The organism is Cupriavidus sp. OV096, from assembly GCF_900115455.1.
Classification (GTDB): Bacteria; Pseudomonadota; Gammaproteobacteria; order Burkholderiales; family Burkholderiaceae; genus Cupriavidus.
Genome location: NZ_FOWM01000005.1, coordinates 113,730 through 169,276 on the forward strand (window position 1 = coordinate 113,730; position 55,547 = coordinate 169,276).

Sequence of the window (55,547 nt, forward strand, 5' to 3'; positions counted from 1 at the left end):
GACCAAGCTCGGCATTGCGCCGCTGACCAGCATGTTCCTGTTCGGCCCGAACCAGCAGCGCGACGCCAACAACTTCCGCCCGGCGCTGCATGACTCGAACGGGCTCTCCATCCACACCGGCGACGGCGAATGGCTGTGGCGCCCGCTGAACAACCCCAAGCATCTGGCGATCAGCACCTTCCAGGTGAACAACCCGCGTGGGTTTGGCCTGATGCAGCGCGGCCGTGAGTTCTCGGCCTACGAGGACCTCAAGGACCGCTACGACCTGCGCCCGAGCGCGTGGATCGAGCCGCAGGGCGACTGGGGCCGCGGCAAGGTCGAGCTGGTGGAGATTCCCACGCCGGACGAGACCAACGACAACATCGTCGCGTTCTGGACGCCTGACCAGCTGCCGCCGAAGGGCCAGCCGATCAGGGCCGACTACACCATGCACTGGACCATGGACGAGCGCGCGATGGTCGACAAGGACCTCGCCTGGGTCAAGCAGACGCTGCGCAGCGCGGGCGAGATCATGCAGGCCAACCTGATCCGCCATCTGGATGGCAGTCTGGGCTTCGTGGTCGACTTCGAGGGCGGCGCACTGGCCAAGCTGCCGCCGAACGCGCCGGTGCGCGCGTCGTTCAGCGTCAGCGACAACGCCGAGGTCATCGAGAACATCCTGCAGCCGAACCCGGTGACCAAGGGCTACCGGGTGACGCTGCGGATCAAGGTCAAGGACCCGAAGAAGGTGGTGGAGATGCGCGAGGCGCTGGTTTCCGGCGACAAGGTGCTCAGCGAGACGTGGAGCTACCAACTGCCGCCGGATTCGATGCCGGCCAACTGATCACGGATCGCCGTACGGCGATGCACCCGAGCGGGCCGCCTTAGCGCGGCCCGTTTTTCTTGGGGAGGGGGATGCGCCCGGCGCCTTCCCGCAGCGGCTTGAGCAGGTCCGACAGCCCGTTGTGGTCGAGTTCGTGCATCAGCGCCAGCAGGCGGCCAATCTCGCCGGGCGGGAAGCCCTCGCGCGCGAACCAGTTCAGGTAGTTGCCGGGCAGGTCGGCAATCAGCGTGCCCTTGTGCTTGCCAAACGGCATGGTGCGCGTGACGAGCAGGCGCAGGGCTTCGGCGTCGGGAAGCATGGGCGGCTATCGGTTGGGTCGGGAAAGCGGGCATTGTAGCGCCGCCGCCGGTCACTCGGCGTCGTGGAAGATGATGCCGAGCGTGTGGCGCATGCCCGAGCGCAGGCGGCTCACGCCGTGACGCATGTTCACCCTGTAGGGCCCGCGCGTGCCCTGCACGGGCCGCTGGCTGACCGCGAAGACCACCGCGTCGCCCTGCGCCAGCGCCACCACTTCCGCGCGCGACTGCATGCGCGGGCGCTGCTCCGTCATCACGAACTCGCCGCCGGTGAAGCCGGTGCCGGGCGCCGACAGCAGGATCGCCACCTGGAGCGGGAACACCCGTGCGCCGTACAGGTCCTGGTGCAGGCAGTTGTAGTCCCCCTCGCCATAGGCCAGCAGCAGCGGCGTGGGCCGGCGCTGGCCGGCGCGGTGGCACGCGTCGAGGAAGGCGGCGTGCTCGGGCGGAAATTGCCGTTCGATGCCCATGGCCGCGTGCCAGCGGTTGGCTACGGGCACCAGATGCGGATAGAGCGCCGTGCGCAGCCCTTCGACCAGCGGCGGCAGCGGGTAGCGGAAGTACTTGTACTCGCCCCGCCCGAAGCCGTGCCGGCCCATGACGATGTGCGACCGGTACAGGGCGTCTTCGTCGTAGCGCGCCGCCAGGGCGTCGCATTCGGCGGCCGAGAGCAGGCCCGGGATGGTCGCGCAGCCCTGCGCGTCGAGGTCTTGCGTGATGGCGTCCCAGTCGAGCGCGCTCACGCGCTGCGCCGGATCGTGCTGGTAGGAAAATGTCCGCATCTGCATACCTTAAGCCACCGGCGGGCGCCGCGCACGCCGGATTCGGACCCCCGTTCCAAACTGTTGTTCCAAATGTCACCGATGGTGCGGCCCCGCACGGAGCGCGGGTGTCACGCTGGCTTATCTTTCGTCGGTCAGCAACCTCAAACAGGAATGATTGCCGATGAAAGACGAGCATATGGCGGCCCACGGAGCTGACCAGGCACCTGCATCCATTCGCGAAACCGGGGCCTTCAGCAAGGCCAGTGCCCTCCCGATGAAGCCCTGCGAGATCCAGCCCGGCTGGGTGCGCAGCGGCCAACCCGTGACGCACTACAGCGAGCATTCGACCGCGGCGGATGAACTTGCCTGGACCTCTGTGTGGGACTGCACACAAGGCGCCTTCGAGTGGCACTACGCGCTCGACGAGATCGTCTACATCCTCGAAGGCGAGACCCGCGTGACGGATGCCCACGGGCGCACCCACACGCTGCGGGCTGGCTCGATTGGCTACTTTCCGGCGCATACCACGTGGTACTGGGAGGTAGACCAGTACGTACGCAAGGTGGCGATCTGCCGGCGCGAGGTGCCTGTCGGCCTGCGCCTGGCCACGCGCTTGCTGGCGCGGATCAACCTCGATGGGCGGCTGCTGCGCCGCCTGCGCGCCAGGGGCCAGGTCACCGGCGCCATCACGCGCAAGCGCGCGGCGGCGTTGATGCTGATGCTGGCGGCGGCTGTCGGGGCCATCGCGGCCACGTAAGACGGCTAGGGTTCGCCCGGCGCCAGCTTGTCCAGCAGGCGCAGCAGCGTCTGCCGCTCTGCCTCGGAGAGCTGCGCGCCGATGCGGGCGTCGTGGTCGCAGACCGCCTCGGTCACGGCGGCCAGCGTCTGGCGGCCCGTGGCCGTCAGCGCCAGCGCGTACGCACGCCGGTCCGTGGGCGAAGGCTCGCGCGCGACCAGCTGCATGGCTTCGAGCGCATCGAACAGCATCACCGCCCCGGAGCGGGCGATGCCGAGGATGCGCGCGAGGTCCGTCAGCCGCACGCCGGGATTCCGCGCGATGATCTGCAACGCCGAGAAACGCGGCGGCGTGATCTGCCACGCCGCGAGCGAACGGACGAAATCCTCGTAGATGCGGATCTGCGCGCGGCGGATGGCGTAGCCGGTCAGCGTGTCCAGCACGCCGTAGTCCACGTCGGGCAGATGGGGGTTGAAGTGCCCCTCGCCGTCTGCGCCCTCGCCGAGGGCCGGATCCGGCGCCAGCGGCTCGCGCGTCTTGCGCGTGCTAGACCCCTTACCTGTTGCCGTCATCGTCAGCGCACGACGAAATAGCGCAGCACCACGCGGTCCGGGTAGCGCGCGCCAGTGGCCACGAAGGTGTGGCGCATCAGCCAGAGGTAGGCGGGCGTGGCGGTCTCGAAGCGTGGTGCGGTGCGGAAATAGAGGCGGGACGGGTCCACCGTGCCGCCCGCGTTGAGCTGGGCGATATCGGCCTCCGTGCCGCTGCGCACGCCGGCGTTGACGATATAGATGCGCGCGCCGTCGTCGGTTTCCAGCACATAGCGCGCTTCGATGTCGGCCGTGGTCCAGCCGTCGCCGCTGCCGGGGCGGATCAGCTGGAAGTCCGCGCCGCCGGGCAGGATGCGGCCATTGAGCAACGGCCCGGACGCCGTGCCGGACAGGATCGGGATCACGCGGCGCTGGCCGAGCGGCCCGGCGCCGAGATCCGTGGCGGGTGCCACCGCGATCTCAAAGTCCGCCACCAGTTCCAGCGCCGGCGTGGGCAGGGCGAGCGTCATTTCAGCAGCTTCCAGTTGCCGTTGTCGATGGTCAGCATCACTCGGCCGCGATTGTCGAAGCCGAAATGGTCCTGCGCCGTGTAGTTCAGTACGCCGTGGGAGACGACGATGTCGCGCTCGCTTTCCAGGGCGTCGCGCAGCGCCTTGCGGAACTCGGGCGTGCCCGGCTTGGCGTGCTTGAGCGCCACTGGCACGATGCGCTGCAGCACCAGCCCCGCGTCATACGGATGGGCGCCGAACTGTGTGCGGGTTTCCGGCCCGTACTGCTTCTCGTAGCGCGTGACGTAGTCGAGGCCCGGTTTGCGCGGCGCGCTGTCCGCCGGCAGCTGCTCGGCCACGATCACCGGCCCCGCCGGCAGGATCGCCCCGTTGACAGCCTTGCCGCCAATGCGGATCAGGTCGCGCGTGGCCGCGCCGTGCGTCTGGTAGACCGGGCCGGTGTAGCCGCGCTCGCGCAGCGTGGTGTGCGGCAGCGCCGCGCCGGTGCCGGCGCCGGCAATCAGCATCGCGTCAGGCTTGGCAGCCATCATCTTGAGCACCTGGGCGGTCACGCTGGTGTCGGAGCGCGCGTAGCGCTCGGTGGCCAGGATGCGGATGCCCTTCGCCGACGCGGCGCTGGTGAACTCCTTGAGCCACGTTTCGCCGTAGGCGTCGGCAAAGCCGATAAAGGCGACGCTCTTGACGCCATTGGCCTGCGCCCGGGCGGCCACTGCGTCGGCCATCAGCTTCACTGGCTGGGCCAGCCGGTAGGTCCACGCGCCGCGCCCGGGCTTCAGTTCGATGGGCGAGAAGGCGAGCTGTACGGTCTGGCTCTCGTCCGCGACTTCCGAGATGGCGATGGACGGCGCCACCGACGACGAGCCCAGGATGATGTCGACCTTGTCCTCGGTCACAAAGCGCCGCGCCACCTTGGTGCCCTGCGTGGGGTCCGAGGCGTCGTCCATGAGGATGTAGCGGATCTTCTCGCCGCCGATGGTCTCGGGCAGGAACGGCATGGTGTTCTTCTGCGGAATGCCGAGCGAGGCGGACGGGCCGGTCGAGGAAATGCTGACGCCGACGGTGACCTCGGCATGGGCGAGGCCGGCGGCCAGCAGCAGGGCCGGCAGGGCATTCAGGCTGAGGCGGATGGGGTGCGGCTTCATGTTGTCTCCCTGTTTTGTTGTGATGTCAGGCGCGCGGGGCGTCGGCCTGGAGTTGCTGCTGGCCGAAGCCGGCCAGGTTCTTGTAGCGCTGGGCGATGGCCTCCAGCTCGGCGCGCGGAATCACCGCATCGATCTGGGAAAACCCCTGCGGCGCGCGCTCCTCGGCCATCTGCATGACCTGCTCGGGGCCGTTCATCCGGTTGCGCAGCACGATGCCGGCGGTGCGCGGCAGCCGTTCCGCCTCGTACTCGCGCAGCGCGTAGTCCAGGTCGGCGTGGCCGAGCAGGCAGTCGGTCAGGTAGCGGGCATCGACAATCGCCTGGGCGCTGCCGTTGGAGCCGATCGGGTACATCGGATGCGCCGCATCACCCAGCAGCGTCACGCCGCCGAAGGTCCAGCGCGGCAGGCAGTCCTTGTCCACCATCGGGAACTCGTAGATGGCCGGCGCGCCGTCGATCAGCGCGGGAATGTCGATCCAGTCCCAGCGCCAGTCGGCAAAGGCGTCGCGGAACACGGATTTGTCCACCTCGCGGTTCCAGTCGCTGCGCGGCGGCTCGTCCGGGTAGCTGTCCGGCACGCGCAGCTCGGCAATCCAGTTGATCAGCGAGCGGCCCTGCCGGTGCAGCGGCGCGGAGATCGGATAGGCGACGAACTTCTGGTCCTGATGGCCGGCCATGAACATCGAACGCCCATCGAGGTAGGGCGCGGCCTCGGTGGTGGCGCGCCAGAGCAGGCGGCGGGAGAAGCGCGGTGCGTCGCCGGTCGGATAGAAGTGCCGGCGCACGGCCGAGTGGATGCCGTCGGCGCCCACCAGCACGTCGGCGTCGGCCTCGACGGTGGCGCCGTCGCTGCGGCGCCGCAGCACGAAGCGCGCGCGCTCGCCCGCCTTGCCGCCGCCCACCGAGGCGATGGATTCGATCGCATGGCCGGTATGCACCCGGTCCGCGCCCAGCCGCTGCACCGCCGTCTCGTACAGCAACATCTGGAACTGCCCGCGATGCACCGAGAACTGCGGCCAGGCATAGCCAGCGGCCATGCCGCGCGGCTCGTGCCAGATCTGCTGCCCGAGCTTGTTGTAGTAGGAAAGGGAGGATGTCTCGATGGCGATCTCGGCCAGCGCGTCCTGCAGCCCCACCGCGGCGAGTTCCCGCACCGCATGCGGCAGCAGGTTGATGCCGACGCCAAGCGGGCGGATCTGCTCGCTGGCTTCCCAGACTTCCACATCCATGCCGTGCCGATGGCAGAGCAAGGCGAGCGTCAGCCCGCCAATGCCGCCGCCGGCGATGGCGATCTTCGGGGTCTTCATGGTCTCCTCCGCGGCCTTTTGTCCGGGCGTGGCGCGCCGGTGGCCGTTATCTGCGATGCCGAAATTGTTATGGAGTATAACTAAATGGCTCGCAAGTCCGGGGTGCCAGATCGCCCGTGTTTACCCGGGTGGCGGCGTGGCGGAGGGGTGCGCCTCGGCCTGCGCCCAGCGGCTGCGTTCGAGCCAGTAAACCATCCCCCACGCATACAGCGTGATGCCGATGAACAGCGCCATCCGCACGGCGAAGGCCGTGTAGACGTCCTTGCCGGCGGCGCTGTCCTGGATCGACTGGCCCAGCAGGATGATCAGCGTCACGAGGGTGTTGAGCCAGAACCCGGGCGTCAGCCGCGTGGGGCTGAGCCGGTAGAGTTTGCGCGCCAGCAGCAGCGCGAACAGCAGCATCCACAGGAAGAGCATCCACAGGTGCACGAACAGGCTCAGCGCGCACCAGAACAGGATGGCCAGCACGCCGCCGAGCAGCGTGGAGCCGAGCAGTTCGCGCCCGGCGTCGCGCGCGGTGGTCGTGCAGGTCTGCCGACCCAGGCTCACGGCCTTCATCAACACCGGGGTATAGCCAGACGGGTCGGTCAGCGCCAGCAGGAACGCGGGCATCACCACCAGCGCGGCGCGCAGGGCAATCCACGTGGCCTGTAGTTCGGGCAGCGCAGCGGGCTTGGGCGCCGCCGCGCCGCCGGCCTCCGGAAACAGCCAGTGGCAGAGCGCCAGCACCGCCACCGCCATCAGCATGCCCTTGGCCAGCGCGCTGACCACCTCCAGCGCCAGGCTGAACTCGAATACGCCGGCGGAGGGAATCAAGGTGAGGCCGACGGCGAGGAAGGTCCCCACGAGGTTGCTCCCGCCGCGCAGGCCATAGCGGAAGGTGACGAACAGCCCCAGCGCGACCACCAGCACGCCGCTGAACGGCGCGTACTGCAACAGGGGAATCAGCAGCAGGCCCACGCCGGTGGTCAGCATGACCAGTAGCGTCAGCGCCACGCCGGCCTTCCAGGACAGCGGCTGGTTGACCATCGCCAGCAGGAAGGCGCACAGCACGGGCGCGAGCATCGGCACGGGCAGCGCCAGCCCGAAGCTGATCGCCATGCACAGCGCCGTGCCGAACGCCAGCCGGATGGGACGTTGCTGCCGGGGTGGGCGGGCGAGAGGCATGGCGGCGCGTGGGCGATCAATAGATGTAGGACAGCCAGCTCATCACGTAGAGGAACGCGCGGCCCAGCGGATTGAGCGGATTGCCCTGCGTGGGGAAGGCCATGACTTCGGCCTGGCCGCCGATGCGGATGCCGGTCAGTCCACGCAGCTCCGCCGTATCCAGTTCGATGACCACCGGGAAGCGCTGCGCCGGACGCAGCCAGTCGCGGCTGTTCTGCACCGTGGGCAGGGTGCCGGGCGGGGCGGGTTGCCCGACACTGACGCCATAGCCGACGCTGCGCACGCGGCCTTCGAAGATGCGCCCCGGCAGGGCGTCGAGCACCACCGACACCGGCGTGCCGGGCTGCACATGGCCGAGGTTGTTCTCGGTCATCTCGGCCGTGACCCAGATGTCGTGGATCGTGATCAGCGTCATCACCGGGTTGCCGGCGGCGGCGAACTGGCCGGTATCGGTGCGCAGGTCCGTCACCAGCCCGGCGGAACGCGCGCGCACCTGGGTGTTCGACAGGTCGAGTTCGGCCTTCTCCACCGCGCCCGCCGCGCTGCGCAGCTTGGCGTTGTCTTCCGCGCTGCCGCCTTCCTGCTCGATCGCACGCTGCACCTCGGCGCGGGACGCCGCCACCTTGCTGGTGGCCTGTTCCAGATCGGCACGGGCGATTTCGAGCCGGCGCAGCGAGATGGTGCCGGCGTCCTCCCGATAGAGCCGTTCGAGCCGGTCGCTGTCCTGCCGCGCCTTGACCTCCAGCGCCTGCGCGGCGCGCAGCGAGGCGCGTGCCGATTCGATGCCGGCCGTGCTGGCCCCGATCTGCCGGCGCGTGGCCTCCAGGTCCGCACGGGCGCGGTCCACGGCAATCCGATATTGCCCCGGGTCCACCTCGAACAGCATGGCGCCGGCCTGCACGTCCTGGTTGTTGCGCACATGCACGCGCGTGACGCGGCCGGACACCTCCGAGGCCACCGGCACGATGAACGCCTGGATCCGCGCCTGCTGGGTGTAGGGAGTGAGCCGGTCGGCGAGCAGGTACCAGACCAGGCTGATCACGATCAGCACGACGACCCAGCGGATGCCCTTGCGCGCCGGATCGGCGGGCGGAGGCGGAGCGGTTGGCGAGGTCGGCGGGGGTGGGGCCTGCGTGGTGTCTGTCATGGGGCGGCACCGGTGGGTACGCGGCGCGGTTCGTCGAGCAGCACGCCCCAGTCGGTGCGCTGCTGCATCTGGGTGCGCGTGGCGGCGTCCACGAGCATCTGGTCCGTGTGCCAGCCGCCGCCGAGCGCCTTGTACAGCGCGATCAGGTTCGACACGGCGCTGCCGCGGTTGACCAGATAGGTGTCCTGCTGGGCCGACAGCGCGCGCTGCGCGTCGAGCACGCGCTGGAAATCGGAATAGCCCTCGCGGTACAGCGCATTGGCCAGCGTCAGCGAGCGCCGCGCCGAAATGGCCGCATCGCGCAGGATCACGTCCCGCTCGAACGCCTTGATCAGCCCGCTCGCCGCGTCGTCGGCCTCGCGCGCGGCCTGCCGCACGCTCTCCTGGTAGGCCACGATCAGCTGCTGGAGCCGCGCGTCCTGCATCCGCACGTTGTTGCGGATGCGTCCGTAGTCGAATACGTTCCAGCGCAGGCTCGGCCCACCCAGTAGCGTGAAGTTGTTGGGCGTGCCGCCGAGCGTGCTGGCGGACCAGCCGATGCTGCCGATCAGCGTCAGCGACGGATAGAGGTCCGCCAGCGCCACGCCAATCAGCGCCGACTGCGCGGCGATCTGCCATTCGGCGGCGCGCACGTCGGGCCGGCGCAGCAGCAGGTTGGCGGGCACGTCCTGCAGCACGGCACGGCCGATCAGCGGCAGCTCGCCCTCGTGCGCGGCCAGCTCCGGCAGGTTCGGCAGCGTGCCGGGCGGGCGGCCGATCAGCACGGCCAGCGCGTTGCGCGTGCGCAGGATCTGGCCTTCGAATTCGGGAATGGTGCTCAGGGTGCCGAGGTACTGGGTGCGCGCCTGCTGCAGGTCCAGTTCGTCGGTCTGGCCGCTGCGGAACAGCTTCTCGGTGATCTCGAAGCTGCGATGCTGCAGCGCCGCGTTGTCCCGCGCGATGCGCAGGCGCGCTTCGGCCGTGCGCAGCGCGTAGTAGGTCTCGGCCATCTGCGCGTGGAGCAGGACCAGCACATCGTCACGATTGGCCTGCGCGGCGAAGTAGGCGGCATCGGCGGACTCGATGGCGCGCGCGAAGCGTCCCCAGAAGTCCAGTTCCCAGCCGATATCGAAGTTGGCGCTGTACTGCCAGAAGCGGCTGTTGGTGGGATTTCGGCCGCCGGACTGGCGGCGGTCCGTGTACAGCACGTCGGCGCCCACCTGCTGCACCTGCGGAAAGCGGCCAGCCTGCGCGATGCCAAGCTGGGCGCGCGCCTCCAGCACGCGCAGGCCGGCAATCTGAAGCCCGGCATTGTGGGCATCGGCCTCGGCCATAAGCCGTTCGAGCGCCGGGTCGGCAAAGACCTGCCACCACTCGCGGAGGTCAGGCTGCGCGCCGGTTTCCGTGACCGTGTCGATGGCCTCGCTGCGCCAAGTCGCGGTCCAGTCCTCGCGCTGTGGCGTCATGTCGGGGCCCAGCCGCGCGCAGCCGTGCAGGCAACAGACGCCAAGCAGCACCAGATGCCTTGTGCGGAGCGGGCCGGGCATGGACGCGCACGTCCGCGTCAGGCCCGCGGGATCTCTACGGGGGCAACGGTGGGTGTGCCAGGTGCGCCGGGCAGGGGCGCGCCGGACACCACCTCGATGGCCACGGGCTCGCTGGCCACGGGCGGCTCTTCTACCCACAGCCAGAACAGTCGATAGCCTACGGACAGCATCACGGGGCCGATGAACAGGCCGATGACGCCTCCGGTGACCATGCCGCCCAGGGCGCCGATCAGCACCACGGGCATCGGCACATCCACGCCACGCCCAAGCATCAGTGGCTTGAGCACGTTGTCGGCCAGCCCGGCAATGAACTCGTAGATCGCGAAGGTAATGGTCGCCACGTTCGGCCCTTCCTTGTAGAGCACGTAGGCGATCACGGGCAGGGTGATCAGCGTGGCCGGCAGCTGCATGATGCCCAGGAGCAGCACCACCAGCGCCAGCACCCCGGCGCCCGGCACGCCCTTCATGATGAAGCCGATGCCGATCAGCAGCATCTGGATGAAGGCGATGCCCACCACGCCCTGCGCCACGGCGCGGATGGTGGCGGTGCACAGCGCGGCGATGCGCGGCCCACGGTCCAGCCCGAAGATGCGCGAGGCGATCTGCTCCGAGCTGCGGTGTCCTGTCTCGCCATAGGCCATGATCACGCCGGCAATGATCAGCGCGAAGATGAACACCAGCATGGCCACACCCAGCCCGGCCAGCTTGCCCAGCAGCAGCAGGCTCGTGTCGCGCAACTCGGGCAGGAACTTCTGCACCAGGCTGGTCATGTCGGTGGCGGCCTGCATCCAGACATCGTGCAGGCGCTGACCGATCAGCGGCCAGCCGGCCACGAAGTCCGGCGGCTGCGGAATGCGCATGTTGCCGCCGCGCACGGCGTTCATGGCCTCCTCCGCTGACTGGAGCAGCGCGATCCCGAGCAGGTAGGCCGGCACCATGATCAACGCCAGCGAGAGCAGGACGATGAGCGTGGCCGCACGGCCGCTGCGGTTGCCCATGCGGGCGCGTAGCCGGACGTGTAGCGGATAGATCGTGATGGCGAGGATGACCGACCACAGGACGAGGTCGAGGAAGGGGTAGAAGATCCGGAAGCAGAACACCGAGAGCACGGCGATCAGGCCGGCCCGTATCAGCACGTCGAGCATGCCGCGGGAGAGCATCCGTTCCGAGAGGGGCGTAGGCAGCATCGTTGGTCTCCTGACAGGCCGCCGAGTGCAGTCTAGACCAGCGATCCGGCAGGTACAACCAGTGCGTCACCCTCCGCGAAAACAGTCACATCGGCCCGCCAAAGTATTCATTGGCTTTTTACTGCACTTTGGCCGGGACCAGGCTACGGAACCCCGCCCAAGGGGGGCGGGGCCCGCATGCCGCTACCACTGTGGCTGCTATTTGCTACCGCTCTTGCACATCAGAATGTGTGCTTGACCCCCACCATTGCCCCGAGCTGGTTGCCGCCCGCCACCGGGTTGGCCCCGGTAGACGCGCTGTCGACGGACAGCGACAGCGAACCATGATTGTCGATATAGCCGCCGGTGGCATAGACGGACGTGCGCTTGGAGAACGCGTAACTGGCGCGCAGCGCGCCCAGCCAGGCCTTGTCGTTGCTGTGGCGGTACTGGAGATAGTAGCCCTCCGCCGCCAGCGTGACGGCCGGTGCGATGTCGTACGCCACGCCCGCGTAGAACAGGTTGCTGCGCGGGGCGGCCAGCGCCTCGTTGCGGCGGCCGATCCAGCCGAGGCCGGCCTTGGCCTTGCCGACCAGCATGTAGCCGCCCAGCGAGAGGCGGTCGTCCTTGAGTCCGCTCGAGGTCAGCCCGGCAAAGGCGCCGGGGCCGCCGCGCAGGGAATCGTATGCGGCGTGCACCGACCACCAGTTGGTCTCGTACATCAGCAGCGCCGACCATTCGCGGCACGCCTTGCTGTCCGCCGCGTTCTCGCCGGCGCAGTTGGCGCCGGAGGGGCTCGGGCCGGCGTTCACCGTATCGCGCCCGAAACTGTAAGTGGCGCCCACCGTGAAGCCGCCGAACTTGCCCTTGTAGGCGATCGAATTATCGGCGCGCGTATTGGGGAGATAGTTGTCGAGCGAGCTGGAGCCGTAGGCGTTCGGCCCGAGGATGTCCGAGTCCAGCGTGGCCCAGAACAGCATGGTGTACTGGCGGCCGAAGCTGACCTGCCCCCAGTTGCTGGAGAGACCCACCCACGCCTGCCGGCCGAACAGGCGGCCGCCCTGGTTGGAGGTGCCGCTGTCCGGCGCGAAGCCGGACTCCAGCACGAAGTTGGCCTTCATGCCGCTGCCGAGGTCCTCCGTGCCGCGCAGGCCCCAGCGGGACGGCACCGTGCCGCTCAGGTTGGCCATCTTGACGACGGAGTTGCCGGCCGCGCCGACGTGGTTGATGTACTCGACCCCGGTGTCGACCACCCCGTACAAGGTGACGGATTGTGCACTCGTCACCGCCGGCACGCCGGCCGCCAGCGCAAGCGCCGCTGCCGCCGTTCCTCGTTTTCCCAGTTTTCCCAGTTTCATGCTTCTCCCCTTATGTTTTTTTTAAGGCTCGTGTGAAAGATCGTTCTAGCTGGCCGTGCGCTGCTCCCTGGCCTGCTCTTTGGCCTTGAGTTGGGCATCCAGCCGCCCGTAGACCCGCCGCGCGTTGCCTTCGTAGATCAGCTGGCGCTCGGCGTCGGTCAGCGCGGCCTGGTCGATGTAGCGGCGCGTGTCGTCGTAGTAGTGGCCGGTCTCCGGATCGATGCCGCGCACGGCGCCGATCATCTCGGAGGCAAACAGCACGTTCTCGACCGGCATCACCCGCGTCAGCAGGTCGATGCCGGGCTGGTGGTAGACGCAGGTATCGAAGAACACGTTGTTGAGCAGGTGCTCGCGCAGCGGTGGCAGCTTCATCTCCTGCGCCAACCCCCGGAAGCGCCCCCAGTGGTAGGGCACCGCGCCGCCGCCGTGCGGAATCACGAACTTCAGGGTCGGGAAGCGCCGGAACAGGTCGCTGGTCAGCACCTGCATGAAGGCCGTGGTGTCGGCGTTGAGGTAGTGCGCGCCGGTGGTGTGGAAGCAGGCGTTGCAGCTCGTGCTGACGTGGATCATCGCCGGCAGGTCGTACTCGACCAGCTTCTCGTAGATCGGGAACCAGTACGGGTCCGACAGCGGCGGCGAGGTCCAGTGGCCGCCCGAGGGATCCGGGTTCAGGTTCACGCCGACGAAGTTGTAGTCGCGCACGCAGCGTTCCAGCTCGGGAATGCAGGTGGCGATGTCCACGCCCGGCGACTGCGGCAGCATGGCCGCGCCGACGAAGTGATCGGGAAACAGCTGGCTGACCCGGTAACAGAGCGTGTTGCAGATGGCCGCCCAGGTGGCGCTGGTCTCGAAGGTGCCGATGTGGTGCGCCATGAACGAGGCGCGCGGGGAGAAGATCGTCAGGTCCAAGCCGCGCTCGCGCATCAGCCGCAGCTGGTTCTGGGCGATGGCCTCGGCCAGTTCGTCGTCGCTGATGTGCAGGGCGTCCGGCGAGGGCGCCAGCGCCGGCGCGGTCAGGCTGGCGATCTGGCGCTGGCGCCAGGCTTCGAGGGCTTTGGGTGCCGTGGTGAAATGGCCGTGGCAGTCGATGATCATGCGTTACAGGTCCAGTCCGAAATCCAGTCAGGGGAGGGGCCACGCGCTGGCGGGAATCAGCACCTCGCCGCGCATGATGGGACGCGCGGTACGCACCAGCGCGCTTCTGACGATCGACCCCGGGCGTGCCGGGTCGGTCTCGAGTTCTACGGTGAATTCGCCGGTCGGGTGCGCCACGCTGATGGTGTGGACCGGCCCGGCGCCGCGCAGCACGGCTACGCCCGCCGCGACGGTGCCCGGCAGCACGCAGGCGGTGCCGACAGTGATCGCGGCCAGCACGCCAATCGCCTCGTGGCAGACGCGGGGGATAAAGCAGCGCGTGGCGATGCTCGCGGCGGCGTCGCGCGGTGGCGCGATCAGGCACATCTTCGGATAGCTCTTGGCCGACACGTCCCCCAGGCCCATCCTCTCGCCGGCCACCAGCCGCAGCGCCTCGATCACCGCCTTGAGCGCGCTGTCGGCGTTCAGTTCGGCAACGGACTCGTAGGCGGTGCGCTGGAGATCGGCGGCGCGCAGCAGCACCATCGGCATGCCGTTGTCGATCAGCGTGGCGGCCACGCGAAGCGGCTCGCCGGTCTGCGGGTCGCGGATGGCGAGGGTGTCGATGGCGTTGCCGGTGGGCAGCAGCGCGCTGCACACCGAGCCGGCCGTGTCGAGGAAGTCGATCACGATGGGCGCGGCGGTGCCCGGCACACCATCGAGATGGGCGTCGCCGGCATAGCGCGGCCTGCGGCCGGGCGTCTGCATGGTGATGTCGCACAGCATGCCGGTGTTGCGCGTCAGCACACGCGCGCGGGTCACGTCGCCTTCGGCGGCCAGCAGGCCGCTCTCCAGCGCGAACGGGAGCACCGCCGCGAGCATGTTGCCGCAGTTCGGCGTGGTGTCCACGGTGTCGTTGGCCGGCTGCAACTGGGCGAACGTGAAATCGAGGTCGGCCTGGCCGGGCTTGCCGCGCGTGACGATGCCGGCCTTGCTGGTCAGCGGATGTGCGCCGCCCAGGCCGTCGATCTGGCGCGGGTCGGGGCTGCCCATGGCGGCCAGCAGGGCGCGGTTGCGCGCGGCGATGTCGGCCGGCAGGTCGCTGGCGAGGAAGAACGGGCCGCGCGAGGTGCCGCCCCGCATCAGCATGCAGGGCACGGCGCGCAGATCCGAATCCAGGGTGAAAGCGTGCGTCATGGGCGGCGGGTTTCCGGGTACGACAAGGTGCAGCGAGTATCGGCGCGCACCCGGCGGGCTTGGTTGCGATGTCGCATGACAACTGTTCTAATCTGCTTATCGCGCCGGGTGCCAACCGGCCAACCGCCCCAGCCCTCCGCCCCGATCCGCCCCCATGCTCTCCACCGATACCGTCAGCCTGCATCACCTCCACGTCTTCGCCGGAGTCGCGGCGGCAGGGGGCGTGCGCCGTTCGTCGGAATCGCTGCACCGGGCCTCGTCGGCCATCGCCCGCTCCGTGGCCGCGCTGGAATCGGCGCTGGGCGTGGCGCTGTTCGAGCGCAAGGGGCGCGGCATGCTGCTGACGCGGGCGGGGGAGATCGTGCTGGTGCGGGCGCAGCATATCGAGGCCGCGCTGCGCGAGGTGCGCGACGACGCCATGCGCATGCGGGGCCGGCAGGGCGCCCCCGTGGCCAGCCTGGAAGCGCTGCACAATGAACGGCGCCTGGAGGTGGCCGCGCTGCTGGCGGAGGTGCACCACATGCCCAGCGTGGCGGCGGCCATCGGGGTGTCGCAGTCGGCGGTGAGCCAGGCGATTGCCCGGCTCGAGGATGCGCTGGGCCAGCAGATCTTCACGCGCACGGCGCGCGGCATGGTGCCGACCGACCACGGCGCGCGCTGGGTGGTGCGCTTCGAGCGCGCGCTGGCCGATCTGCGCCATATCCGCGCGGACATGGCGGCGCTGCAGGGCGTGCTGGAAGGCGCGGTGACCATCGGCGCGCTGCCGCTGGGGCGGACCCAACTGCTGCCGATGGCCATTGCCGAGGTCCACGGGCGGCATCCGAAGCTGCGCTTCCAGTCGCTGGAAAGCCCCTATGAGGAGTTGACGGCCGGCCTGCTCAGCGGCCGCATCGATTTCATCCTCGGCGCGCTGCGTCCGGACCCGTCGCAGGGGCTGGCCACCGAAGTGCTGTTCGAGGATCGCATCTCGCTGATTGCGCGCGCCGCGCATCCGCTGGCCAGCCGCAAGCGGCTTTCGCTCGACGATCTGGCGCCGTACCCGTGGGTGGTCTCGCGCGGCGGCTCGCCCTCGCGCCAGGCGCTGGACGACGTCTTCGCCGCCCACGGCCACCCCCTGCCGCAGCCGCTGGTGGAAACCGGCGACCTCGCCCTGGTGCGCGGCCTGCTGCTGCGTGGCGACATGGTCACCGCGCTGTCCGCGCTCCAGTTGCACTACGAGATCGAGGCCGGCTGGCTGCGCGTGCTGGACCTGCCGATGCCGGGCACCTCCCGGAACATCGGCATCACCACGCGGATGGGGGCGCGGCTCTCGCCTGGCGCCGACGCGCTGATCGCCCAGCTGCGGGCGTCCAGCGCCGTCTGGCGCTGAGGCGCCCGGCACACCCCTGGCACCTCGCCCGCCAACATCAGGGGTTCCCACACCCCCGTTTTCCCGTCCCGATAAGCAAACGGCAACGCGGCCCAAGTCAGAAAGCAATACTGCCCGGCCGCCCCAAACGTAGACTGCCGTTGCCGTGAGCCGCTGCGTCACGGCGGGCCGCGCCCGCGGCGATTAGACATCTCGATAACAAGAACCGCTGAGCGGTTTGCTGCAGGAGACGGCATGACAACCAGACAACGGCTCGATATCCGGGCCCATATCAACGAGCGAAAAATGTCGGGGTACCAGTGGCTGTTGCTGGTGCTGTGCTTCATGATCGTGGCCACCGATGGCATGGACGTGGCCATCATGGGCTTCCTGGCCCCGGACATCACCCGGGAGTGGGGCATCTCCAAGGCCGCCTTCGGCATGGTGATGAGCGCCGCCCCGATCGGCCTGGCCATCGGCGCGCTGCTGGTGGGGCCGATGTCGGACCGCTTCGGCCGCAAGAAGCTGCTGATTGGCTCCATCGCGCTGTTCGGCACCTTCAACCTGCTGAGCGGCTTTGCCGACAGCGTGGCGATGCTGTCCTTCCTGCGCTTCCTGACCGGCCTGGGCCTGGGTGCCGCCATGCCGAGCACCACCACGCTGCTCTCCGAGTATGTGCCGGAGCGCTCGCGCAGCATGCTGCTGGCCACCATGTTCACGGGCTTCAACCTCGGCTCGGCGCTGGTGGGCTTCGGCGCCGCCGCGCTGCTGCCGCACTACGGCTGGCGCACGGTGCTGATGGTGGGCGGCGCGATTCCGCTGGCCTGCCTGCCGATCTACCTGCTGCTGATTCCGGAGTCGGCGCGCTTCATGGTCGTGAAGAACATGTCGCCGGAGCGGATTGCGCGCACGCTGCGCCGTGTCTGCGGCAGCACCATCGCCCCGGACACGACGTTCACCATCAGCGAGGTCCAGGTCTCGGGCAAGCAGCCGGTGCGCACGCTGCTCTCCAACGCGTTCCGTGGCATGACGCTGTCGCTGTGGATCACCTACTTCATGGGCCTGCTGGTGATCTACCTGCTGAGCGGCTGGCTGCCCACGCTGATCAAGGACGCCGGCCTGCCGATCGACCGTGCCGCCAACCTCACCGCGCTGTTCCAGCTCGGCGGCACCGTTGGCGCGCTGGTGGTGGGCTTCCTGATGGACCGCATCACGCCGAGCCGCGTGATCGGCACCGCCTACGTGCTGGGCGCCGTGTTCATCCTGATGCTGGCCTCCGGCTCTGTGACCTCGGCCATGTTCGCGTTCTACGTGCTGATGGCCGGCTTCTGCATGAGCGGCGCGCAGACCGGCCTGAACGCCTTCGCCCCGTCCTGCTACCCGACCCCGGTGCGGGCAACCGGCGTAAGCTGGATGCTCGGTATCGGCCGCTTCGGCAGCATCACCGGCTCCATGGCGGGCGGCGTGCTGCTGTCCATGGGCTGGGGCTTCAGCGCGGTGATCGCCATCCTGGCGATTCCCGCCACCATGGCGGCGATCTCCATTGTTTCCACCAAGGCGCAGCCTCGCGCCGTGACTGCCTGACAGCTTGATATGGCCACCATCATCGGCGCGATTGCGTCCTCCCATACACCGACCATCGGCTTCGCCCTGGATGCAGGCAAGCAACAGGACCCCGCCTGGGCGCCCATTTTCGCGGCGTACGCGCCGGTGAGCACGTGGCTGGCCGAAGCCAGGCCCGACGTCCTGCTGGTCATCTACAACGACCACGTCACGTCGTTCTTCTTCGATCACTACTCGGCGTTCGCGCTGGGCGTGGGGGAGTCGTGGTCGCCGGCCGACGAGGGCGGCGGGCCGCGCGCGCTGCCGCCGGTCAGCGGGCATCCGGCGCTGGCGCGGCACGTTGGCGCGTCGCTGATGGCGGACGAGTTCGACATGTCGTTCTTCCAGCACAAGGCGCTGGATCACGGCTGCTTCTCGCCGCTGTCCGTGATGGTGCCGCACGACGCGGAGGCCGGCTGGCCGGTCAGCGTGATTCCGCTGCAGGTGGGCGTGCTGCAGGCCCCGGCGCCGTCCGCGCGCCGCTGCTACAAGCTTGGCCAGGCCATCCGCCGGGCGGTGGAGAGCTATCCGGAAGACCTGCGCGTGGCCGTGGTGGCCACCGGCGGGCTGTCGCACCAGGTGCATGGCGAGCGCTGCGGCTTTAACAACACCGCGTGGGACCACAAGTTCCTGGACCTGTTCGAGTCCGACCCGGAGGCGCTGCTTGAGCTGACCCATGCCGACTACGCGCGCCTGGGCGGTTTCGAGAGCGCCGAGGTGGTGATGTGGATGGTGATGCGCGGCGCGATGGCGGCCCGCATCGAATGCAAGCATCGCGACTACTACCTGCCGTCGATGACTGGCATCGCCGTAGCCGTCTACGAAAACCATGCCGCCGACGACCGCGCGATGCAGGAAGCCCGGGCCGAGCGCCAGCGCGAACGCATCGGCCACCAGCTACGCGGCATCGAGCAGCTGGAAGGCACCTACCCGTTCTCGCTGGAAACCAGCGTGCGCGCCTACCGCATCAACCGCTACCTGCACCAGCTGGTGCTGCCGGCGTTCCGCGAGCGTTTCCGGGCCGATCCGGCGGCCACGTTCGACGAAGCCGACCTCACCGCCGAGGAGCGCGACCTCATCACCCGGCGCGACTGGCGCGGCATGATCCACTACGGCGTGATCTTCTTCCTGCTGGAGAAGCTCGGCGCCGTCAGTGGGGTCTCGAACCTCCACATCTACGCGGCGATGCGCGGGCAATCGCTCGAAGACTTCCAGAAGACCCGCAACGCGCCCGGCGCGCTCTACTCGGTGAGCGGCGGGGCAGGCCAGGGCGCCGACTGGGCCGGGCAGGCTGCCGGCGGCCCGACGCCCAGGTAGATCGCCACCTAGCCGGCCCGCCGCGTCGCCCACGACGCGTGCGCGGCCCGTCATCCCTCTTCACGGTTTCCACTGCACTGTGCGCCCCGCGCGCACGGTGTGGCCTGTTGTCGTCCAAAAAGAGATGAGAAGGAGACTTGAGCATGGCGTATTCCCGAAAGGTTTTCTCGGTCGGCGCGTTCTCGCTGGCCACGGCAGTCGCGGCGTCGCTGGCCGCATGTGGCGGCGATGACGCCGCCACCCCCTCCCAGAGCACGACGACCACCGTCCCCAGTACACCCGCCAACGCCAGCGCCGCCGAGAAGTGCAACGCCTTGGCGACGATGAGGATTGGTGCGCCGGACATCGGCCTGAGCACCAGCGGCGCGGTGGTCCAGTCGGCGCAATGGATCGCGGCCGACGCCGCGGGCAACGTCAATGGCGAGTACTGCAAGGTGCTCGGCGCGATCCGCCCCGTCGACGTGACGGCGCCCGACATCAACTTCCAGGTCAACCTGCCCACCAGTTGGAACAGCAAGACGCTGCAGATGGGCGGTGGCGGGCTCGACGGCACTGTCGTCACCGGCGACGGTGCGTTCACGGCGCAGCCGGCCAGCGTGGCCAATGCCATCCGGCAGGGCTACGTCACCTACGGCAGCGACAGCGGCCACGATGCTTCGGGCGGTGGCGCATTTGCGCTCAACGACGAGGCGCTCGCCAACTTCGGGCGCCTGCAGATCAAGAAGACGCACGACGCCGTGGCGGCCATCGTCAAGGCGCGCTATGGCGCTGCCCCTGCACGCAGCTACTTCGTCGGCGGCTCGCAGGGCGGGCATGAGGCGCTGATTGCGGCGCAGTTCTACCCCGAGGACTACGACGGCGTGGTGGCCGGCTATCCCGCCTACAACGTGACGATGATGCACGTGGCCAGCAACGACTTCGCCAAGGCGCTGTATCTCAATGGCGGTGCCGGCTGGATCAGTGCGGCGAAGATGAAGACGCTGTTCACGGCGGCGATGAATGCCTGCGACACGCTGGATGGCGTGGCCGACGGCGTCGTGAGCAACCCCAACGGCGCGGCTTGCACCGCACTCACCAGCAAGTTCGTCCTGACCGATGTCAGCAACCCGCTGCGCTGCGCCGGCGGCACCGACACCGGGGACACCTGCCTCTCCGACGCGCAGATCGCCACGGTGGCGCACCTGAACTCGCGCTTCAACCTCGGCTTCACGCTGCCTGGCGGCATCAGCAGTTACGGCAAGTGGCCGATCCTGGACGGCACGACGTTCACCGAGCAAGGCTTCGGCAGCAAGCCGGCCTATAGCACCCCGCCCAGCGGCGACGCGTTCCAGTACACCATCTCGGACACGACGGTGCGGTACATCATCACCAGGAATCTGTCGATCGATTCGATCCAGGGCTTCGATCCGGCCGACTGGAAGAATCGCATCACACAGGTCAGCGACATGCTGGACGCGAGCTACGTGGACCTCGACGCGTTCCGCGCCAGGGGCGGCAAGGTGCTGATGTTCCACGGCACCAACGATTCGTCGATCACGCCGTATAACTCGATCGACTACTACACGCGGCTCGTGCAGCGCTACACGCAAGCCACGGCGGACACGTTCTCGCGCTTCTACCTGATTCCGGGCTTTGGGCACGGCAGCGGGCAGTTCCAGAGCACGGTGGACTGGCTCGCGGCGCTGGACGGATGGGTGGTCAACGGCGCGGCGCCGGCGGGCCTGGTGGCGACGGACGGCAACAAGGGCGCCAGCACCACGGCGACCAACGGTCGCACGCGGCCGGTGTGCGTCTACGGCAGCTATCCGAAGTACACGGGGCCGGCCAATCCGACGCAGGCGCAGCAGAACGACGCGGCAAACTTCAGCTGTACCGCCACGACGAGCTGAGCGCCGAGGGCCAGCCCGTGCCGCCGCGCGTCGCTCCGCCAATCCTTAGCAGATCGACCCCGGCACGGGCTTGCCCGAGCTGGTCATGCCCTGGCAGGCCTCGCCGGCCGCGAGGCCGTTGTCGGTGCCGGGGGCCAGCTTGAGCTTGCCGGCGACGGTGCAGCACAGGCGCGGGGCAGCGGCGGGCGCGGGGGCAGGGGTGGCGCGGGCGGCGGGCGCGGCGGGTGGTTTGGGCGCGGGCTCGGCGGCCTCCTCGGCATCGGGGGAGACGCACTGCCCCATCTGGCAGATCCGTTCCCCTTTGCACTGCATGTCGTACTGGCATCCGGCGGCCGGGGCGGGCGATGCCCAGGCGAGTCCGATGGAGGCGATGAACAACAGGCTACGCAGCGTCATGACCGCTCCCGCATTCGATGAATCCGGGCTGCCGCCGCTTGGTGCCGCATGGTGCCGCATGGTGCCGGGGGCGCCCGTGAGTTCAGGATAGGTCGCTGCCGTGGGGGGGGAAAGCTCGCGCCGGACACGCGCGCGAGGGGTCTGTGAGCTACCCAACACGGGCGTGCGGCGACGCCCTTGCAGTCATCGGAAACCGGCAGTCGTCAGGGCTGCACGGCGAACTTGTCGGTGGCGGCGATCAGCTGGTCCATGATGGCGGGCTCGGTCCAGGCATGCCCGGCACCCTCGATCAGATGGAACTCCGCCTCGGGCCACGCGGCGTGCAGCGCGAACGCGTAGCGCGCCGGGCACGGCATGTCGTAGCGGCCATGCACGATCACGCCGGGGATGCCGGCCAGCCGATGCGCATCGCGCAACAGTTGGCCGTCCTCGAACCAGCAGCGGTGCGTGAAGTAATGATTCTCGAGCCGGGCGAAGGCCAGCGCGAAATGCGCGTCGGCATGCTTGGCGCTGTTGTCCGGGCTGGGCAGCAGCGTGATGGTTTCCCCTTCCCAGACGCTCCACGCCTGCGCGGCCTCAAGCTGCTTCGCCTCGTCGGCGCCGGTCAGCAGCTTGCGGTAGGCGGCCATCATGTTGCCGCGCTCGGCTTCCGGCACAGGCGCCTGAAAGCGCGCCCACTTGTCCGGGAACATCTCGGAGACGCCGTACTGGTAATACCAGTCCAGCTCCGCCTGCGAGACCGTGTACACGCCGCGCAGCACCAGCGCGCTGGTCCGTTCGGGATGCGTCTCGGCATAGGCCAGCGCCAGCGAGGACCCCCACGAGCCACCAAACACGAGCCAGCGCTCCACGCCGGCCAGTTCGCGCAGCCGTTCGATGTCGTCCACGAGGTGCCAGGTGGTGTTGGCTTCCAGCCCGGCATGCGGGGTGGAGCGCCCGCAGCCGCGCTGGTCGAACAGCAGCACGTCGTAGCGCGCCGGGTCGAACAGGCGGCGATGGTCGGGCGAGATCCCGCCGCCGGGGCCGCCATGGAGGAACACGGCCGGCTTGGCGCCGGGCGTGCCCACGCGTTCGTAATACACCACGTGCCCGTCGCCCACATCCAGCATGCCAGTGGCGTAGGGTTCGATCGGGGGATAGAGCAGGCGCTGTTCGGACATGAGGGGCTCGCGAAGGTGGGCGGTGGCGCCAGTGTAGCGCCACCTTCCTCCGCCCTCAGACCTGCGACGAGTCGTCCAGGTAGTCGTCCAGCCCGGCGTCGAGGTTGCCGCTGTCGGCCGTGCCGCTGCCGAAGCCCTGCCCATCGTCGAAGTAATTGTTGACGACGGTTTCCGACGGCTGGCCTCCGAGGAAGCCGTTGCCACTGTTACCGGCGCCGCTGCCACTGCCGTTAAACAGGTGTTCGATCCCCTGGAACAGGAACGCGCCGCCGGCCACGCCGGCCGCGGTGGTGGCGATGCTGCCCAGCGCGCTGCCGAACCCGCCACTGAGGAAACCGCCGCGCGCCGGCGGGGCCGGCTGCATCGGAGCTGCGGGGGCGACGGAAACCGGCTGGACCGGAGCGGCCGGCGCCACGCCGCGCCCGACGCTGTTGCCCCAGGCCACGTCGCCATCGGCAAAGCCGCGCGCGCCGTAGCCCTGCGCGGCCTGCGCCTGCTGGAGTTGCTGGACTTGCTGTTGCAGCCCGGCGATCTGCGCGCGGGCGTCGGCCAGCGCGTGGTCGAGCAGCATGGCGCGCTGTACCAGCAGGTAGGCGGCGTCTGGCTGGCGCGCCACGGCGTCGGCGATCATCGCGGCGGCCTGCGGGTCCTTGGCCTGCAGGCGGGCCTGCGTCAGCTGGGTCAGGAAGTTGTCGAGTGCCTGGGTATCTTGAGGGGTCATCGCGTCACCTGTGTGGTGGTGGGTGGGATGGCCCCACTGTAGGTACGGAAGCTTAAGACAGACTTAAAAGCCGGCCAGGTCGCAATCAGGTCGCAGCCGGATAGCTGGCCACCTCGACCAGATTCCCATCCGGGTCGCGGCAGTAGACCGAGGTCATCGGCCCGAGCGCGCCCGAGCGCTGCACCGGCCCCACCTCCACCGGCACCCGGTGGGCCAGGAAGTGTGCCATGACCTCGGCCGGCGGCATATGCGTGATGAAGCAGAGGTCGTCGCTGCCGGCGGTGGGGTGCACGCCGGTGAACCACGCCACGGTGTCTTCGCCCACCGGGCGCAGGTTGATCTTCTGCTGGCCGAACTTCACCGCCACCCGCGTGCCAGTGCGCGACGCGAAATCCTCGCGCTGCATGCCGAGCACCTGCTCGTACCAGGCGGCGCTGGTTTCCACGTCTTTCACGTTGAGGACGAGATGGTCGAGGCGGTCGATTTGCAGCGTCATGTCCGGTTCCTTGTCGAAGGGGGGGAGGGGAGGCAGCCGGCTGGCGGCCTCCCGCACTCTACACCGTGTCCGACCCGGACCGTGGGCTAGGTGCCCAGCGCGGCGGCGGTGTTCTCCAGCCGCAGCGTCTGCGGCACCGACAGGGCGATATCGGCCGCGCGCAGCCGCTTGAGGATCTCGAACAGCAGGTCGCTCTTGGTGTTGGCGGCGATGCGCGGGCTGTTCACGTAGCCCGTCACGCTCAGCGTGATGCCGTTCGGCGCCAGCTGGCTGAACGTGACCGAGGGGGCGGGAATGTCGAGGATGGCCTCGTTCCCGCGGTAGGCGTCCAGCAGCAGGTCGCGCACCTCCTCGGGGTCGATGTTCAGCGGGAAGGTCAGCTGGAGCGTGGCCACCCCCTGCGTGCTGTTGCTCATCGTCACGTTGCGCAGGTTCTGGGAGATCAGCTGCGAGTTGGGCACGATCACCGTCGAGCGGTCGCCCAGCTGGATCTCGGTGGCGCGCACGTTGATGCGGCGGATATCGCCCTCCACGCCGGCCAGGCTGACCATGTCGCCCACCTTTACCGGCCGCTCGGTCAGCAGGATCAGGCCCGAGACGAAGTTCTTCACGATCTCCTGCAGGCCGAAACCGATACCCACCGACAGCGCGCTGACGATCCAGGCCAGGTTCTCCCACTTCACCCCCAGCAGCGACAGCATGAGCAGCACCAGCAGCACGTAGCCGACATTGCTGAACAGCGTGATCAGGGACGCGCGCAGGCCCGGCTCGCCGCACACCTTGGGCAGCAGTTCCTGGTCCAGCCAGCGGCGCACGGCGCGCATCAGCCAGATCCCCACCACGAGCGCGATCACCGCGTTCAGGATGCGGTCCGGCATGATATTCAGGCTGCGCAGCTTCTCGCCGCCGAGCACGGTCAGCAGCGTGTTGAGCAGGTCGGCCGGTGTGGAGCCAAAGCCACCTGTCAGCAGCGCCAGCACGGCCATCAGCAACAGCAGGCTGGCGCCGATGCCGGAGAGCACCGTCGACACCTGGTCCAGATGGCTGTCGTCCACGCCGAACAGCTGCTTGATCACGCGCCCGCTTCGGTGCGCCGACGAGAACATCGTCTCGCAGACATCGCGCGTGAGCTGGGTGAGCAGGTAGAGCGTGCACAGGACGATGTCGAACCAGACCAGCTCGTAGGTCAGGAAGCGGGCCACGCTGATATAGCCGATCAGCAGCGCCACCATCGACACGATCACCACCACCGTCACGGCGGCGTGGATCAGCCCGGCCAGCGTGGCGCGCGCCTCGGGGCGCTCCCCGGCGGCGGCCAGCTCGGTCCGCACGCGGTTGGCGCGCAGCAGCGCGGCGCCGATGGTCAGCACCACCACCAGCGAGACCAGCCCCCGGCCCAGGAGCGTGACCTGCACGCTGGTATCGGCCATGCGGCTCAGCAGTTCGAGCGTGCCCGAGACCAGCAACAGCCCGGCCAGCACGGTCGGGAAGGGCTTCATGGCCAGCGCGACGGGGTCGGCCAGCGCCGGCAGGCGCCAGGACGGATGCTTGGTGCACAGCAGCGCCCGGCCCAGGCCGGCGATCAGCGCGCTGGTCATCATCAGCTTGCCCAGTTGGGCGATCAGTTCCTGGAATTCCGGCGTCAGTTCGTAGCCGCGCGTGAAGGTAGAGAAGACGATCTGCGCCGCGAGCGCTGTCGTCAGCACCGTGGTCAGGGCCGTGGCCAGCGCCAGCGCGCTGCGCCGCAGCCGGGTCTCGGGCAACTGGGTGAGGCAGAACCACGCCGCGCCGCGCTCCAAAAGCCGGCGACCGAGCGACCACACCGCCAGCGCGAACACCAGCCACAGCACCGTGCCCACGCGCTGTGCGGGCTCCCACGCCAGCGCCAGCAGCGGCACCACATCGTCCCGCAGCGCGCCCAGCCGCTCGCGGTCTTCGGCGGAGCGCTTGACCAGCGGCGCCCAGAACTGCGGATTGAGGATGCTGTCCGAGCGCAGCGCGAGCTGGTCGCGCAACTGACTGCGGTGCAGCTTGGCCACCTGATCCTTCAGGTTGGCGATGTTTTCCTGGCTGTCGGCGGTCTGCTTGCGTTCCTCGTCGAGCTGCGCCTTGCGCGCGTTCAGCTCGGCACGCTGCCGCGCCACGGCGGGCGCTTCCTTGGCTGTGCCCACGTCGGGTGGCGGACCGAGCACATCGAGCTGGGCCTGGAGCGCGGCGCGCTGGGCGGTCAGCGTGGCGGTCAGTTTGTCCACATCGGCGGCCAGCTGGCGCAGGGCGTCGTCCAGCCCGTCGAGCTTGGGGTTGTTCGAATTGCCGGAGGCCTGCTGCTTGATCTCGTCCTGCGCAATCTGCAGGCGCTTCAGTTCGGCCATCGCCTCGACGTGGGTCAGGGTGACGGCTGCGGGGGCCTCGGCGGCCGACGCCGATTCGGCGGCGAAGGCTGACGAGTACGAGAACGGGAGTAGCTGGATCAGAGCAACCAGCACAAGGCTGAGGGCGAGCCTGGGAAGTTTGCGCATGTCGGGGGCACGAAGGGGAGCAACAAGGGGAACAACAAGAAGTGACGGCCGCCGGGGGGGCTGATGCACTTCCGCGAAGGTGGGCGGCGCTGCGCGCCGACCGGTATTGAAATGGCCCGGGGCCGGTCCGTGGCGCGTTGGCCACGGAAGCCCGGATTATACGCAAGCGAATGGATCACACGGCTTTTTCGGTCATCTTGCGTCGATCATGCCGCTCCGGCATGGCTCTTGCGATATGCTGACCCGGGGCCGGGTCCGACTGGCCAACACTCTCTGACCATGAAGACATTCCACTGCAATCGCTGCGGCAACCTCGTCTTTTTTGAAAACGTTACCTGCGAGCGCTGCAACGCCACGCTCGGTTTCCTGCCGGATATTTCCCAGATCGCCGCGTTCGAGGGCGATGACGACGCCGGCTGGCGCAGCCTGCAACCGGACACGGCCGGCACGATCTACCGGCGTTGCCATAACTATCGCGTGGAGGCGGTCTGCAACTGGATGGTGCCGGCGAACAACGAGGAGACCCTGTGCCAGTCCTGCGTGCTGACCGATACCATCCCCAACCTCGATGTGCCGGACAACCGGCTCTACTGGTACCGGCTGGAGGTGGCCAAGCGGCGCCTGCTCTATACCCTGCTGGCCCTGAACCTGCCGATCGACTCGCGCGACGATGACCCCGATGGCGGCCTGCAGTTCGACTTCCTCCAGGACGCCGACGACCACAGCAGGGTCCTGACTGGCCACGACAACGGCCGCATCACGATCAACATCGCCGAGGCCGATGACGCCCATCGCGAGCAGACCCGCACCGCCATGCACGAGCCTTATCGCACGCTGCTGGGCCACTTCCGGCACGAGGTGGGGCACTACTACTTCACGCGGCTGGTGGTGGGCACGCGCTGGGTTGAGCCGTTCCGCGCGCGCTTCGGCGACGAGCGGGTGGACTACAACACGGCCCTGCAGCACTACTACGAGGGCAACCTGCCGCCAGACTGGCAGGACGCCTTCATCAGCGCTTACGCCACCATGCATCCGTGGGAGGACTGGGCCGAAACCTGGGCCCACTACCTCCATATCGTCGATACGCTCGATACCGCCGTGTCCTGCGGGCTGGTGCTGCGGCCCGAGGGGGCGCAGGAGCCGACGCTGACCGATCAGACGCCGGTGGAGGATTCGTCCTTCCGCAGCCTGATGAACCGCTGGTTTCCGCTCACCTACGCGCTGAACAGCCTGAACCGGAGCCTGGGCGTGCCGGACAGCTACCCGTTCACGCTGTCCCCGCAGGTGGTGGCCAAGCTCGAGTTCGTCCACCGCGTGGTGGAAGACGCCGCTATGCAGCGGCCGTAACGCCCCGGCGGGACGTGCTGCGCAGCGACCACCCGAAGACCAGCAGCCCGCCCAGTGCCAGCAGCAGGCCCACCCAGCCGGTGGAGGTCCAGCCGTAGCCGGCGGCAATCGTCACACCGCCGAGCCATGCGCCCAGCGCGTTGGCCAGGTTGAAGGCAGAGTGATTGAGCGCGGCGGCCAGGGTTTGTGCATCCCCCGCCACATCCATCAGCCGGATCTGCAAGGCCGGTCCCAGCGCGACGCCCGTGCCGATCAGCAGCACGTTGATCGACGCCAGCCACGGATGCGGCGCGGTGAAGACAAAGGCCGCCAGCACCAGCGCCGACCAGACCAGCACGCCGCCGATGGTCGGCATCAGCGCCTTGTCCGCCAGCCTGGCGCCGGCGAGGTTGCCCGCCACCATGCCCACGCCGAACAGCGCCAGTACCACGGGGATGCCGCCGGCGGGCAGGTGGGCGACTTCGAGCATGGTCGGTTTGATATAGCTGAACACGGCGAACAGGCCGCCGAAGCCGATGGCGCCGATGCCGAGCGTCAGCCAGACCTGCTTGCGCGCCAGCGCGCCCAGCTCCCGCAGCGGGCTGGCGTGGCGGTCAGCCGGCACGAAGGGCACCCAGGCCAGCACCAGCAGCACCGTCAGCACGCCGATGGCGCCCACGATCACAAAAGCCGCGCGCCAGCCGAGCCATGTGCCGATGGCGGCGGCAATCGGCACCCCGATCAGTGTGGCGATGGTCAGCCCGAGCATGACCAGCCCCACGGCCTGCGCGCGTTTCTCGCGCGGGACCAGGCCGGCGGCCACCAGCGCGGCCACCCCGAAGTAGGTGCCATGCGGGAAACCGGTCACCAGCCGCGCGACGATCATCGACGCATAGGACGGCGCCAGGGCGCTGGCGAAGTTGCCGACGGCGAAGAACGCCATCAGCGCGATCAGCAGGTTGCGGCGCGGCCAGCGCGCGCCGAGCACGGCCAGCAGCGGGGCGCCGACGACCACGCCCAGCGCGTAGGCGCTGATCAGGTGGCCGGCTTCGGGAATGGAGATGGCCAGGTCGCGGGCGGCATCGGGCAGCAGGCCCATGATGACGAATTCGCCGGTGCCGATGGCGAAGCTGCCCACGCCCAATGCCAGCAGCGCGCGGCGGTCGGCCGAGCGGTTGCGGGGGGTGGAGGCGTCGGAGTCGGAGGAGAGGTCGGGTAGGGTGTCGAAGTTTCCGGAGGGCGCGGACATAAGGAGAGAGATCGCAAGCATTTATGGATCACCACGCACTGGCGGGCGGGATCTGTGTCCTGCCTCGGGGCTGCCAGCGTGCTCCGGTGTGGCGTCAGGGCGCTATTGTGAAGGAAGTTCGCCCGGCTTGCTGGCGGTGGCTTATCCGCCCTGTTTTGCTCGCTTTGCCGCTTCTCTTGCTGCAGTCTCCCGTGCCAGGGCCACGATCCCCTCGGGGGACAGGTCGTCCGCCGTGATCACGGTGCGCGCATCCCACGCATAGAAGTGCTTGCGCTGGGAGCGCGCGTAGGCCGGGTCGTAGTGCCGCGTCGCCAGTTCGGCGAACAACTGGGGCAGGTTGCCGGCGTGGGCCATGGCCTGCCAGGCGGTGATGGTGTCCTTGCCATGCAGCGGCTTGAGATGCGCGAGCTGGTCGGCCAGCCATTGGGGCCGCTCGCCGAGGTAGGCGTAGTCCCGCAGCAGGAAGTCCAGCCGCGCCGGCAGCGCCGCCTGGATCTCCACGCACGGGGCGGCGCGCATCCGGGCCACCAGCGGCACCGGCAGGTTCAGCTGGCCGATCCGCGGGCCTTCGCCCTCTATATATAGAGGGCGCGAAAAATCCAGCCCTTCGACCCCCGCCGCGAGGGCGGTTTCGAAGGCGGTCTGCGAGGGCTGGGGGTGATCCGGCAGGGCGCCCAGCAGCGATCCCTTGTGCCGCGCCATCCCCTCCAGGTCCAGGGTTTGCTCGCCCTGCGCGGCCAGCGCGTGCAGCAGCCGCGTCTTGGCACTGCCCGTGGCGCCGCACACCACCACCAGCGGCAGCAGCGGGGCCTGCACGGCGAGGGTGTCGATGACATGCCGGCGCCAGGACTTGTAGCCGCCGGCCAGTTGCTGGGCATCCCAGCCGACCAGGCGCAGCCACGTCGTCATCGACCCGCTGCGCAGCCCGCCGCGCCAGCAATAAATCAGCGGCTTCCAGTTCGCCGGGCGATCCGCGAAGGCTTCACGCAGATGGCGGGCGAGGTTGGCCGCCACCATCGCGCCGCCTACCCGCCGGGCCTCGAAGGCGCCGGCCTGCTTGTAGAGCGTGCCGACGATGCGGCGCTCCTCGTTGTCCAGCACCGGGTAGTTCACGGCCCCGGGAATGTGATCGATGGCGAACTCGGCGGGCGAGCGGGCATCGATCAGCGTATCGAAGGCGTGCCGATCCTCCACACGGACGACGGGCTTCATGCGCGGACCGTCAGGCCGGGGGTGCCGGCCTCCATGCGGCCGACCACGGCGGCCTCGCCGAAACCCTGTTCCCGGAAGATGCGCAGCACGGCATCCACCGCCTGCGGCGCGCAACTGACCAGCAGGCCGCCGCTGGTCTGCGGGTCGGTCAGCAGAGCCTGGGCGATGGCAGGCAGGCCGGCATCGAGTTGCACCTCGGCGCCATAGCCCTCCCAGTTCCGGCGCGACGCCCCGGTGACATGGCCTTGCCCGGCCAGCGCCGCCACCTCGGGCAGCAGGGGCAGGGCGGACCAGTCCAGCACCGCGCGCAGCCCGGCGCCGCGCGCCAGCTCCAGCGTGTGGCCGGCGATGCCGAAGCCGGTGACGTCGGTCAGCGCATGCACGCCGTCCAACGCCGCGAGGGCCATGCCGGGGGTGTTCAGGCGCGTGGTGGTGTCAATCAGCCGCGCGTAGCCGTCATCGGCAAGCTGGCCTTTCTTCAGCGCGGCGGACAGCACGCCCACGCCGAGCGGCTTGCCGAGCACGAGCACGTCGCCGGCGCGGGCGTCGCGGTTGCGGCGGATCTTCGACGGATGCGCGAGACCCATCACCACCAGCCCGTAGATCGGCTCGACCGAGTCGATGGTGTGTCCGCCGGCAATCGGAATGCCGGCCGCCCGGCACACCGCCTGCCCACCTTCCATCACCCGGCCGATCACCTCCAACGGCAACTGGTTCACCGGCATCGCCACCAGCGCCAGCGCCATGATCGGCCGCCCGCCCATGGCGTAGACGTCGCTGATGGCATTGGTGGCGGCAATGCGGCCGAAGTCGAACGGGTCGTCGACAATCGGCATGAAGAAATCGGTGGTCGCGATCAGCGCCTGGTCGTCGTTCAACTGGTAGACCGCCGCGTCATCGGCGGTCTCGATGCCGACCAGCAACTCCGGCGGCATCGGCAACCCGCCACTACTCCGCAGGATCTCCGACAGCACCCCCGGCGCGATCTTGCACCCGCACCCGCCCCCATGGGAAAAGCTGGTCAGGCGGATATCGGGGGGCGTGCTGGGCGTGGGGGTGGTCATGGTGGCTGGGGTAGGTGCGGAAGGGACACGCAAGGATACCCCAGCCCCGGGGAGCCGCCGCCCGCGTTACCGCGTGCGAACCCGCAGCGTCTCCACGCCGCGCAGGTTGTTGCGGCGGTGCCAGGACAGTTGATCGAGGTCAACCGGCTGGAGGGCTGGGAAGCGGGCGAGCACGCCGGCAATCGCCGATTCGAGTTCGAGCGTGGCCAGCCGGGTGCCGAGGCAGTAGTGAATGCCGCCGCCGAAGGCGAGCGAGGGCGTGGCGTCGCGGGCGAGGTCGAGGCGGTCGGGGTCGGTGTACACGGCCGGATCGCGGTTGGCGGCGCCGATCAGCATAAAGACGATGCTGCCGCGCGGTACGGTCACGTCTTCGACCGTGACGTCCTCGAACGCCGTGCGCACCACCATCTGCACCGCACCGTCGTAGCGCAGGCATTCCGCCACGGCTTGCGAGACCGCCGTGGCGTCAGACAACTGCGACTTCAGGCGCGCCAGCTCGGCGGGCGCCCGGAACAACGCAATCATGCTGTTGCCGATCATGTTCGAGGTGGTTTCATGGCCGGCCACGAACAGCAGGATCACGTTCGAGATGATCTCGGCCTCGCTCAGGGTGGCGCCGTCGTCCTCCGCGCCGAGCAGGCTGGAGATCAGATCCTCCCCGGGATGCGCGCGCCGCTGCGCCACCACGGTCTGGAAGTAGGCCTCCAGCTCGAGCGCGGCTTGGTTCGCCGCCGCGAGCTGGGTGGCGTTGAGCGGCGCGAGGTCGAGCGCGGAGGCCAGCCGGCTGGCGGCCGTGCCGAGTGCGACGCCATCGGCGGCAGGGATATTCAGCAGCCGGCAGATGATCTCCACCGGCAGCGGCAAGGCGAAATCCGCAATCAGGTCGAATTCGGGGTTGTCGCCGGGGTTGTCGCCGGGGTTGTCGCCGAGTTTGTCGCCGAGTTTGTCGCCGAGTTTGTCGCCGATACGGTCGAGCAGCGCCTGCGTGGTGGTTTCGACAATCTCTCGCAGCCCCTCCACCTGCTTGCGGTTGAACGCCTGCATGAGCAGCGCGCGCAGCCGGGTATGCGCCGGCGGATTCATCATCAGGAAGGTGCGGCTCAGCGCCTGGAACACCGGGTCCTGCGTGGCGGCTTCGCCGTAGCGCGCCTCCACGCTCTGGAGGTAGGTCTTGCCCATGCGGCGGTCGCGCAGCAGGGCATCGATGACCGCGAAGTGGCCGGTGACAAAGATGTTGCGCCCGAGCGGCAGCAGGGCGCCCGCGCTGCGGATCTGGTCGTACAGCGGATACGGATTCGTGAAAAAGGCGGGGGAGGCGAATGATTCGAAGTTCATCACTTTTTTCTTGGTCTTGAGGAGGGGGACGAAGGGAATACCGGTGCCGAATTTCGGGCCATTTATATCAGCCGGCCGGCGCGCCATCCATCCGACTCTGTATCGCAATGTATCTGGCCGCGTGAGGATACATGGCGAGCCAAAACCGTGCATTGGCGACACGTTGGGCGGGCACTTGGCGGTCACACTGCGTGGGTTCGTACAAGCCCCGTACAAGCCCACTTCTTTGCATTGGGCGAATCAACCAGGAGAAATCTTTATGTCCCGTGCAGTGACCCCATCCGTTTGGCAATTCGCATTGGCCCGCCGGGCCATTTCTGGCGCGGCAGTGCTCGCGGCCTTCGGCTTTGCCGGCGCCATGCAGCCGGCATTTGCCGCGGATTCGGCGCCGAAGGCTGCCGCCGCGCAGCGCGCCAGCACCGACGAGAGTATTCGTCCGTTCAAGGTGCATGTGCCCCAGCGCCAGCTCGACGATTTGCGCAAGCGGATTGCGGCCACGCGCTGGCCCGACAAGGAAATCGTCAGCGATCAATCCCAGGGCATCCAGACGGCGCAGGTTCAGGAACTCGTCAAATATTGGGGATCCCAATATGACTGGCGCAAGGCCGAGAAGGAACTGAATGCGCTGCCCCAATTCGTCACGACGATCGACGGGGTGGATATTCATTTCATCCACGTCCGCTCGCGCAACCCCAAGGCCCTGCCGGTCATCCTGACGCACGGCTGGCCGGGCTCGATTTTCGAGTTCACCAAGACGATTGGCCCGCTGACCGACCCCACCGCCTTTGGCGGCTCGGCGGATGACGCGTTCGATGTCGTGATTCCGTCGATTCCCGGCTACGGCTTTTCGGGCAAGCCCACCGAACTGGGCTGGGGGCCGGACCGCACCGCGCGCGCGTGGGATGTCCTGATGAAGCGGCTTGGTTATACGCACTATGTTTCACAGGGTGGCGACCATGGCTCGGTCATTTCCGATGCCCTCGCGCGGCAGGCGCCGAAAGGCTTGCTGGCCATCCATCTGAATATGCCCGCCACCGTGCCGGGTCCGCTGATGAAGTCGATTCTCAGCGGCGATGCGCCGCCGTCGGAACTGACCGCTCCGGAGCGCGATGCCTACCAGTCGCTGAGCACCTTCTTCGGCCGCAATGCCGCCTACGGCGGAATGATGGTGACCCGGCCGCAGACCATTGGCTACGCGTTGTCTGATTCGCCACTGGGCCTGGCCGCCTGGACCTACGAGAAAATCGTGCAATGGAGCGACAGCGACGGCGTGCCCGAGCGCGTGGTGTCCCGGGACGCGATCCTGAATGACATCACCCTCTATTGGCTGACGAATACGGGCGCCTCGTCCTCGCGTTTCTATTGGGAAAACAATAATAACAACTTCAGCGCCGACGCGCAGAAGACGCGCGAGATCAAGGTGCCGGTGGCGATCAGCGTATTCCCGCACGAGATTTACCGCGCGCCGGAAAGCTGGAGCAAGCAGGCCTACCCCTCGCTGATGTACTACCACCAGGCTGCCAAGGGCGGGCATTTCGCCGCCTGGGAGCAGCCGCAACTGTTTGCCGAGGAACTCCGCGCGGCATTCAAGTCCGTGCGCCAACCCGTGCGCTAACGCTTTCGCCGACCTTCCCGTGGAAGCGATTTCCCGTCCGGCCGCAAGGCTGGGCGGGTTTTTTACGTCCATTCCGCTACACCCCCATTACCCGCAGCCCCAGCAAGACCACCACCGCCACCCCCAGCAGTGCCGCCAGCGCTTGCCAGAACCGCAGCGGGTTTCGCTCCAGCAGCGGGGGCGTGGCGCGTTGCCAGAGCGGCTCGGTGGGCGCCCGCAATGCCTGGACGAATTCCGACAGGGCTTCGTGCCGCTTCAGCGCGTTGGAGTGCAGGGCGCGCCGCAGGGTGTCGTCGACCCAGGCCGGGAGTTCGGGGCGCTGCTCGCGCAGGCTGGTGTAGCGCAGGCGGCGGACGTCGGCGCGGTCGCGGATGCGCGTGACTTGCAGGCCGTAGGGCAGCTTGCCGGTCAGCATCTGGTAGGCGAGGGTGGCCAGCGAGAACAGGTCGGAGGCCGCCGTGCCGTCATCGCCGACGAAGTACTCCGGCGCGGTGTATTGCAGCGTGCCGACCGGCATGGCGGCGTGGGGCGGCCGCGTGGCCTCGGCCAGCCCTGCCACGTGGACCGAGCCGAAATCGATGATCTTGACGGTGCCCGAGCGGTCGATCATGACGTTCTCGGGGCGGAGGTCCTGGTGCAGCATCTCGCGCCGGTGGAACGCCTGCAGGCCGGTGGCCAGTTGGGCGATGATGCCGCGCACGGCGTCCAGGTCGGGCTGGGGATGATCGATCATCCATTGCGCCAGCGTCTGGCCTTCGAGGTACTCCATCGCCACGAACAGGTGCTTGCGGGGCCGGTCCGCCGCGTGGGGGCGCAGCACGTGCTGGTTGTCGATGCGTCGGGCGACCCATTCCTCGAGCAGGAAGCCCTCCAGATGGGCCGCATCGTCGCGTTGATCGACGGCAGGCGTTTTCAGCGCCACGTGTTGTCCGCTGTGGTCGTCCGTCGCCAGATAGACATGGCTGCGCGCGCTCCCATGCAGCGCCCGGACGATGGTGTAGCCCTCGAACTGCATGCGGGGCGTGAGCGGCGGCGGCAGGGTCAGGTGCCCGGTCTGCGCCATCGCGTTGCGGGCGCCGGGTTCGGGCAGGGCGTCGACACGGGCCAGCAGCAGCGTGACGTTGTCCTCGCTGCCGCGCGTCAGGGCCAGCGCCGTCAGCGTCTGCGCGGCGCGGTCCAGGTCGTCGCCGCTGGCGGTCAGGGCCTGGTGGACATCGGCGGCTTCCAGGTATTCGTAGGCGCCGTCGGTGGCCAGCAGGTAGATCTCGCCGGGCTCCACGCCCCACGTCCGATAGTCGATTTCGACAGACGGGCTCGCACCCAGCGCTCGGCCCAGATAGGCCTCAGAGGCCGACACGCAGACCCGATGATCGACGGTGAGCTGCTCCAGCGTGTGCCGATGCAGCCGATAGACGCGCGCGTCGCCCACGTGCAGCAGGTGGGCCTCCCGCGCCTTGAAGATCAGCGCGCTGAATGTGCAGACGTAGCCGCGGTCGCGGTCGAAGCGGGCTTCGCTGTGACGGCTCTGCGCGTGGAGCCAGGAGTTGACGGCGGCCAGCACGCACTGCGCCGCCCGCCGCACCGTCCAGGCTTCGGACGTGCAGTAGTAGTCCTCGAGGAAGGTGCGGACGGCGGCGGCGCTGGCGATCTGGCTGACCGCGCTGCTGCTGATGCCGTCCGCCAGCGCCAGCGCGACCCCCTTGGTCACGCGGTGGTGGCCGGCGGGGTGGGTCACGCCATGAAAGTCCTGGTTGACCGCCTTCCGGCCAGCGTCCGAGTGTTGGCCAACGCTGACCTGGAGCCCGCCGGACATGGCGCGGTCGCCTCGATACCGGGTAGTGATCCGATCAGCCCAGCGCGCGCTTGCTGGCCGACTTGTAGTGCGTGCTGTAGAGCGTGATGCCCACGAAGGTCAGGCCACCCACCAGGTTGCCCAGCACAGTCGGGATTTCATTCCAGATCAGGTAGTCCATGAGGGTGAAGTTGCCGCCCAGCATCAGGCCCGACGGGAACAGGAACATGTTCACGATGGAGTGCTCGAAGCCCATGTAGAAGAACACGAGCACGGGCATCCACATGCCGATGACCTTGCCGGACACCGAGGTCGACATCATGGCCGCCACCACGCCGGTGGAGACCATCCAGTTGCACATCACGGCGCGGATGAACAGCGTCAGCATGCCGGCGGCGCCATGCGCGGCGTAGCCCACGGTGCGGCCTTCGCCGATGTGGCCGATCTTCTGGCCGATGGCGTTCGGGGCTTCGGAGAAGCCGAAGGTGAAGATGATGGCCATGAAGAACGCCACGGTGACGGCGCCGGCGAGGTTGCCACAGAACACCAGGCCCCAGTTGCGCAGCACGCCGCTCCAGGTGGCGCCCGGGCGGCGGTCCAGCACGGCCAGCGGCGCGAGCGTGAAGACGCCGGTCAGCAGGTCGAAGCCCATCAGGTACAGCATGCAGAAGCCAACCGGGAACAGCAGCGCGCCAACCAGCGCGTTGCCGGTGTTGACAGTGATGGACACCGCGAAGGCTGCCGCCAGCGCCAGGATGGCGCCGGCCATATAGGACCGGATCAGCGTGTCACGCGTGGACATCAGCAGCTTGGACTCTCCGGCATCGACCATCTTGGTGACGAACTCGGTGGGGGCGAGATAGGCCATGGGGTATTCCTCTCCGTTTCCTTCGTTTGGCTCAGAAAAGACAAACGGCGTCCGTCCGCCCGGCCTATGGCCGGCACGTGACAGGACGCCGTCATCCTTGATGCTTTACAGGGTGATGCACTGCCGGGCCGTCATCAGCCCGATGTCAGTGCTGACGCACGTTCCATGCCCGCCGCCGGGTGGGGCCGGGTTGGGCCGGGTTGGGGCAAGTGACGATCTAGGGGGCGTTGGTAGTGCATGGGCTGCCCGCTTTTGGTGCGCGCGGCCGGGCGGGTTCAATCCTGGTGCTGATCGTCGTCCTGTGGGGGCAGGGCGAGGCCGGTGAGCGAGAGGGTGGCTTCGGCAATGTCCGCCAGCCGGCGGTTGTTGTCCATCGACGCCTTCTGCAAGGCCCGGAACGCGGCGTCCTCGCTGAGCCCCATGCGGGCCATCAGCGCGTTCTTGGCGCGCTCGATCACCTTGCGCTCCTTGAGCGCGCGCCGGGCGGCATCGAGTTCCACTTCGGTCTGGGCCAGTCGCGCCGACTGCTGGCGCAGCAGGCGCTCCAGCGACGTGACGGTGGTGGCGTGCACCTCGGCGGGTCCGTTTCCGGCATCGGGCATGCCCGGCAGCACAGGGGCGGCGGCGGGTTGCTCGGCCACATCGAAAAAGCGCTCGACGGCATGGGTATGGGGCGGTGGGTTGTCCAGTAGCTGGCGCAGCAGCCCGGCCGAATCCTGGAGATCGGCCTGGGAACGCTGGATCTGCGCCTCGCAGGCCTTGCGCAGGTCCTGCACCACCTGCATCTCCAGCGTCCACATGCCCGTGATGACCTCGCTGCAGACTTCGAACCACTTCTCGCTGTCGTCGTGCACCAGCGCCGTGCCCGGCGGCGTGGTCAGCAGCGTGCGGCGCATGCCGTCCTGCGCGGCGACCGCGGCGCTGGCCTGCCGTTGCCGCCATGCGGCGAGCAGCGACGGATCGGCGAAGCGCTCGAACATCTGGAAGCTGCGCTGCTGGGCTTCCACCAACTGCTGCACGCGCTGCGGCGCGGTGCCCGCACAGGTGCCGGAGGCGAACATCTGCGCCCCGACGGCCCGCTCCTGCCCGGCGGCTTCCTTGCCCTGCACGAGGTAGACGAAGGCCACCAGCGGCCGGGCGATGCCCGGATACATGGCCACATCGGCCAGATGGAAGATCAGCTCCAGCAGCGCGGCAATCAGGCGGCTGAACGCCGCCACGGCGTCGTGCGCGGTGGTCTGGCATTGATCGATGGACTGGCGCAGCGCCGGCAGCGTGGCCAGATCGAGCTGGACCCAGGCCATCAACGACACCATCGACGCCGTACCCGTATGACCCGCTTCCAGCTGGCTGGCGAAGCGCTCGCCCAGCCGGGAGGCGATGTGGACCGCCTCGCCCATCGCCGTCTGGCGCTCCTGCGCCAGCCGTTGCCCACCGGAGGCCAGGAAGATGCTGCTGGCCCCCCGTTCACGCTGCAAGGCGTGGATCAGCTGGCCGATCAGGTCGGCCAACTCCACGCGACTTGCCATCAGGCGGACGGCCTCGATTTCGAGCTGCTTGGCCCGAAGGACGAGGGTTGAGGCGGAAAGGGGCATTGTTCTGGGAATGTGGGCGCGGCCGGGATGGGTACTACGCATTTGCCCGGTACTACGCAAATGTCGTGCCATTTGTATCATCCGCCGTACCTTCCCGGCCCCCCGGACCGGCTACAGCGCCTGCACCTGCACAGGCGCGCCGGGTTTGCCGTTCTCGGACGGGGCGATCACGAGATAGCGGCGCGCGCCGGCCCCCGTATCGTCGCGCACCACCTGCCGGATCGGGCCAATCGCGTTGACGATGGCCGAGCCCGCCGGATTCGACATGAAGGCGGCGAGCGGCTCCAGCGGGCCGCTGCCGTCCGCGCGGGTGGCGAGCGCCAGCACGTAGGGACGCTTGGGCTGCAATCCGGTGGCCGATGCCTGCAGGACCTGGAGCAGCCCCTGATCGAACAGCGTGACGCTGGTCGGCGCATGGTCGGTGGCCACAGGCTTGCCGTTCACGACGCCATGCAGCTTCAGCTGCGTGGTCTGCCCGGCCACCCCCAGCGGCTGGAGTCCCTGCGTGCCGTCGCCCTCAGGCACGGCGTTCGGCACATAGGCGATGGCCTGCGGCGCCTGCCCGACCGGCACGTTGGCGACTACCCGATTGGTGGCGGTGTCGATGGCGGCCAGCTGGTCGGCGTTCTCCAGCCCCACGTAGATGCGCGTGCCGTCGCCCGAAGGCCAGATGCCGTGCGGCAGGCTGCCCACCGGAATCGTGGCCACCTGGGAGAAGTCATCGGTCCGGAACACCTTGACCTGATTCAGCCCGCCGACCGTGATGTAGGCGAAGTCGCCCGCCGCCGTGTGGGCGAAGTTCACGTGGTTGGTGATCGGGCCGGTCTCCAGCGTCTTGATCAGGCGGAAGGGCGGGCGGGCCTCGAACACCTGGGCCTTGCCGACGTCCTTGAGCGTGAACCAGACCTGCTTGCCGTCAGGCGTGGCGGCGATGTTCGGGCAGAACGGGCTCTCCTGCTTCACGCGCCCCACGATCTGATGGTCGGCCACGCTGACCACGGCCGTTTCCGGATTGAACGACGAGCAGATGTAGCCGTACTTGCCATCGGGGGAGAAGATCTGCATGCCCGGGCCGTCGGCCACGGTGATGCGGGTCTTTTCCTGGAACGTGGCGGCGTCGATCACCGAGATGTAGTTCTCCCCGCGCACGGTGACCCAGACCTCCTTGCCGTCCGGCGTGTAGAACGCCTCGTGCGGCGACCGTCCCACGTAGGTGACGTGCTTGACGGCGTTGGTAGCCGTGTCGATGAACGACACCGAGTTCGACCCAATCGACACGATGGCAAGCGTGCGGTGATCCGGCGAGAAGCCCATCCCGTGGACCAGCACCTGACCGCGATACAGCGGGCTGAAGTTGCCCGGCGCGGGGTCGCCCAGGCGGATGACGCCCAGCAGCCGGTTGTCCGCCGGGTCTGTCACGGAAACCGTGTTGGAGAACTGCTCGGCGGCATAGAGGCGGTCGCGGTGGCTGATGGGGACGTCCGGGGCCGTCGACGGTCCCGGCGCCTGCCCGGCCAGAACCGCGCTGGCCGCGCCGAGCAGCAGCATGAGGGAGAGGGTGTTCCTGAGGGAATGTCTTGTCATGGTCGTGGGCGCATCAGTGCGCGTGAGCGGAATGGCTGGGGGTGGTGGGTTGGCTGGCCGATTGGGCCGGATCGGGGCGGGTGGGCGCCGGCGCGGATGGGGGCAGGGGCTGTCCGAGCGCGAGCCGCATCGCGGCAATCTCCTGCAACTGGTCGACGATGATTTCCTGCGCGATGCGTCGGAGTTGCTCGTTCTTGCCGTGGCGCAGCTCGGCCATGGCCATGTCGATGGCGCCCTGATGGTGGGGAATCATCATCGCGACGAAGTCCTCGTCGACGTTGCCGCCGGGCTTGACCGCCATGTCGTCCATCATTTTTGTCATGGCGGTATCGCTTTCCGACAGGAACGCAGCGCTGTCAGGGCTGGCGGGCGGGGCGGCGACGGCGGGCAGCGCAAGGGCGGCCAATAACGGCAGGAGGAGCCTAAGCGGTGGTGATGGGGATCGGTGATGACTGGGCACGGGGCTCCTCGTGAAGGGTGGCGGCCTGGTTGCGGCCGCATGCCCCGTAAACGCAGGACACCCTGCTGTTATTCCCTCGCCACCTCAGGGTAAATTTATACCCGGGTAATATTGACTTTAATTTTATCCGGGTATAAATTGCGGACGTCATCACGGGGAGCCACCATGAGCCCAATCGATCATCTTCCGTCCCATACCGCCTTCGAAGGCCATCGTCGCCTCGCCTCCGGCCCGCTCGGCGTGGTTGCGCTCGCGGTCAGGCGGGCGATGGAGGGGGGCACCAGCGACCCGGTGCTGGTGTTCGACAACGCCACCGGGCGCACCATCGACATCGACACACGCGGCAGCGAAGCGGACATCGTCGCCCGTTTTAGCCCGGAGGGTGGGCGTGCCGATGCCGCCGATCAGGAAGACGCCCCGGACGCGCCGCGCGGCAGGGGCCGCCCCAAACTAGGCGTCGTGGCGCGCGAGGTCACGCTATTGCCGCGCCACTGGGACTGGCTCGCCCAGCAGCCGGGCGGGGCCTCCGTGGCGCTGCGCAAGCTCGTGGAAGAGGCACGCCGCGCCAATGCCCATGGCGATAACCGCCGCGTAGCGCGGGAGCGCGCGTATCACTTCATGTCCGCCATCGCCGGGGATCTTCCGGGCTTCGAGGAAGCGTCCCGCGCGCTGTTCGCGGATGACCGGCAACGCATGGACGAAATGATCGCCGGATGGCCGGAGGACGTGCGCGGGCATGTGGTGTGGCTGGGGTTTGGGGGTGGTGCGGAGGCCAGGAGGCAGCCATGAAACCATTGCTCGCTGGCGGATGCCTGTGCGGTGCGGTCCGTTACTCGGTAAATGACGAATTCGCCTACGCGTTGAACTGCCACTGTTCAAATTGTCGTCGCTCGACAGGCTCCGCGTTCAAGCCCTTCGCAGGGATCGAGCGCGAAAAATTGCAGATCACGCAAGGCGAGGACGAGGTATTGATTTTCGGTGACGCAAAGGCGTCTCACGATGTCCGTTGCAAGCGATGCGGAAGCCTGATGTTCTCGGTGGTTCGTGATGGCGCCTTCGTCCACGTCACCTTGGGCACGCTCGCCGACACGCCCAGCATTCGTCCCAGTGCGCATATCTTCGTGGGCTCCAAGGCGCCGTGGTATTCGATTACTGACCAACTGCCACAGTACGATGAATTCGATTAGACGGCCGGCGTCATCTCAGACAAACGCAGCGCAATCGATTACGCTTTACCCTTTCGACAGCGTTGGTGAAGGTGCTCATGACAAGAGACGACAAGCTGCGGCAGATCGCGGCGGAATTCGGATTTGATCCGGACGAGGAAATCAAGATCGGTGGAAAGTACACGCCTGTTTTGGTGGATGGGAACGTAGCCTACGTTGCTGGCCAAATCCCGCGAGTTGGGGAAACGGTGCGCTTCGTTGGCGTAGTGGGCGACTCCATTTCGCTCGACGAAGCGCGTCGTGCAGCAGGGACTTCGACGCTGCGTGCCCTGTCTCTAATCAAGAAAAGCTGCGGAACGCTCGACGCGATACAGGCGGTGCCGCGCATCACCGTATTTGTGCGAAGCGCGCCAGACTTCACGATGCAAAGCGAAGTCGCCGACGGCGCCTCTGACGTCTTGTATGCGGTGCTTGGCGACGTCGGCATACACACTCGCTCGTCTGTTGGTGTATTGCAATTGCCAAAAGGCGCGTCGATAGAAGTGGATTTTATTTTTACGGTGTGGCCTGTGTAGTGGGGCTCTATAGCACCTGCCCCGGCGCAAGCACCCCCGAGGCCGATAGCGCAGAGGCAAGCCAGGCGGGGCTTGTCTCCGCGCCGGATTGGATATTGGCAATCCGTTTGCGTTCTGCTTCCAGCTTATCCGCCGCAAGTTCAAGTATGGTGGCGACTTTCTCGCGTTCGATCACGACCACGCCGTCGGCATCTCCCACAATCAGATCGCCCGGGCGTACGGTCACGCCGCCGCATTGGACCGGGTGATTGATCAGGCCGGGGACAAGCTTGGTCGGGCCATTGGCATTCGTCCCGACGGCGTACATCGGGAAACCCAGTTCGCCAATCTCGTCGCGATCCCGCGCGGCCGCGTCCAGGACGACCCCTGCCACGCCCTTGGCCCGGCACTGGTTCGCCATGATCGCGCCCATCAGGGCGCACGTCTGATCCGCCTTGCCATCGACAACGATGACATCGCCGGGTCTGGCCATCGCAATTGCGGCATGAATCATGAGGTTGTCTCCGGGGCGAACCTCGACGGTCAGCGCCGTCCCGCACAAGCGGGATCGAGGATCCAGCGGCGCCACGCGGCCGTGCATGCCGCCGCGGCGGCCATTGACATCCGCCAGCAGCGAGGAGGCGAATTGCGAAGCACGTGCTACGAGGTCCGGTGATACACGCGCGATATCGGTCACGATGGCGCGGAAGTCCTGGCTGTCTTTCATCGGGATTCTCAGTTTGCGGTAACGTTGGCGGCCTTGATCACGCCCGCCCACTTCTGTCTGTCGGCCTTCAGGAATTCTCGGAACTTCTCCGACGAGTTACCCACGACCTCCATGCCATCCTGTTGCAGTCGCTGCGCGATATCGGGCTGCCGCAGCACCTGCTGCACCTCTTTTTGCAGCCGTGCGACCACCGGAGCCGGCGTCCCCTTCGGCGCACACAGGCCGGTCCAGGCCACGGGCTCGAAGTCCTTCACGCCCGCTTCGGCAAACGTCGGCACATCGGGCAACCCGTCCAGCCGATGGGAGGCGGCGACGCCGAGTACCCGCAACTTGCCCGACTTCGCGTACTGCAAGGAGCTGATCGGCTGGTCAAATATGAGGGATACCTGGCCACCGAGCAGGTCGGCCATGGCCTGGCCGGTGCCCTTGTAAGGCACATGCACGATATCAATCCCGGTACGCAGCTTGAGCATCTCGCCCGCGAGGTGGCCCGCCGTGCCATTGCCAGAAGAGGCGTAGTTGAGCTTGCCGGGGTTCGCCTTGGCATAGGCGATCAGCTCCTTGACGTTGTGGATGTTCAGCGACGCGTTGACCAGGGCCACGTATGGCGTATTGGCAATCAGCGACACCGGCACGATGTCCGTCTGGGCGTCATAGCTCATCTTTTGCAGGCTTGGCTGGATCGACAACATGCCTGTGGTGCAGATCATGAGCGTATGGCCATCGGCGGGGGCCTTGAGCATGGTGTCGGCGGCGATGTTGCCACCCGCTCCCGGCCGGTTGTCGATCAGCACTTGCTTCCCCAGCGCATCGGCAAGTTTCGGCGCGATCAAGCGGGCGACGATATCGTTCGAGCCCCCCGGCGAGAAGCCGATAAGAATGCGGATCGGCCGGGTTGGCCAGGCTTCCTCCGCCGTCGCAACGCTTGTGGCGGCAAGCGAGACACAGACGGCAAGGAGCTTCAGAAAAGCTGGGCGAATCAGGGGGCTGGGCAGGCTGCGCATGATGTTTCGTTTCGTCGTTGTAGAGGAAGTGTTGCGCTGGCGGAACTGTCGGCGGATCTCTGCGGATCTCTGCATGTTTGTAAGGTGTCTTCGTGGCGGCGCTACGCAAGCAGGGTTTCGGCCGCGTGCGCAATGCGCCGGGTGCCTTCTGCCAGCACTTCCATGCTGGTGGCGAACGAGAGCCGGAAATGGGTATCGACCCCATAGGCAGAGCCAGGCAGGAAGGCGATGTTGGCCGCGTCAAGCGACCAGGCTGCCCATTGGTCACTGTTCCGGATGGCGAGGCCTTCGCTGGTCCGGCGTCCGAAAAGGCCGGCACATGACGCGAAGAGATAGAAGGCACCGGCTGGCGGTTTGCACGCGATGCCCTCGATACGGTTCAGCGCTTCCACCACGAAGTCGCGGCGTTGCCGATAGACGTCGCGGTTCGCCGCGATAAAGTCTTGCGGCCCTTCCAGCGCGGCGAGCGCAGCGGCCTGCGCCACGGCATTGGCGCACGAAGTGCTTTGCGATTGCAGCTTGGTCATGGCCTTGATCAACGCTGCCGGCCCGCCGGCATAGCCAATTCGCCAGCCGGTCATGGCATAGGCTTTCGATACGCCATTGATCGTCAGCGTCCGGTCGGCCAGTTGCGGGCACACCTGCGCGATGGTGAAAAACCCCGTGCCGTCGTACATCAGGTGCTCGTAGATGTCGTCGGTCATGATCCACACATGGGGGTGGCGGCTCAGGACTTCGCCGAGCGCGACCAGTTCGTCACGGCTATAGGCGGCGCCGCTCGGATTGTTCGGCGCGTTCAGCATGAGCCAGCGGGTACGCGGCGTGATGGCGCCCTCCAGCGACTGTGGCGTTAGCTTGAAGCCCATTTCCGGCGAGCCGGGAACGAATACGGGCGTACCGCCCGCGAACAGCGTGATGTCAGGATAGGACACCCAGTACGGCGCGGGAATGATGACTTCATCGCCGGCCTGCACCGTGCATAGCATCGCGTTGAAAATCACTTGCTTTGCGCCAGTGCTGACGATGATCTCGCTGGGCCTGTAGCTCAGCGCGTTTTCGCGTGAGAACTTGCGCGCAACCGCCTCTCGCAGTTCGGACGTTCCGCCCACATCGGTGTAACCGGTTTTGCCCGACTGCATCGTCACCAGGGCGGCCTCGCAGATGTGCGCGGGCGTGGCAAAGTCCGGCTCTCCGGCCGTCAGGCCGATGACATCACGGCCGGCGGCCCGCAGCTCGCGGACGCGCTGCCCTGCCATGGAACTGGGGGATGGTTTGATGCGGTTGAGTCTGTCGGCAAGCTTCAGCATGGGCGGTTCACTGGTGGATCGATGGACACCAGTATGTGAGCCCTCTCCGCATGCCACAAACGAGTAATAAGATTGCTTTGCTATTCTTTAAATTCCTGGATTGCTTCATAGTGGTGCCTAATCCGTCATTCAATGGGTGAAAAAACCGTGAATGTGACATTAAAGCAACTTGAAGCCTTCTATTTCAGCGTCACGAGCGCGTCATTCACCGTCGCGGCCGCCAAGCTGTTTACGACGCAATCAGCCGTCTCGAAGCGCGTGATCGAACTCGAACAGGCACTGGGCGTGCAACTGGTGCACCGCATGCCCAAGGGTCTCGTCCCTACGCAGGCTGGCGCGCGGCTCATGCCGATTGCCGAAGAGTCGATGGTGCTCAAGGACCGAATTGCGCGAGAGGTCGGCCTGGACAACGAAGTGCGCGGCACGTTCCGCATCGGCGTGACCGAACTCGTGGCGCTGACATGGCTGACACGCCTGTTGCGCGAATTGAAGTTGACGCACCCCGCACTCGAGATCGAGCCCGTGGTCGATGCTGGCCTAAGCCTGTTCGCCGCGCTGGAAGCCAATACGATTGATCTGACCATTTTGCCCGGGACGTACTGGGGCGATGCCTACCGGTGTGTCGAAGTTGGCCGGGTGGAGGATCTCTGGATGGCCAGCCCAAAGCTGGACATCCCCGATCGCCCACTCAAGCCCAATGAGCTTGCCGAATATCCGGTGTTGCAACAGGCGGCCGGCTCTGCAAAGAATGCGTTCTATGGTTCCTGGAACCGTGAACACGGATTCCAGTTCAAGAAGGTCTTTTCCACCAACAGCCTCACGGTGTTGCGGGAGTTAACGATCGAGGGACTGGGCGTCAGTCAATTAGCGGTCGACTACTTCGCCTCGGATATCAATGACGGCCTGCTGCGCGTAGTCCGGACCGATCCAATGCCGCCTCCCCTCATCTACTCGGCCGTGTATCGGCAATCCGGTTTCTCGCGGGCCCTGGATGTCATCTCAGAAACGGCTGGCAATGTATGCAATTTCAAGCGGGGACCCTATGACCTTGCGGAAAGGCGGGTACGCATGATGCGGTAAGACAGCGCACGCGAATCGCTCTTATCGGGACGCGATCCACACGCCGTACGCCACAGCAATCCACGCCGCCTCGCGGCTCACGTGTGACAGACTGGTGCTTTCCAACGTCGCCTTGCGAAGACCCCCGTGAACCTCCGAAGCTTCCAACCAGGCGATGAACCAGCGTTGTTCCGCGTGTTCTTCACCGCCATCCACGAAATCGCCGCCAGGGACTATTCCCCCGAGCAAATCGCAGCCTGGGCGCCAGCCGACTTTGACATGGCCCTATGGGCACCGCGGGTCCAAAAGCTCCGGCCCTTCGTCGTCGAACTAGATAATGAGATCGTCGGTTATGCCGACGTTCAGCCCAACGGCTACATCGATCACTTCTATGTGTCGGGTTTCCATCCCCGGCAGGGAATCGGGACCCTGCTGATGACGCGTATTCACGAGGAGGCCGTGAATCTGGGGATAACGGCACTCACCTCAAACGTGAGCAAGACGGCCGAGCCCTTTTTCGCGCGCCACGGTTTTCACGTGGTCGAACGGAATTTCCCAGTCTGTCGGGGCGTGACGCTGGAAAACGCCCTGATGCGGAAGATGCGTTGACCAAAAAAAAGCCCGCGACGAAGCCGTCGCGGGTGCGGGTACAAATGTCGAGGGGTCAATCACGACAAGCACATTGTCCATGAATGTATGAGACATGGCGTCCCCTCGCACGGAGGGCACGCACTCTGAGTGAAGTGACTATTGAGCCGCTTCTCGCAGCGCCTCCACCAGCGACGTCATCAATTCGTTGTCTTCCAGCCCCCGTCGCCACATGAGGCCGACGGGCGGCAAGTCCCAGCTCAGCGCAAAGGGCAGGGTGGCGGCACCGCCCAGTTCCACCAGTTCGGCGGCCACCGAGCGCGGCACGATGGTGATGGCGTCCGGCTGGCGGCGCAGCAGGGTGGCCATCGGCTTGATCGAGTAGGTTTCGACCGTGGGCAGCGGCGGCGCCACGCCGGCCACCGCGAACATCGTATTGATGGTGCGGCGCACCGGCGTGTGCGGGGGCGGCAGGATCCAGTCCCGCTCCGACAGGCGTTTCCAGTCCAGCCCCGCCCGGGAAAGCCGCGCGGCGGCGTCCGCCGGCACCACCAGCACCGGTTCCTCCCGATACAGCGGCTGCTGGACGATATCCTCGCCCGCCAGGTAGAACGAGCGCGCGATCACGCAATCGAGTTCGTGCTGGCGCAGCGCGTTGACCAGTTCGTCGGTGGTCCCCTCCCGTACCAGCATCGAGATGCGCGGCGTGTGGCGCAGGCCGAAGTCCAGCGCGGCATCGAGCACGCCGCGCGCCACGTAGGGAATCACGCCGATCCGCAGCCGCCCGCGCAGGCCGGCCTCGATCACCGTCAGCTCGCGCCCCAGCGCCTCGGCATCGGCCAGCGCCGTGCGCGCGTGGGCCAGCACGGCCACGCCGGTCGGTGTCGGCTCCAGGCCCTGCCGGGTGCGGGTGAACAGCGGCGTCAGGAAGATGTCCTCGATCTCGCGCAGCGCCTTGGTCACGGCCGGCTGGGAGAGATTGAGTTCGGCGGCCACGCGCGAGACAGAGCGCTGGCGCTCGAGCGCCAGCAGCAGCGGCAGATGGCGCAGGCGCAGGCGCGAGACCACGTTGTGGAGCAGCTTGTCGGACGAAATGGGCATGATGGCGAAGGAGCGATATAACCAAATGGTAATGCAACAATAATTTTTTCGCCGTTTGCAGTTATTCCGGGCTCCTATACTCAAATGCATTCGATACCAGTCATTAGGCCATGTTCACCACCCGTCCGGAAATCGTTGGCACCTTCGGCGTTGCCGCCTCCACCCACTGGCTTGCCACGCAGACCGCGATGGGCGTGCTCGAGCGGGGCGGCAATGCCTACGATGCGGCCGTCGCCGGGGGCTTTGTGCTCCAGGTCGTGGAACCGCACCTGAACGGCCCGGGCGGCGAAGTGCCGATCCTGTATTGGGATGAAAAGACGCGCGCGATGCGCTCGGTCTGCGGCCAGGGCCCCGCGCCCGCGCTGGCGGACCCCGAGGCGCTGCGCGCCCAGGGTATGGAGCTGATGCCCGGCATCGGCCTGATGCCCGCCACCGTGCCCGGCGCGTTCGGCGCGTGGCTGACCATGTTGCGCGACCACGGCACGTGGTCGCTGGCGGACGTGCTCGCGCCCGCCATCGGCTATGCGCGCGATGGCTTCCCGCTGGTGCCGCGTATCTCGCAGGCCATCCTGGCCGTGCAGTCGCTGTTCCGCGACGAATGGCACAGCTCGGCTGATACGTGGCTGCCGGACGGCAAGGTGCCGCGCCCCGGCGCGCTCCACCGGCTGCCGGTGCTGGCCGACACCTATACCCGCATTATCGAGACGGCCCAGTCCGCGAGCGACTCCCGCACGGGCCAGATCGATGCCGCCATGGACTGCTGGTACCGCGGCTTCGTGGCCAAGGCCATCGACGCCTACTGCCGCGACACCCCGGTGCGCGACACCACCGGCGAGAAGCACACCGGCCTGCTGCGCTACGACGACCTCGCCCAGTGGGCGCCCACGGTAGAAGCCCCGGTGACGCTGGACTTCGGCCGCTATACCGTGGCCAAGTGCGATATCTGGAGCCAGGGTCCGATGTTCCTGCAGCAGCTCGGCATGCTGCGCCACGCCGGGCTGGAAGCCCACGCGCCCACGTCCCCCGAATTCGTCCACAAGATTGCCGAGGCCGCCAAGCTGGCGATGGCCGACCGTACCGCCTGGTACGGCGACCCCCGCTTCACCGAAAGCAAGCTCTGCGCGCTGCTCAATCCGCACTACCTGGCCGCGCGCGCGGCGGGCATCGGCGAGCAGGCCGCGCTGACCATGACGGCGGGCACGCTGAAGGGCGAGGCGCCGCGCATGCCGGACCTCGACGTCGCCACGCGCACGCTGGCCACCGCCGACGTGCGCTTCGGCGTGGGCGAGCCCACCTTTGCCGCGCTGCCGCCCGTGACCGAATGGGCCGAGCGCGAGCTGTTCGTGGGCGATACCTGCCATATCGACGTGATCGACCGCCACGGCAACATGGTGGCGGCCACGCCGTCCGGCGGCTGGCTGTCGTCGAGCCCGACGATTCCGTCGCTCGGCTTCGCGCTGAACACGCGCCTGCAGATGACCTGGCTCGAGCCGGGCCTGCCGAACACGCTGGCACCGGGCAAGCGCCCGTGCACCACGCTGTCGCCGTCGATGGCGCTGCGCGACGGGGAGCCGTACATGGTCTTCGGCACGCCTGGTGGCGACCAGCAGGACCAGTGGTCCCTGGCATTCTTCCTGCGTCATGCCGTGCATGGCATGAACCTCCAGGAGGCCATCGACGCGCCGGCCTGGCATATCGATCATTTCCCGGGTTCGTTCTGGCCGCGCCAGACCGTGCTCAACCGCATCAGCATCGAGTCGCGCTTTCCGGCGGCCACGCTGGAGGCGCTGCGCGCGCGCGGGCACGAGGTGCGCGTGGGCGACGACTGGTCCGAGGGCCGCATGTCGGCCTGCTCGCGCGAGCGCGATGCCCAGGGCCGGCTGGTGCTGCGCGCGGGCGCCAATGCGCGTGGGATGCAAGGCTATGCCGTGGGCCGCTGACGGGGCGGCAGGCATGGAAGGTATCGCGATAGCGGTATCGCACAAACAGTCGGCCCGCACGGGGCGGTCCGCACGAAGACAGAGGGAGTTGCAGTCATGAGGTCCGTAGTCAAGAGCCTGCTGTGCGGCGCCGCCGCGCTGGCAATGTCGTTCGCCGCCATTTCGGGGGCTGGTGCCGCCGATGCCTATCCGACAAAACCGATCACGCTGATCGTGCCCTGGGCCGCCGGCGGCTCCACGGACATCCTGGCGCGCGTGCTGTCCGAACACCTGACCAAGTCGCTCGGCCAGCCGGTCATCGTCGACAACCGCCCCGGCGCCTCGGGCAATATCGGCTCGGCCACGGTCGCCCGGGCCCAGCCGGACGGCTACACGCTGCTGATTGGCTCGATGAGCACCCACGCGATGAACCCCTCGCTGATGCCCAACATGCCGTTCAAGGGCGTGGAGGACTTCACCCCGCTGGGGCTGCTGGCCTACGTGACGAACACCATGGTGGTGCATCCGTCGGTGCCGGCGAAGAACGTCAAGGAACTGATTGCCTACGCCAAGGCCAATCCGGGCAAGCTGGCCTACGCCAGCGCCGGCTCCGGCTCCACCAACCACCTGAGCGCGGTGCTGTTCGCCAAGATGGCCGGCGTGGACATGCTCCACGTGCCGTACAAGGGCGGCGCCCCGGCCGTGGTGGATCTCGTGGCAGGCCAGACGCAACTGCTGTTCTCCGCCGGCACCCAGACGCTGCCGCACGTGAAGGCCGGCAAGCTGCGCCTGCTGGCGGTGACCGAAGCCAAGCGCTCGCCGCTGCTGCCGGACGTGCCCACGGTGGGCGAGACGCTGCCCGGCTATGAGCTGTCCGTGTGGTACGGCGCCTTCGGCCCGAAGAACATGCCGGCCGAGCTGGTGACGCGCCTGAACAGCGAGATCAACCGGATCATGACGCTGCCGGAAGTGAAGGCCAAGATGGACAGCATCGGCGTGGAGACCACCACGTCCACGCCGCAGGCGTTCGGCAAGATCCTGCGCCGTGACGCGGACCGCTACGGCAAGCTGATCCGCGAACTCGGCATCAAGGCGGAGTAAGCGTCGATGGTAGAACTCGCCAACCTGGCGCGGCTGAATACGCTGTGCGACCAGTTGCGCCACGCGGCGACGCCGGTGGCCGTGATGGATGCGGTGGGGCAGGCCACGCTGGACCTGCTCGGCCCCGGCCTGCTGACGATCAACACGTGGCAGGCCGAGACCGGCGAGATCGGGCGGCTGTGGTCGTCCGATCCGGCCGCCTACCCGGTGGGTGGGAAGAAGGTCAAGGGCGACACGTCCTGGACGCGCCAGTTGCTGGTGCGCGGCGAGGTGTTCGTCGGCGAGGGCGACGCGGCGCTGGCCGCCGTCTTCGACGACATCGCCGTGATCCGTGGCCTGGGTCTGAATGGCGTGGTCAACGTGCCGCTCTGCGAGGGCGGCCGGGTGATCGGCACCTTTAACTACCTGACCGCCGTGGAAAGCTGGACCGGTGACCAGATCACCGTGCTGCGGGTGCTCGGCCAGATGGCCCTGCCCGCCGTGGCGGCGCTCGCCGCCAACCGCTAAAGCCGCATAAGCCGTTGAACCCCGGCGCCGGCGCTGCTACTCGGTGGTGCTGGCGCTCCAGAAGGCCTGGCTGACCACGCTCGTGGCGCCCAGCCTGGCCACCATCGCGTCCAGCGCGTCGCCCTCCACCGAGGCGGCTGCCAGCACCGCTTCGATCTCCACATCCTGTTCACCGAACGCCCGCACCTCCAGGTCACGGGTGGGGAAGTCGGCCGCATCCAGCGCTTCCTCCAGCAGCCGCATGGCGAGTTTCTGGTGCTCGCGCGCGGTAATCACGTGCACGGTATGGGTGACTTCCACGGCAGGCGTGTCGATGGGCTGGCGGTTGATGCGGTCCACCACGGGCCGCAGCAGCGTGTTGGCGGCCAGCACGAACAGCGCGCCGATGGCCGCCTCCATGATCAGGTCCGCCCCGGCGCACGCGCCGACCGCCGCCGAGCCCCACAGCGTGGCCGCCGTGTTGAGGCCGCGCACATTGCCTTCCTCGCGCATGATCACGCCGGCGCCCAGGAAACCGATGCCGGACACCACGTAGGCCACCACGCGCACCGCGCCATCGTGGCCGGCGAGATGGTTGGCCATGTCCACGAAGATCGCCGCGCCCACGGCCACCAGCACATTGGTGCGCAGCCCGGCCGTGCGCTGGCGGTACTGGCGCTCGTAGCCGATCATGCCGCCGAGCACGAACGCGGCGGCGAGGCTGATCGCCGTATCGAGCAGCGATTGCGGATTGATGTTTTGCAGCGCTTCCAGGGACATGATCGCGGACTCCGGGGCCAGGCGTCGCGCGATTGTGTCACAGGGCTATGGCCGGGGCAAAGCGTCCGGGGCGTGCCAGACCAGCGGCAGCGCCGCCTCGCGCCAGACCACGCGGTCCGGTATCACGCGCCAGAGGCGCTCGGCGCCTTCCCAGTTGGCGATCTCCGCGGAGTCGGTCAGCACCTCGGCCCGGCCCGAAAGCTGGAGCAGGTTGCCGGTGGTGTAGTCCACGAAGGCCAGTCCGGCAATCGGGTTGGCGGCTAGATTTCCCAGCGTATTGAAGAAGCGGTTGCCCGAGTAGTCGGGAATCGTCAGCCCGCCGTCCGCATCGAGCCGGACGAAGCCGCGCGGCCCGCCCCGATGGGATACATCCACCTGCCGGCTGCCATCGGCCAGATCCACGTAGGACGCCACGAAGAAGGTATCCGTGCCGGCGATCAGCGCGCGCGCCCGCTCGTCCAGGGCCGGCAGGACCTGCGGCGGCTGGTCGGACGCCACCCCAGGGTCGCGCGTGAAATCGAACGCGCGCTGCTGGATGTACTGCGGGCAGTTGCCGAAGCTCTGGCCCACGGCCAGCCGGAAGCCGTCCGGGCCGGTGCGCTCCACGCGGCCGTTCATGCGATTGCGGCGCCGCGTCATGGGATCGATGCCGAGCAGGCCGAGGGCGTTGCCGTCGTCCATGCCGGCGTCGGCCGGGTCGGCGGGCTCTCGCGCCACTGCCACGTCCAGCACGCGCGGGTCCGGGGAGTGGAGGAAGCCGGGCGCCCCGGCGCGCAGCGTGGCCCAGACGCGCCCATCCGGCGCCACCGTGCCGAGCACGACCAGCGGAAGCTGTTGGAAGAAGTCGCGATGCTGGTCGGGCATGTAGTCCCGCACCACGCGCGGGCCGACCTCTGCCATGCGCGCCTGCACGCCGGCGCGCTCCTGCAGCAGGCGTTCGCCGGTATGCCAGGGCAGATCCGGGAGGAGGGCGGCGTGGGAGGACATGTTGGGCTCCGGTAGGGTGGACGGCGGGGGCAGCAATCAGGCGGCGAGCCCGACGGCGGTTTTCTGGAACGGCACGAAGCCGGGCAGCGCTTCCACGCGCGCCAGCCATTGCCGCACGTGGGCGTAGTCGGCCAGATCCACAAAGCCTTCCGGCGCGCTGGCGGTGTAGCTGTACAGCGCCACATCGGCAATCGTCGGCTGATCGGCGGCAATCCACTGGCGGCCTGTCAGCGCGCGGTTCATGCGGCCCAGCACCAGATGTGCCCGGGCAATGACCTGCTCGCTGTTCAGCGGCGCGCCGAACACCGTAATCAGGCGTGCCGAGGCCGGCCCGGCCGCGAGGTCGCCCGCGGCCACGGACAGCCAGCGCTGCACGGCGGCGGCGCCGGCGGGGGTCTCGGGCAGCCAGTCGGTCCGGCCCAGCGTTTTGGCCAGATAGACCATGATCGCGTTGGAGTCCGGCAGCACCGTGTCCCCATCCACCAGCACGGGCACCTGGCCGAACGGGTTCAGGGCGAGGAATTCCGGGGCCTTCTGGGCGCCGGCGCGCAGGTCCACGTCGATGAGTTCGACTGGCTGGCCGATCAGGGCGAGGAACAGCCGCACGCGGTGCGAGTGGCCGGAGAGGGGGTAGGCATACAGTTTCATGTCGGATCCTGGTTGGGATGGTCCGACTATAGGTGCCTTTCGGCGCACGAAAAACCGCCGCCGGCAGAAGGCACTCTTGCGCCAACGCGAAGAATGCCCAGTTGCCGCCTGCCGAGCCGCTCTAGCGCAGGGACGGCGCGGCGCGCAACGTCTCGATGGCGAGGTCCAGGAAGGCGCGCACCTTGTGCATCGCGTGGCGGCCCTCGCGATGGATCACGTTGATCGGCAGCGGCGCCGGCTCGAAGTCGGCCAGCACGACCTGCAGGCGACCGTCGCGCAATTCATCGGCAATCTGGTACGACAGCACGCGCGCCAGCCCGAAGCCGTCCACGGCCGCCGCGATGGCCGAATCGTTGGTGGTGGTGGCCATGCGCGGGGCGAGCCGCGTGGGCGTCATCTCGCCGCCGGCGAGGAAGCGCCATTCCGGCAAGGTGGAGATGCCGGTGGTCTGGATCACGGTGTGCGCCGGCAGGTCCGCCGGCGTCGCCGGCACCCCGTGCTGCGCCAGGTAGGCGGGCGACGCGCAGACCACGCGCCGCACATGGCCGACCGGCACCGCCTGGAGCGAGGAGGCGGGCAGCTCGCCAATGCGGATGCCGACGTCGATGCCCTCGTCGACGAAATTGACGATGCGGTCGATAAACAGGCAGTGGACGTCCACCTCCGGGTAGCGCCGCAGGTACTCGACCACGATCGGCGTGACGAAGCGGCGGCCGAACAGCACCGAGGCCGTGATCGACAGCTGCCCGCGCGGCGCCAGGTGCGCGCCCGTGGTGGCGAGTTCGGCGTCGTCGATCTCGGCCAGGATGCGCCGGCAGTTCTCGTAGTAGGTGGCGCCGGTGTCCGTCGGGCGCACCAGCCGCGTGGTGCGCGTGAGCAGCCGCACGCCAAGGTGGGCTTCGAGGTCGGTGACGATGCGGCTCACCACCGACAGAGAAATATCGAGCTTGCGCGCCGCCGCGGTGAAGCCACCGCTCTCCACCACGGTGACAAAGGTCTTCATGGCCTGCAATCGATCCACGCGAGGTCTCCCTGAAACGATCCGGGGAGTATATCGGGAGGCGCAGGCTTACAGCGTCGCCTTACGACGCCACCTTGATCCCCGACTGGCTGACCAGCGCCTGCCACACCTGCTGGTCGCGCTTGAGCAGGGCGCCGAACTCCGGCGCCGTGGTGCCGCGCGGCAGCATGCCGCTATCGGCCAGCATCTTGGCGCCGGCCGGGGATTTGACAATGGTCGCGATCTCGGCGGACAGCCGCTGCACCAGCGGGGCGGGCGTCTTGGCGGGGGCGAGCATGCCGATCCAGCCGATCGACTCGAAGCCCGTGAAGCCGGCTTCGGCGAAGGTCGGCACGTTCGGCATGGACGGCACCCGCGCCGGCCCCAGCGTGGCGAGCACCTTGATCCGGCCGGCGTCGCCATAAGTCTTGGCCATCACCGTGGAGACGAAGCCGGCGGGCAGCTGCTTGGCGAGCAGGTCCGCGATGGCGGCGGTGTCGCCCTTGTACGCCGCGTGCACGATGTTGAGGTTGGCGCGGCGCTTGAGCAGTTCGCCGTACAGATGGCCGGTGGAGCCCACGCCCAGGCTGCCGTAGGCCGAGCCGGGGTTCTGGCGCGCGTACTCGACATACTCCGCCAGCGTCTTGGCAGGGATGGCATCGCTGGCGACAAAGACCTGCGCGGCGTCCGCCACCAGCGTCAGCGGCTCGAAGTCGGTCATCGGGTTGTAGAGCGGCTGCGGCTGGATCAGCGGACTCTGGATCAGCGCGGTGTTGGTGAACAGCAGCGTGCGGCCGTCCGGCGCCGCCG

The 55,547-nt window shown here is 67.9% G+C and carries 52 protein-coding genes (2 of these 52 cut by a window edge); 16 read left to right on the forward strand and 36 right to left on the reverse strand.

Annotated features, from left to right (window positions below; genetic code table 11):
* On the forward strand, window positions 1-823 hold the 3' portion of the coding sequence (locus tag BM115_RS13475; RefSeq protein ID WP_177219914.1) for a glucan biosynthesis protein G. The gene continues 725 nt to the left of window position 1, outside the view; the window shows 823 of its 1,548 coding nt (coding positions 726-1,548); the start codon falls outside the window, past its left edge; its stop codon occupies window positions 821-823.
* A gap of 40 nt (window positions 824-863) precedes the next feature.
* Here BM115_RS13475 and BM115_RS13480 read toward each other — a convergent pair whose 3' ends face one another.
* Entirely contained in the window at window positions 864-1,121 is a 258-nt protein-coding gene (locus BM115_RS13480) for a DUF3820 family protein (RefSeq protein ID WP_092294585.1), read from the reverse strand.
* Window positions 1,122-1,172: 51 nt separating this feature from the next.
* A complete protein-coding gene (locus BM115_RS13485; protein WP_092295075.1) occupies window positions 1,173-1,901 on the reverse strand; it encodes a 2OG-Fe(II) oxygenase in 729 nt (242 codons plus the stop codon).
* A gap of 163 nt (window positions 1,902-2,064) precedes the next feature.
* On the opposite strand from BM115_RS13485, the gene BM115_RS13490 reads away from it, so the two are divergent.
* Window positions 2,065-2,640: a cupin domain-containing protein gene (locus BM115_RS13490; protein ID WP_255370811.1), complete on the forward strand. Its 576-nt coding sequence runs from the start codon at window positions 2,065-2,067 to the stop codon at window positions 2,638-2,640.
* Between the two features lie 5 nt (window positions 2,641-2,645).
* Here the strand turns inward: BM115_RS13490 and BM115_RS13495 are convergent, their stop codons facing one another.
* The 11 genes from BM115_RS13495 to BM115_RS13545 all read right to left on the reverse strand — a co-directional run bounded on the left by BM115_RS13495 (window position 2,646) and on the right by BM115_RS13545 (window position 14,762).
* Window positions 2,646-3,191, reverse strand: a complete 546-nt coding sequence (locus BM115_RS13495) for a MarR family winged helix-turn-helix transcriptional regulator (RefSeq protein ID WP_092294587.1) — start codon at window positions 3,189-3,191, stop codon at window positions 2,646-2,648.
* A gap of 2 nt (window positions 3,192-3,193) precedes the next feature.
* Window positions 3,194-3,679, reverse strand: coding sequence for a DUF3237 domain-containing protein (locus BM115_RS13500; RefSeq protein ID WP_092294589.1), 486 nt, complete (start codon window positions 3,677-3,679; stop codon window positions 3,194-3,196).
* Window positions 3,676-4,821: an ABC transporter substrate-binding protein gene (locus BM115_RS13505; RefSeq protein WP_092294591.1), complete on the reverse strand. Its 1,146-nt coding sequence runs from the start codon at window positions 4,819-4,821 to the stop codon at window positions 3,676-3,678. Before BM115_RS13505 ends, BM115_RS13500 begins: the two co-directional genes overlap by 4 nt.
* 25 nt (window positions 4,822-4,846) lie before the next feature.
* The gene (locus BM115_RS13510) at window positions 4,847-6,127 is read right to left on the reverse strand and encodes a flavin-dependent oxidoreductase (protein ID WP_092294593.1); all 1,281 of its coding nucleotides are present in this window, start codon (window positions 6,125-6,127) and stop codon (window positions 4,847-4,849) included.
* Window positions 6,128-6,247: 120 nt separating this feature from the next.
* Window positions 6,248-7,294: a DUF2955 domain-containing protein gene (locus BM115_RS13515; RefSeq protein ID WP_092294595.1), complete on the reverse strand. Its 1,047-nt coding sequence runs from the start codon at window positions 7,292-7,294 to the stop codon at window positions 6,248-6,250.
* Between the two features lie 16 nt (window positions 7,295-7,310).
* A complete protein-coding gene (locus BM115_RS13520; protein ID WP_092294596.1) occupies window positions 7,311-8,441 on the reverse strand; it encodes an HlyD family secretion protein in 1,131 nt (376 codons plus the stop codon).
* Complete coding sequence (locus BM115_RS13525; protein ID WP_092294598.1) at window positions 8,438-9,967, reverse strand: efflux transporter outer membrane subunit; 1,530 nt, start codon at window positions 9,965-9,967, stop codon at window positions 8,438-8,440. Before BM115_RS13525 ends, BM115_RS13520 begins: the two co-directional genes overlap by 4 nt.
* Window positions 9,968-9,984: 17 nt before the next feature.
* Window positions 9,985-11,154, reverse strand: a complete 1,170-nt coding sequence (locus tag BM115_RS13530) for an AI-2E family transporter (protein WP_092294600.1) — start codon at window positions 11,152-11,154, stop codon at window positions 9,985-9,987.
* Between the two features lie 221 nt (window positions 11,155-11,375).
* Complete coding sequence (locus BM115_RS13535; RefSeq protein ID WP_092294602.1) at window positions 11,376-12,491, reverse strand: porin; 1,116 nt, start codon at window positions 12,489-12,491, stop codon at window positions 11,376-11,378.
* Window positions 12,492-12,536: 45 nt separating this feature from the next.
* Window positions 12,537-13,586, reverse strand: coding sequence for an amidohydrolase family protein (locus tag BM115_RS13540; protein ID WP_092294604.1), 1,050 nt, complete (start codon window positions 13,584-13,586; stop codon window positions 12,537-12,539).
* Between the two features lie 27 nt (window positions 13,587-13,613).
* A complete protein-coding gene (locus tag BM115_RS13545; RefSeq protein WP_092294606.1) occupies window positions 13,614-14,762 on the reverse strand; it encodes a 4-oxalomesaconate tautomerase in 1,149 nt (382 codons plus the stop codon).
* Between the two features lie 154 nt (window positions 14,763-14,916).
* Between BM115_RS13545 and BM115_RS13550 the strand changes: the two genes are divergently transcribed.
* The 4 genes from BM115_RS13550 (at window position 14,917) to BM115_RS13565 (ending at window position 20,918) form a co-directional block, all read left to right on the forward strand.
* Window positions 14,917-16,131 (forward strand): LysR family transcriptional regulator, encoded by a 1,215-nt coding sequence (locus BM115_RS13550; protein ID WP_092294607.1) that lies wholly within the window; start codon window positions 14,917-14,919, stop codon window positions 16,129-16,131.
* 234 nt (window positions 16,132-16,365) lie between these two features.
* Entirely contained in the window at window positions 16,366-17,694 is a 1,329-nt protein-coding gene (locus tag BM115_RS13555; protein ID WP_092294609.1) for an MFS transporter, read from the forward strand.
* Window positions 17,695-17,703: 9 nt separating this feature from the next.
* Window positions 17,704-19,029 carry a gallate dioxygenase gene (locus BM115_RS13560; protein WP_092294610.1) on the forward strand — a complete coding sequence of 442 codons (1,326 nt, stop codon included), beginning with the start codon at window positions 17,704-17,706 and terminating at the stop codon, window positions 19,027-19,029.
* Window positions 19,030-19,172: 143 nt separating this feature from the next.
* Window positions 19,173-20,918, forward strand: a complete 1,746-nt coding sequence (locus tag BM115_RS13565) for a tannase/feruloyl esterase family alpha/beta hydrolase (RefSeq protein WP_092294612.1) — start codon at window positions 19,173-19,175, stop codon at window positions 20,916-20,918.
* A 45-nt stretch (window positions 20,919-20,963) separates the two neighbouring features.
* Here BM115_RS13565 and BM115_RS13570 read toward each other — a convergent pair whose 3' ends face one another.
* The 5 genes from BM115_RS13570 to BM115_RS13590 all read right to left on the reverse strand — a co-directional run bounded on the left by BM115_RS13570 (window position 20,964) and on the right by BM115_RS13590 (window position 26,210).
* A complete protein-coding gene (locus BM115_RS13570; protein ID WP_092294614.1) occupies window positions 20,964-21,314 on the reverse strand; it encodes a hypothetical protein in 351 nt (116 codons plus the stop codon).
* A 203-nt stretch (window positions 21,315-21,517) separates the two neighbouring features.
* On the reverse strand, window positions 21,518-22,474 hold the full coding sequence (pip, locus tag BM115_RS13575) for a prolyl aminopeptidase (protein ID WP_092294616.1): 957 nt from the start codon (window positions 22,472-22,474) through the stop codon (window positions 21,518-21,520).
* 55 nt (window positions 22,475-22,529) lie between these two features.
* Window positions 22,530-23,195, reverse strand: a complete 666-nt coding sequence (locus BM115_RS13580) for a DUF2076 family protein (protein WP_092294618.1) — start codon at window positions 23,193-23,195, stop codon at window positions 22,530-22,532.
* 85 nt (window positions 23,196-23,280) lie between these two features.
* Window positions 23,281-23,691, reverse strand: coding sequence for a VOC family protein (locus BM115_RS13585; protein ID WP_092294620.1), 411 nt, complete (start codon window positions 23,689-23,691; stop codon window positions 23,281-23,283).
* An 86-nt stretch (window positions 23,692-23,777) separates the two neighbouring features.
* On the reverse strand, window positions 23,778-26,210 hold the full coding sequence (locus tag BM115_RS13590; protein WP_092294622.1) for a DUF3772 domain-containing protein: 2,433 nt from the start codon (window positions 26,208-26,210) through the stop codon (window positions 23,778-23,780).
* A gap of 279 nt (window positions 26,211-26,489) precedes the next feature.
* Between BM115_RS13590 and BM115_RS13595 the strand changes: the two genes are divergently transcribed.
* Window positions 26,490-27,557 carry a zinc-binding metallopeptidase family protein gene (locus tag BM115_RS13595; RefSeq protein WP_092294624.1) on the forward strand — a complete coding sequence of 356 codons (1,068 nt, stop codon included), beginning with the start codon at window positions 26,490-26,492 and terminating at the stop codon, window positions 27,555-27,557.
* Here BM115_RS13595 and BM115_RS13600 read toward each other — a convergent pair.
* The 4 genes from BM115_RS13600 to BM115_RS13615 all read right to left on the reverse strand — a co-directional run bounded on the left by BM115_RS13600 (window position 27,541) and on the right by BM115_RS13615 (window position 32,396).
* Window positions 27,541-28,785 carry an MFS transporter gene (locus BM115_RS13600; RefSeq protein WP_092294626.1) on the reverse strand — a complete coding sequence of 415 codons (1,245 nt, stop codon included), beginning with the start codon at window positions 28,783-28,785 and terminating at the stop codon, window positions 27,541-27,543. The two genes, BM115_RS13595 and BM115_RS13600, sit on opposite strands and share 17 nt — an antisense overlap.
* Window positions 28,786-28,926: 141 nt before the next feature.
* Window positions 28,927-29,997, reverse strand: a complete 1,071-nt coding sequence (gene mnmH, locus BM115_RS13605) for a tRNA 2-selenouridine(34) synthase MnmH (protein WP_092294628.1) — start codon at window positions 29,995-29,997, stop codon at window positions 28,927-28,929.
* Entirely contained in the window at window positions 29,994-31,061 is a 1,068-nt protein-coding gene (gene selD, locus BM115_RS13610) for a selenide, water dikinase SelD (protein WP_092294630.1), read from the reverse strand. Before selD ends, mnmH begins: the two co-directional genes overlap by 4 nt.
* 66 nt (window positions 31,062-31,127) lie before the next feature.
* Window positions 31,128-32,396 carry a cytochrome P450 gene (locus BM115_RS13615; RefSeq protein ID WP_092294632.1) on the reverse strand — a complete coding sequence of 423 codons (1,269 nt, stop codon included), beginning with the start codon at window positions 32,394-32,396 and terminating at the stop codon, window positions 31,128-31,130.
* 358 nt (window positions 32,397-32,754) lie between these two features.
* Here BM115_RS13615 and BM115_RS13620 point away from each other — a divergent pair, with 358 nt between their 5' ends.
* Entirely contained in the window at window positions 32,755-34,011 is a 1,257-nt protein-coding gene (locus BM115_RS13620) for an epoxide hydrolase family protein (protein WP_092295079.1), read from the forward strand.
* A gap of 76 nt (window positions 34,012-34,087) precedes the next feature.
* Here the strand turns inward: BM115_RS13620 and BM115_RS13625 are convergent, their stop codons facing one another.
* The 5 genes from BM115_RS13625 to BM115_RS13645 form a co-directional block, all read right to left on the reverse strand.
* Window positions 34,088-35,824 carry a bifunctional protein-serine/threonine kinase/phosphatase gene (locus tag BM115_RS13625; protein WP_092294634.1) on the reverse strand — a complete coding sequence of 579 codons (1,737 nt, stop codon included), beginning with the start codon at window positions 35,822-35,824 and terminating at the stop codon, window positions 34,088-34,090.
* Between the two features lie 34 nt (window positions 35,825-35,858).
* Window positions 35,859-36,671, reverse strand: coding sequence for a formate/nitrite transporter family protein (locus tag BM115_RS13630; RefSeq protein ID WP_092294636.1), 813 nt, complete (start codon window positions 36,669-36,671; stop codon window positions 35,859-35,861).
* A gap of 275 nt (window positions 36,672-36,946) precedes the next feature.
* On the reverse strand, window positions 36,947-38,266 hold the full coding sequence (locus BM115_RS13635; RefSeq protein ID WP_092294638.1) for a nitrate- and nitrite sensing domain-containing protein: 1,320 nt from the start codon (window positions 38,264-38,266) through the stop codon (window positions 36,947-36,949).
* 111 nt (window positions 38,267-38,377) lie between these two features.
* The gene (locus BM115_RS13640; protein ID WP_092294640.1) at window positions 38,378-39,850 is read right to left on the reverse strand and encodes a YncE family protein; all 1,473 of its coding nucleotides are present in this window, start codon (window positions 39,848-39,850) and stop codon (window positions 38,378-38,380) included.
* A 13-nt stretch (window positions 39,851-39,863) separates the two neighbouring features.
* Window positions 39,864-40,310, reverse strand: coding sequence for a DUF305 domain-containing protein (locus BM115_RS13645; RefSeq protein WP_092294642.1), 447 nt, complete (start codon window positions 40,308-40,310; stop codon window positions 39,864-39,866).
* Window positions 40,311-40,475: 165 nt separating this feature from the next.
* On the opposite strand from BM115_RS13645, the gene BM115_RS13650 reads away from it, so the two are divergent.
* The 3 genes from BM115_RS13650 (at window position 40,476) to BM115_RS13660 (ending at window position 42,051) form a co-directional block, all read left to right on the forward strand.
* On the forward strand, window positions 40,476-41,099 hold the full coding sequence (locus BM115_RS13650; protein WP_092294644.1) for a DUF2239 family protein: 624 nt from the start codon (window positions 40,476-40,478) through the stop codon (window positions 41,097-41,099).
* Window positions 41,096-41,497 carry a GFA family protein gene (locus tag BM115_RS13655; protein ID WP_092294646.1) on the forward strand — a complete coding sequence of 134 codons (402 nt, stop codon included), beginning with the start codon at window positions 41,096-41,098 and terminating at the stop codon, window positions 41,495-41,497. The genes BM115_RS13650 and BM115_RS13655 overlap by 4 nt, the downstream gene beginning before the upstream one ends.
* 77 nt (window positions 41,498-41,574) lie before the next feature.
* Window positions 41,575-42,051 (forward strand): RidA family protein, encoded by a 477-nt coding sequence (locus tag BM115_RS13660; RefSeq protein ID WP_092295081.1) that lies wholly within the window; start codon window positions 41,575-41,577, stop codon window positions 42,049-42,051.
* A 7-nt stretch (window positions 42,052-42,058) separates the two neighbouring features.
* Here BM115_RS13660 and BM115_RS13665 read toward each other — a convergent pair whose 3' ends face one another.
* The 3 genes from BM115_RS13665 to BM115_RS13675 form a co-directional block, all read right to left on the reverse strand.
* Window positions 42,059-42,757 carry an RraA family protein gene (locus BM115_RS13665; protein WP_092294648.1) on the reverse strand — a complete coding sequence of 233 codons (699 nt, stop codon included), beginning with the start codon at window positions 42,755-42,757 and terminating at the stop codon, window positions 42,059-42,061.
* Between the two features lie 8 nt (window positions 42,758-42,765).
* Window positions 42,766-43,761, reverse strand: a complete 996-nt coding sequence (locus tag BM115_RS13670) for a Bug family tripartite tricarboxylate transporter substrate binding protein (RefSeq protein WP_092294650.1) — start codon at window positions 43,759-43,761, stop codon at window positions 42,766-42,768.
* Window positions 43,762-43,862: 101 nt separating this feature from the next.
* Entirely contained in the window at window positions 43,863-45,068 is a 1,206-nt protein-coding gene (locus BM115_RS13675) for a pyridoxal phosphate-dependent aminotransferase (RefSeq protein WP_092294652.1), read from the reverse strand.
* 132 nt (window positions 45,069-45,200) lie between these two features.
* On the opposite strand from BM115_RS13675, the gene BM115_RS13680 reads away from it, so the two are divergent.
* Both BM115_RS13680 and BM115_RS13685 read left to right on the forward strand, forming a co-directional pair.
* Window positions 45,201-46,148 (forward strand): LysR family transcriptional regulator, encoded by a 948-nt coding sequence (locus BM115_RS13680; RefSeq protein WP_255370812.1) that lies wholly within the window; start codon window positions 45,201-45,203, stop codon window positions 46,146-46,148.
* Between the two features lie 126 nt (window positions 46,149-46,274).
* A complete protein-coding gene (locus tag BM115_RS13685; protein WP_092294654.1) occupies window positions 46,275-46,736 on the forward strand; it encodes a GNAT family N-acetyltransferase in 462 nt (153 codons plus the stop codon).
* Window positions 46,737-46,874: 138 nt separating this feature from the next.
* Here the strand turns inward: BM115_RS13685 and BM115_RS13690 are convergent, their stop codons facing one another.
* Window positions 46,875-47,816 (reverse strand): LysR family transcriptional regulator, encoded by a 942-nt coding sequence (locus BM115_RS13690; protein WP_092294656.1) that lies wholly within the window; start codon window positions 47,814-47,816, stop codon window positions 46,875-46,877.
* A 110-nt stretch (window positions 47,817-47,926) separates the two neighbouring features.
* Between BM115_RS13690 and BM115_RS13695 the strand changes: the two genes are divergently transcribed.
* The 3 genes from BM115_RS13695 to BM115_RS13705 all read left to right on the forward strand — a co-directional run bounded on the left by BM115_RS13695 (window position 47,927) and on the right by BM115_RS13705 (window position 51,343).
* The gene (locus BM115_RS13695; RefSeq protein WP_092294658.1) at window positions 47,927-49,756 is read left to right on the forward strand and encodes a gamma-glutamyltransferase family protein; all 1,830 of its coding nucleotides are present in this window, start codon (window positions 47,927-47,929) and stop codon (window positions 49,754-49,756) included.
* 96 nt (window positions 49,757-49,852) lie between these two features.
* Complete coding sequence (locus tag BM115_RS13700; protein WP_092294660.1) at window positions 49,853-50,836, forward strand: Bug family tripartite tricarboxylate transporter substrate binding protein; 984 nt, start codon at window positions 49,853-49,855, stop codon at window positions 50,834-50,836.
* 6 nt (window positions 50,837-50,842) lie between these two features.
* Window positions 50,843-51,343, forward strand: coding sequence for a GAF domain-containing protein (locus BM115_RS13705; protein ID WP_092294662.1), 501 nt, complete (start codon window positions 50,843-50,845; stop codon window positions 51,341-51,343).
* A gap of 36 nt (window positions 51,344-51,379) precedes the next feature.
* Here the strand turns inward: BM115_RS13705 and BM115_RS13710 are convergent, their stop codons facing one another.
* The 5 genes from BM115_RS13710 to BM115_RS13730 form a co-directional block, all read right to left on the reverse strand.
* Window positions 51,380-52,102, reverse strand: coding sequence for an MgtC/SapB family protein (locus BM115_RS13710; RefSeq protein ID WP_092294664.1), 723 nt, complete (start codon window positions 52,100-52,102; stop codon window positions 51,380-51,382).
* Window positions 52,103-52,147: 45 nt separating this feature from the next.
* Window positions 52,148-53,089 (reverse strand): pyridoxamine 5'-phosphate oxidase family protein, encoded by a 942-nt coding sequence (locus tag BM115_RS13715; RefSeq protein WP_177219915.1) that lies wholly within the window; start codon window positions 53,087-53,089, stop codon window positions 52,148-52,150.
* 36 nt (window positions 53,090-53,125) lie between these two features.
* A complete protein-coding gene (locus tag BM115_RS13720; protein WP_092294666.1) occupies window positions 53,126-53,737 on the reverse strand; it encodes a glutathione S-transferase family protein in 612 nt (203 codons plus the stop codon).
* 121 nt (window positions 53,738-53,858) lie between these two features.
* Window positions 53,859-54,758, reverse strand: a complete 900-nt coding sequence (locus BM115_RS13725; protein ID WP_092294668.1) for a LysR family transcriptional regulator — start codon at window positions 54,756-54,758, stop codon at window positions 53,859-53,861.
* Window positions 54,759-54,819: 61 nt separating this feature from the next.
* Window positions 54,820-55,547 carry the 3' portion of a Bug family tripartite tricarboxylate transporter substrate binding protein gene (locus tag BM115_RS13730; protein WP_092294670.1) on the reverse strand. Its footprint extends 256 nt past the window's final position, so only the last 728 of its 984 coding nucleotides appear in the window; the start codon falls outside the window, past its right edge; its stop codon occupies window positions 54,820-54,822.

What these genes read in the sequence shown, in the direction of transcription:
- BM115_RS13480 (WP_092294585.1), bottom strand. Translation starts at nt 1,121, where the DNA reads ATGCTTCCCGACGCCGAAGCCCTGCGCCTGCTCGTCACGCGCACCATG.
- BM115_RS13485 (WP_092295075.1), bottom strand. Translation starts at nt 1,901, where the DNA reads ATGCGGACATTTTCCTACCAGCACGATCCGGCGCAGCGCGTGAGCGCG.
- BM115_RS13490 (WP_255370811.1), top strand. Translation starts at nt 2,065, where the DNA reads ATGAAAGACGAGCATATGGCGGCCCACGGAGCTGACCAGGCACCTGCA.
- BM115_RS13495 (WP_092294587.1), bottom strand. Translation starts at nt 3,191, where the DNA reads ATGACGGCAACAGGTAAGGGGTCTAGCACGCGCAAGACGCGCGAGCCG.
- BM115_RS13500 (WP_092294589.1), bottom strand. Translation starts at nt 3,679, where the DNA reads ATGACGCTCGCCCTGCCCACGCCGGCGCTGGAACTGGTGGCGGACTTT.
- BM115_RS13505 (WP_092294591.1), bottom strand. Translation starts at nt 4,821, where the DNA reads ATGAAGCCGCACCCCATCCGCCTCAGCCTGAATGCCCTGCCGGCCCTG.
- BM115_RS13510 (WP_092294593.1), bottom strand. Translation starts at nt 6,127, where the DNA reads ATGAAGACCCCGAAGATCGCCATCGCCGGCGGCGGCATTGGCGGGCTG.
- BM115_RS13515 (WP_092294595.1), bottom strand. Translation starts at nt 7,294, where the DNA reads ATGCCTCTCGCCCGCCCACCCCGGCAGCAACGTCCCATCCGGCTGGCG.
- BM115_RS13520 (WP_092294596.1), bottom strand. Translation starts at nt 8,441, where the DNA reads ATGACAGACACCACGCAGGCCCCACCCCCGCCGACCTCGCCAACCGCT.
- BM115_RS13525 (WP_092294598.1), bottom strand. Translation starts at nt 9,967, where the DNA reads ATGCCCGGCCCGCTCCGCACAAGGCATCTGGTGCTGCTTGGCGTCTGT.
- BM115_RS13530 (WP_092294600.1), bottom strand. Translation starts at nt 11,154, where the DNA reads ATGCTGCCTACGCCCCTCTCGGAACGGATGCTCTCCCGCGGCATGCTC.
- BM115_RS13535 (WP_092294602.1), bottom strand. Translation starts at nt 12,491, where the DNA reads ATGAAACTGGGAAAACTGGGAAAACGAGGAACGGCGGCAGCGGCGCTT.
- BM115_RS13540 (WP_092294604.1), bottom strand. Translation starts at nt 13,586, where the DNA reads ATGATCATCGACTGCCACGGCCATTTCACCACGGCACCCAAAGCCCTC.
- BM115_RS13545 (WP_092294606.1), bottom strand. Translation starts at nt 14,762, where the DNA reads ATGACGCACGCTTTCACCCTGGATTCGGATCTGCGCGCCGTGCCCTGC.
- BM115_RS13550 (WP_092294607.1), top strand. Translation starts at nt 14,917, where the DNA reads ATGCTCTCCACCGATACCGTCAGCCTGCATCACCTCCACGTCTTCGCC.
- BM115_RS13555 (WP_092294609.1), top strand. Translation starts at nt 16,366, where the DNA reads ATGACAACCAGACAACGGCTCGATATCCGGGCCCATATCAACGAGCGA.
- BM115_RS13560 (WP_092294610.1), top strand. Translation starts at nt 17,704, where the DNA reads ATGGCCACCATCATCGGCGCGATTGCGTCCTCCCATACACCGACCATC.
- BM115_RS13565 (WP_092294612.1), top strand. Translation starts at nt 19,173, where the DNA reads ATGGCGTATTCCCGAAAGGTTTTCTCGGTCGGCGCGTTCTCGCTGGCC.
- BM115_RS13570 (WP_092294614.1), bottom strand. Translation starts at nt 21,314, where the DNA reads ATGACGCTGCGTAGCCTGTTGTTCATCGCCTCCATCGGACTCGCCTGG.
- pip (WP_092294616.1), bottom strand. Translation starts at nt 22,474, where the DNA reads ATGTCCGAACAGCGCCTGCTCTATCCCCCGATCGAACCCTACGCCACT.
- BM115_RS13580 (WP_092294618.1), bottom strand. Translation starts at nt 23,195, where the DNA reads ATGACCCCTCAAGATACCCAGGCACTCGACAACTTCCTGACCCAGCTG.
- BM115_RS13585 (WP_092294620.1), bottom strand. Translation starts at nt 23,691, where the DNA reads ATGACGCTGCAAATCGACCGCCTCGACCATCTCGTCCTCAACGTGAAA.
- BM115_RS13590 (WP_092294622.1), bottom strand. Translation starts at nt 26,210, where the DNA reads ATGCGCAAACTTCCCAGGCTCGCCCTCAGCCTTGTGCTGGTTGCTCTG.
- BM115_RS13595 (WP_092294624.1), top strand. Translation starts at nt 26,490, where the DNA reads ATGAAGACATTCCACTGCAATCGCTGCGGCAACCTCGTCTTTTTTGAA.
- BM115_RS13600 (WP_092294626.1), bottom strand. Translation starts at nt 28,785, where the DNA reads ATGTCCGCGCCCTCCGGAAACTTCGACACCCTACCCGACCTCTCCTCC.
- mnmH (WP_092294628.1), bottom strand. Translation starts at nt 29,997, where the DNA reads ATGAAGCCCGTCGTCCGTGTGGAGGATCGGCACGCCTTCGATACGCTG.
- selD (WP_092294630.1), bottom strand. Translation starts at nt 31,061, where the DNA reads ATGACCACCCCCACGCCCAGCACGCCCCCCGATATCCGCCTGACCAGC.
- BM115_RS13615 (WP_092294632.1), bottom strand. Translation starts at nt 32,396, where the DNA reads ATGAACTTCGAATCATTCGCCTCCCCCGCCTTTTTCACGAATCCGTAT.
- BM115_RS13620 (WP_092295079.1), top strand. Translation starts at nt 32,755, where the DNA reads ATGCAGCCGGCATTTGCCGCGGATTCGGCGCCGAAGGCTGCCGCCGCG.
- BM115_RS13625 (WP_092294634.1), bottom strand. Translation starts at nt 35,824, where the DNA reads ATGTCCGGCGGGCTCCAGGTCAGCGTTGGCCAACACTCGGACGCTGGC.
- BM115_RS13630 (WP_092294636.1), bottom strand. Translation starts at nt 36,671, where the DNA reads ATGGCCTATCTCGCCCCCACCGAGTTCGTCACCAAGATGGTCGATGCC.
- BM115_RS13635 (WP_092294638.1), bottom strand. Translation starts at nt 38,266, where the DNA reads ATGCCCCTTTCCGCCTCAACCCTCGTCCTTCGGGCCAAGCAGCTCGAA.
- BM115_RS13640 (WP_092294640.1), bottom strand. Translation starts at nt 39,850, where the DNA reads ATGACAAGACATTCCCTCAGGAACACCCTCTCCCTCATGCTGCTGCTC.
- BM115_RS13650 (WP_092294644.1), top strand. Translation starts at nt 40,476, where the DNA reads ATGAGCCCAATCGATCATCTTCCGTCCCATACCGCCTTCGAAGGCCAT.
- BM115_RS13655 (WP_092294646.1), top strand. Translation starts at nt 41,096, where the DNA reads ATGAAACCATTGCTCGCTGGCGGATGCCTGTGCGGTGCGGTCCGTTAC.
- BM115_RS13660 (WP_092295081.1), top strand. Translation starts at nt 41,575, where the DNA reads ATGACAAGAGACGACAAGCTGCGGCAGATCGCGGCGGAATTCGGATTT.
- BM115_RS13665 (WP_092294648.1), bottom strand. Translation starts at nt 42,757, where the DNA reads ATGAAAGACAGCCAGGACTTCCGCGCCATCGTGACCGATATCGCGCGT.
- BM115_RS13670 (WP_092294650.1), bottom strand. Translation starts at nt 43,761, where the DNA reads ATGCGCAGCCTGCCCAGCCCCCTGATTCGCCCAGCTTTTCTGAAGCTC.
- BM115_RS13675 (WP_092294652.1), bottom strand. Translation starts at nt 45,068, where the DNA reads ATGCTGAAGCTTGCCGACAGACTCAACCGCATCAAACCATCCCCCAGT.
- BM115_RS13680 (WP_255370812.1), top strand. Translation starts at nt 45,201, where the DNA reads ATGGGTGAAAAAACCGTGAATGTGACATTAAAGCAACTTGAAGCCTTC.
- BM115_RS13690 (WP_092294656.1), bottom strand. Translation starts at nt 47,816, where the DNA reads ATGCCCATTTCGTCCGACAAGCTGCTCCACAACGTGGTCTCGCGCCTG.
- BM115_RS13695 (WP_092294658.1), top strand. Translation starts at nt 47,927, where the DNA reads ATGTTCACCACCCGTCCGGAAATCGTTGGCACCTTCGGCGTTGCCGCC.
- BM115_RS13700 (WP_092294660.1), top strand. Translation starts at nt 49,853, where the DNA reads ATGAGGTCCGTAGTCAAGAGCCTGCTGTGCGGCGCCGCCGCGCTGGCA.
- BM115_RS13705 (WP_092294662.1), top strand. Translation starts at nt 50,843, where the DNA reads ATGGTAGAACTCGCCAACCTGGCGCGGCTGAATACGCTGTGCGACCAG.
- BM115_RS13710 (WP_092294664.1), bottom strand. Translation starts at nt 52,102, where the DNA reads ATGTCCCTGGAAGCGCTGCAAAACATCAATCCGCAATCGCTGCTCGAT.
- BM115_RS13715 (WP_177219915.1), bottom strand. Translation starts at nt 53,089, where the DNA reads ATGTCCTCCCACGCCGCCCTCCTCCCGGATCTGCCCTGGCATACCGGC.
- BM115_RS13720 (WP_092294666.1), bottom strand. Translation starts at nt 53,737, where the DNA reads ATGAAACTGTATGCCTACCCCCTCTCCGGCCACTCGCACCGCGTGCGG.